Source organism: Thiohalobacter sp. (genome assembly GCF_027000115.1).
Lineage (GTDB): Bacteria > Pseudomonadota > Gammaproteobacteria > Thiohalobacterales > Thiohalobacteraceae > JALTON01.
Map to the genome: position 1 here is coordinate 1 of NZ_JALTON010000047.1, position 40,598 is coordinate 40,598.

Annotated in this window: 32 protein-coding genes and 1 tRNA gene; 15 read left to right on the top strand and 18 right to left on the bottom strand. The window is 67.9% G+C overall.

Going from position 1 to position 40,598, the window contains the following annotated elements; translation table 11 throughout:
• The 4 genes from MVF76_RS08430 to queF all read right to left on the bottom strand — a co-directional run.
• On the bottom strand, positions 1-283 hold a 283-nt coding region (locus MVF76_RS08430; protein WP_297528368.1), incomplete at its 3' end, for an IS110 family transposase.
• Positions 284-543: 260 nt separating this feature from the next.
• On the bottom strand, positions 544-1,281 hold the full coding sequence (cysZ, locus tag MVF76_RS08435) for a sulfate transporter CysZ (protein WP_297528369.1): 738 nt from the start codon (positions 1,279-1,281) through the stop codon (positions 544-546).
• Entirely contained in the window at positions 1,278-2,558 is a 1,281-nt protein-coding gene (locus MVF76_RS08440) for an FGGY-family carbohydrate kinase (protein ID WP_297528370.1), read from the bottom strand. Before MVF76_RS08440 ends, cysZ begins: the two co-directional genes overlap by 4 nt.
• Before the next feature lie 11 nt (positions 2,559-2,569).
• A complete protein-coding gene (gene queF / locus MVF76_RS08445; RefSeq protein ID WP_297528371.1) occupies positions 2,570-2,959 on the bottom strand; it encodes a preQ(1) synthase in 390 nt (129 codons plus the stop codon).
• A gap of 175 nt (positions 2,960-3,134) precedes the next feature.
• On the opposite strand from queF, the gene smc reads away from it, so the two are divergent.
• Genes smc through ligA form a run of 3 tightly spaced genes read left to right on the top strand, consistent with a single transcriptional unit; the run spans position 3,135 to position 9,431 of the window.
• The gene (gene smc, locus MVF76_RS08450; RefSeq protein WP_297528372.1) at positions 3,135-6,638 is read left to right on the top strand and encodes a chromosome segregation protein SMC; all 3,504 of its coding nucleotides are present in this window, start codon (positions 3,135-3,137) and stop codon (positions 6,636-6,638) included.
• Positions 6,639-6,687: 49 nt separating this feature from the next.
• Positions 6,688-7,419, top strand: coding sequence for a cell division protein ZipA C-terminal FtsZ-binding domain-containing protein (locus tag MVF76_RS08455; protein WP_297528373.1), 732 nt, complete (start codon positions 6,688-6,690; stop codon positions 7,417-7,419).
• Entirely contained in the window at positions 7,416-9,431 is a 2,016-nt protein-coding gene (gene ligA, locus MVF76_RS08460) for an NAD-dependent DNA ligase LigA (RefSeq protein ID WP_297528374.1), read from the top strand. The genes MVF76_RS08455 and ligA overlap by 4 nt, the downstream gene beginning before the upstream one ends.
• A gap of 194 nt (positions 9,432-9,625) precedes the next feature.
• On the opposite strand, the gene MVF76_RS08465 is transcribed toward ligA, so the two are convergent.
• Positions 9,626-9,970, bottom strand: a complete 345-nt coding sequence (locus MVF76_RS08465) for an iron-containing redox enzyme family protein (RefSeq protein ID WP_297528375.1) — start codon at positions 9,968-9,970, stop codon at positions 9,626-9,628.
• A 294-nt stretch (positions 9,971-10,264) separates the two neighbouring features.
• Between MVF76_RS08465 and MVF76_RS08470 the strand changes: the two genes are divergently transcribed.
• A complete protein-coding gene (locus MVF76_RS08470) occupies positions 10,265-12,559 on the top strand; it encodes a DUF1631 domain-containing protein (RefSeq protein WP_297528376.1) in 2,295 nt (764 codons plus the stop codon).
• A gap of 78 nt (positions 12,560-12,637) precedes the next feature.
• Positions 12,638-12,973, top strand: coding sequence for a PilZ domain-containing protein (locus tag MVF76_RS08475; RefSeq protein ID WP_297528377.1), 336 nt, complete (start codon positions 12,638-12,640; stop codon positions 12,971-12,973).
• Positions 12,974-12,988: 15 nt separating this feature from the next.
• On the opposite strand, the gene glcF is transcribed toward MVF76_RS08475, so the two are convergent.
• From glcF to MVF76_RS08490, 3 genes are read right to left on the bottom strand one after another with little or no spacing between them, the layout of a single operon-like run.
• Positions 12,989-14,221 (bottom strand): glycolate oxidase subunit GlcF, encoded by a 1,233-nt coding sequence (gene glcF, locus MVF76_RS08480; RefSeq protein WP_297528378.1) that lies wholly within the window; start codon positions 14,219-14,221, stop codon positions 12,989-12,991.
• A 2-nt stretch (positions 14,222-14,223) separates the two neighbouring features.
• Positions 14,224-15,276, bottom strand: coding sequence for a glycolate oxidase subunit GlcE (gene glcE, locus MVF76_RS08485; RefSeq protein ID WP_297528379.1), 1,053 nt, complete (start codon positions 15,274-15,276; stop codon positions 14,224-14,226).
• On the bottom strand, positions 15,276-16,736 hold the full coding sequence (locus MVF76_RS08490; RefSeq protein WP_297528380.1) for an FAD-linked oxidase C-terminal domain-containing protein: 1,461 nt from the start codon (positions 16,734-16,736) through the stop codon (positions 15,276-15,278). The genes glcE and MVF76_RS08490 overlap by 1 nt, the downstream gene beginning before the upstream one ends.
• Positions 16,737-16,907: 171 nt before the next feature.
• On the opposite strand from MVF76_RS08490, the gene MVF76_RS08495 reads away from it, so the two are divergent.
• The 4 genes from MVF76_RS08495 (at position 16,908) to MVF76_RS08510 (ending at position 22,099) form a co-directional block, all read left to right on the top strand.
• Positions 16,908-17,873 (top strand): PilZ domain-containing protein, encoded by a 966-nt coding sequence (locus tag MVF76_RS08495; RefSeq protein WP_297528381.1) that lies wholly within the window; start codon positions 16,908-16,910, stop codon positions 17,871-17,873.
• Positions 17,863-18,519, top strand: a complete 657-nt coding sequence (locus MVF76_RS08500) for a thiopurine S-methyltransferase (protein ID WP_297528382.1) — start codon at positions 17,863-17,865, stop codon at positions 18,517-18,519. Before MVF76_RS08495 ends, MVF76_RS08500 begins: the two co-directional genes overlap by 11 nt.
• A gap of 158 nt (positions 18,520-18,677) precedes the next feature.
• On the top strand, positions 18,678-20,315 hold the full coding sequence (locus MVF76_RS08505; RefSeq protein ID WP_297528383.1) for a vWA domain-containing protein: 1,638 nt from the start codon (positions 18,678-18,680) through the stop codon (positions 20,313-20,315).
• Positions 20,316-20,326: 11 nt separating this feature from the next.
• On the top strand, positions 20,327-22,099 hold the full coding sequence (locus tag MVF76_RS08510) for a hypothetical protein (RefSeq protein WP_297528384.1): 1,773 nt from the start codon (positions 20,327-20,329) through the stop codon (positions 22,097-22,099).
• Positions 22,100-22,103: 4 nt separating this feature from the next.
• On the opposite strand, the gene amrA is transcribed toward MVF76_RS08510, so the two are convergent.
• Both amrA and amrB read right to left on the bottom strand, forming a co-directional pair.
• On the bottom strand, positions 22,104-22,694 hold the full coding sequence (amrA, locus tag MVF76_RS08515; RefSeq protein WP_411293552.1) for an AmmeMemoRadiSam system protein A: 591 nt from the start codon (positions 22,692-22,694) through the stop codon (positions 22,104-22,106).
• Positions 22,672-23,463 carry an AmmeMemoRadiSam system protein B gene (amrB, locus tag MVF76_RS08520; RefSeq protein WP_297528386.1) on the bottom strand — a complete coding sequence of 264 codons (792 nt, stop codon included), beginning with the start codon at positions 23,461-23,463 and terminating at the stop codon, positions 22,672-22,674. Before amrB ends, amrA begins: the two co-directional genes overlap by 23 nt.
• Before the next feature lie 166 nt (positions 23,464-23,629).
• Here amrB and amrS point away from each other — a divergent pair, with 166 nt between their 5' ends.
• Positions 23,630-24,745 (top strand): AmmeMemoRadiSam system radical SAM enzyme, encoded by a 1,116-nt coding sequence (gene amrS, locus MVF76_RS08525; protein WP_297528387.1) that lies wholly within the window; start codon positions 23,630-23,632, stop codon positions 24,743-24,745.
• 437 nt (positions 24,746-25,182) lie between these two features.
• Here amrS and MVF76_RS08530 read toward each other — a convergent pair whose 3' ends face one another.
• The 4 genes from MVF76_RS08530 to mog form a co-directional block, all read right to left on the bottom strand.
• The gene (locus MVF76_RS08530) at positions 25,183-25,356 is read right to left on the bottom strand and encodes a hypothetical protein (protein ID WP_297528388.1); all 174 of its coding nucleotides are present in this window, start codon (positions 25,354-25,356) and stop codon (positions 25,183-25,185) included.
• Positions 25,356-25,928 carry a DUF4124 domain-containing protein gene (locus MVF76_RS08535; RefSeq protein ID WP_297528389.1) on the bottom strand — a complete coding sequence of 191 codons (573 nt, stop codon included), beginning with the start codon at positions 25,926-25,928 and terminating at the stop codon, positions 25,356-25,358. Before MVF76_RS08535 ends, MVF76_RS08530 begins: the two co-directional genes overlap by 1 nt.
• Positions 25,929-25,952: 24 nt before the next feature.
• A complete protein-coding gene (locus MVF76_RS08540; protein ID WP_297528390.1) occupies positions 25,953-26,159 on the bottom strand; it encodes a hypothetical protein in 207 nt (68 codons plus the stop codon).
• Between the two features lie 101 nt (positions 26,160-26,260).
• The gene (mog, locus tag MVF76_RS08545) at positions 26,261-26,800 is read right to left on the bottom strand and encodes a molybdopterin adenylyltransferase (protein ID WP_297528391.1); all 540 of its coding nucleotides are present in this window, start codon (positions 26,798-26,800) and stop codon (positions 26,261-26,263) included.
• Between the two features lie 117 nt (positions 26,801-26,917).
• Between mog and MVF76_RS08550 the strand changes: the two genes are divergently transcribed.
• The gene (locus MVF76_RS08550; protein WP_297528392.1) at positions 26,918-27,751 is read left to right on the top strand and encodes a DUF3108 domain-containing protein; all 834 of its coding nucleotides are present in this window, start codon (positions 26,918-26,920) and stop codon (positions 27,749-27,751) included.
• On the opposite strand, the gene MVF76_RS08555 is transcribed toward MVF76_RS08550, so the two are convergent.
• Complete coding sequence (locus MVF76_RS08555) at positions 27,736-30,486, bottom strand: sensor domain-containing protein (protein ID WP_297528393.1); 2,751 nt, start codon at positions 30,484-30,486, stop codon at positions 27,736-27,738. The genes MVF76_RS08550 and MVF76_RS08555 overlap by 16 nt on opposite strands.
• A 78-nt stretch (positions 30,487-30,564) precedes the next feature.
• Positions 30,565-32,751 carry a 1,4-alpha-glucan branching protein GlgB gene (glgB, locus tag MVF76_RS08560; RefSeq protein ID WP_297528394.1) on the bottom strand — a complete coding sequence of 729 codons (2,187 nt, stop codon included), beginning with the start codon at positions 32,749-32,751 and terminating at the stop codon, positions 30,565-30,567.
• 128 nt (positions 32,752-32,879) lie between these two features.
• Between glgB and glgC the strand changes: the two genes are divergently transcribed.
• The 3 genes from glgC to malQ are packed head-to-tail and all read left to right on the top strand — an operon-like array spanning position 32,880 to position 37,311.
• The gene (gene glgC / locus MVF76_RS08565) at positions 32,880-34,148 is read left to right on the top strand and encodes a glucose-1-phosphate adenylyltransferase (RefSeq protein ID WP_297528395.1); all 1,269 of its coding nucleotides are present in this window, start codon (positions 32,880-32,882) and stop codon (positions 34,146-34,148) included.
• A complete protein-coding gene (locus MVF76_RS08570; RefSeq protein ID WP_297528396.1) occupies positions 34,138-35,856 on the top strand; it encodes a glycoside hydrolase family 57 protein in 1,719 nt (572 codons plus the stop codon). Before glgC ends, MVF76_RS08570 begins: the two co-directional genes overlap by 11 nt.
• 6 nt (positions 35,857-35,862) lie before the next feature.
• Positions 35,863-37,311, top strand: a complete 1,449-nt coding sequence (gene malQ, locus MVF76_RS08575) for a 4-alpha-glucanotransferase (RefSeq protein WP_297528397.1) — start codon at positions 35,863-35,865, stop codon at positions 37,309-37,311.
• Between the two features lie 57 nt (positions 37,312-37,368).
• Here the strand turns inward: malQ and glgP are convergent, their stop codons facing one another.
• The gene (glgP, locus tag MVF76_RS08580; protein ID WP_297528398.1) at positions 37,369-39,930 is read right to left on the bottom strand and encodes an alpha-glucan family phosphorylase; all 2,562 of its coding nucleotides are present in this window, start codon (positions 39,928-39,930) and stop codon (positions 37,369-37,371) included.
• 154 nt (positions 39,931-40,084) lie between these two features.
• Positions 40,085-40,171: transfer RNA gene (locus MVF76_RS08585), tRNA-Leu, on the bottom strand.
• Positions 40,172-40,242: 71 nt separating this feature from the next.
• On the opposite strand from MVF76_RS08585, the gene MVF76_RS08590 reads away from it, so the two are divergent.
• Positions 40,243-40,598, top strand: a 356-nt coding sequence (locus MVF76_RS08590; RefSeq protein WP_297528399.1) for an S-adenosylmethionine:tRNA ribosyltransferase-isomerase, incomplete at its 3' end; no start/stop codon positions are given.

The following is a 40,598-nucleotide window of genomic DNA, read 5'->3' on the forward strand; positions in this document are numbered from 1 at the left end:
CGGCATCCGTGCGGTCGTTCTTGTCCCGCTTCCGGTAGGGCCGCACGTACTGGGGCGCCATCAGCCGAGCCTCATGCCCCAGCTTCTGCAGCTGCCGGGCCCAGTGGTGCGCCCCGCCACAGGCCTCTATGCCCACCAGACAAGGGGGCAACTTCGCAAAAAACTTCAGAAACCGCCCCCGGGTCAACCGACGCCGCAGCACCACCTCGCCCTGCGCATCCACACCACAGACCTCGAACACTTTCTTTGCCAAATCTACGCCAACTCGGTTAATCTCGCTCATGGACTCTTCCTCCTCTGTTCGATTGGACTTAATCACTACCAATCTGGCACATCGATGCCGTTTAGGGGGAGGGGGAGTCCATACCATTACGGCAATCCGGGCGGCATCCGTGTTTCCACTGAAGTCGCCCGGATGAAACGCAGCGAAATCGGGGAAAGCGGTGCCATGAATCCCGGATTCCGGCCTGTGGCCTGCATCCGGGCTACCTGCTGTGGGTGAGGCGTGAGGAGACGGATGATGGCATTCTGACGCCTGATCCCTCACCCCTCACTCCCACGCAGCTCGCGTACCCACAGCGAGGTCGCGCCCGCCACGCCGGCCGGCATGGCGATGAAGTTGACGACGGGGATCATGGTCAGCAGCAGCAGGCCGCTGCCGAAGCCCAGCCCCAGCATGCGGTGCCGGTGCAGTGTCCGGCGCTGCACGCCGAACAGCAGGCGGTGGTTGGCCATCGGGTAGTCGAGGTACTCCAGCGCCAGCATCCAGGCACTGAACGCCAGCCAGAGTGCCGGGGCGGCCAGGTTGAGGCCGGGGATCAGGAAGGCGAGCCCGAACGGAATCGCCCAGAGCAGGAAATAGCCGAGCTTCTGCACCTCCGCCCAGATACTGGGCAGGATGTCGGCGAGGATCTGCTTCCAGCCGCCGGTATCTTCCAGAGACTGGCCGGTGAGGTGGCGTTCCACCGCCTCGGCCAGCACCCCGTTGAAGGGTGCGGCAATCAGGTTGGCGAGCACCGAGAAGCCATAGAACACCACCAGCAGCACGGCGCCCGCGAACAGCGGCCACAGCAGGTACTGCAGCCAGTCCAGCCAGTCCGGCAGCCAGCCGAGGAGCTGCGTCATCAGCGCATCGAAGGCGTGCCAGGCGTAGCCGATCAGCCCGCCGAAGACCAGCAGGTTGACGGCCAGCGGGATGAGCACGAAGCGGCGCAGGCGCGGCTGGCGAATCAGCCGCAGACCCGCCAGCACGTGTCCCCAGCCGCGGAGAAAGGACTTCATGCCGCGGCTTCCTCGAGCGCGACCAGGGCGCGACAGGCGAGGCGGGCGGTGCCGAAGGCGGCGTCGTTGTGGGCCGCGCGTTCCACCGGGATGCCGAGGATGCGCTCGCGGATGGCCAGCCATGCGGGATTGCGTGCACCGCCGCCGAGGCTGATCACCCGCTTCGGCCAGGGCGCGCCCAGTTCGGTGAGGCGGCGATAGCCGAGGCGCTCGATGCGTGCCAGGCCTTCCAGCAGCCCCTGGAAGAAGCGCGCGTCGTCCTTCGGGCGCGGGGTCAGGCGGGGCGACAGGTCGGGATCGGGAATCGGGAAGCGTTCGCCCGGTGCGCGCAGCGGGTAGTAGTCGAGGCAGACGCCGCGCGAGGGGTGCAGGCGAGGGGTCAGCGCCTCCATTTCGGCATCGGTAAAGAATGCCTGCAGCACGGCGCCGCCGGCGTTGGAGGCGCCGCCGGCCAGCCAGACGTCCCCCAGCCGGTGGCTGTAGACGCCCAGTTCCGGGGCGAACAGGGGCTCGGGGGACAGCAGCTTCATGACCAGCGTGCTGCCGAGCACGGTCACGGCATCACCGGGCCGGTGGGCGCCGGTGGCGATGACCGCCGCGGTGCTGTCGGTGGTGCCCACGAACACCCGGGCCGTTTCCGGCAGTCCCCAGCGCTCGGCCAGCATGGCGCCCACCGTCCCCAGCAGGGTGCCGGGCTCGACCACCTCGGGCAGCAGGGGGCGTGCCTCCGGCAGGGCTTCCAGCCACTCGGGCCAGGTACCGGCCAGCGGATCCCAGCCGAGCTTGAGGGCGTGGTGGGCGTCGGTGATGCCGTAGCGGCCGCTGAGACGTCCCAGGATCCAGTCGGTCTGGTGCAGGGCGTGGCGGGCGTCGGGCATTTCCGCCGCCAGGTCGAGCAGGCGGGCCAGGCTGGAGGTGGGCGTGGCGGCCGGGCTGTCAGGCGCCAGTGCGGCGATACGGGCCGCGGCGTCGCGGGCGGCGCTGTCGTTGTACATCCGCGCCGGGGTCAGCGGCTGGCCGGATTCGTCGGCCAGCAGCAGGGTGCCCGCGGTGCCATCGACCGAGAGGGCGGCGACATGGCCAAGGAGGTCCGGTCCCAGTGCCTGCATCACCGCGTCCAGCGCGTCCCACCAGTCTGCTGGCTTCTGGGTCACCCGGTTGTCCACGACATGGGAGGGCGGCAGCGGTGCCTCGGCACGACCCACCGGCCGGTCGTCCTCGATGACGATGCCGCGTACCCCGGAAGTGCCAAAGTCGAGTCCGAGGCAGAGTCCCATGGCGCGATCCCTCAGGGCAGGGTGACGGGTGGCGGCGGCGTCCAGTCCGGCGCCCGATGCTCGGCCACCACCGTGGTGTAGATGCCGCCGCGGACGTTGAAATCCGCGGTCAGTCGCATGAAGCGCGGGGCGCAGGCGGCGACCAGATCGGCGAGGATGCGGTTGGTCACCGCTTCATGGAAGGCCCCTTCCTCGCGGAAGGACCAGACGTACAGCTTCAGCGACTTCAGTTCCACGCACAGCCGGTCCGGCACGTACTCGATGTGCAGGGTGGCGAAGTCGGGCTGGCCGGTCTTCGGGCACAGGCAGGTGAATTCCGGCACCCGGATGCGGATGCTGTAGTCGCGCTCGGGGTTCGGATTGTCGAAGGTTTCCAGGGAACGGGAAGGGCGGGTGCTCATCCGGCCAAGATACAGGATTCATGATGCAAGATACAAGTAAACCAGTGAAAACAGGGGGGTTGCGCCGGTTTCTCGGGCGTGTTCGAGCTCGTTGCGAGCGACGGGCGGCGATCCCGCTTTCAGGGTTGCTGTCAATCCTTGTTCGACCCGGATGCATCTTGTATCTTCGCGCCCCATGCGCCTCACCAAGCTCAAGCTCGCCGGCTTCAAGTCCTTCGTCGATCCGACCACCATCCCCATTCCCAGCAACCTGGTCGGCATCGTCGGCCCGAACGGCTGCGGCAAGTCGAACACCATCGACGCCGTGCGCTGGGTCATGGGCGAGAGTTCCGCCAAGCACCTGCGCGGCGACTCCATGGCCGACGTCATCTTCAACGGCTCCAACACCCGCAAGCCGGTCGGCCAGGCCAGCGTCGAGCTGGTGTTCGACAACAGCGACGGCAAGCTCACCGGGCAGTATGCCCATTACAACGAGATTTCCATCAAGCGTCAGGTGACGCGCGACGGCCAGTCGCAGTATTTCCTCAACGGTACCCGGTGCCGACGCCGCGACATCACCGATATCTTCCTCGGCACCGGTCTCGGCCCGCGCAGCTATTCGATCATCGAGCAGGGCATGATCTCGCGTCTCATTGAGGCCAAGCCCGAGGAACTGCGCGTGTTCCTGGAGGAGGCCGCGGGCATTTCCAAGTACAAGGAACGCCGTCGGGAGACCGAGAACCGCATTCGGCACACGCGGGAAAATCTGGATCGTCTCAATGACCTGCGGGAAGAAATCGAGAAACAGCTCGACAAGCTGCAGCGCCAGGCCCGCACCGCCGAGCGTTACAAGGAACTGAAGCAGCAGGAACGCCGGCTCAAGGCCGAGCTGATCGCCCTGCGCCATCGTGCGCTGCATGCCGACATCGCCGCCCGCGAGCAGGACATCGCCCGGCGCCAGACCGCGCTGGAGGCGGTGATCGCCGACCAGCGGGCGCTGGAGGCGGCGATCGAGAAGTCGCGCGCGGCCCAGGCCGAGGCCAACGACGCCTTCAACGAGGTGCAGGGCCGCTACTACGGCCTGGGGGCCGAGATCGCGCGCATCGAGCAGGCCATCCAGCATGCCCGCGAAACCCGCCAGCGCCAGGCGCAGGAGCTGGGCAAGGCCGAGCAGGCCTGGAACGAGATCGAGGCCCACATCAGTGTGGACGGGCAGCGGCTGGAGGAACTGGCCGCCCAGCTCGCGCTGCGGCTGCCCGAGCTGGAATCCCTGCGTGGCCGGGCGGAGGCCTCGCAGGCGGCGCTGGCCGAGGCCGAGCAGGCGATGGCCGCCTGGCAGCAGGACTGGGAGGACTTCAATCGCCGCGCGCAGGAACCGCAGCGGACCGCCGAGGTCGAGCGCACCCGCATCGATCACCTGGAGCGCCAGCAGATGCAGATCGCCCAGCGGCTGGAGCGCATCGCCGAGGAGCGCGAGCGACTGAATAGCGAGGCGCTGGAGGCCGAGATCGGCGAACTGGAGGCCGAGGCGGCGCGGCGCGCCGAGCAGGCGACGGCGCTGGAAGCGAAGCTGGAGACGGTGCGTGGCCGCATCGCCGGGTTGCGCGAGCAGGTGCAGCAGCAGTCCGCCGAACTCGACGACGCCCGCAATGCCTTCCGCGAGGCGCGTGCGCGGCTGGTATCGCTGGAGGCCCTGCAGCGGGCGGCGCTGGGCGAGGACGACGGCCTGGTGCAGGGCTGGCTCAACAGCCAGGGCCTGGCCGACGCGCCGCGGCTGGCACAGGAGATCGAGGTCGCCGACGGCTGGGAGTGCGCCGTGGAGACGGTGCTGGGGGATACCCTCGAGGCCGTCTGTGTGGACGACCTGGCCGCAGTCGCGCCGGCGCTGGCCGGACTGGACACGGGCCGGGTGGCGCTGATCGAGCGCCGCGCCGCCGGCGGCGCCGGGGCGGGGGCATCGCCGCTGCTGGACAAGGTCCGCGCCCCGTTCGATCTGGGCGCCGTGCTCTCCGGCATTCATGTCGCCGAATCGCTCGACGAGGCACTGGCCCTGCGTGCCCGGCTGGCGCCGCACGAATCCGTCGTCACCCGTGACGGGGTCTGGCTGTCGCCGGCCTGGGTGCGCATCAGCCGCACCCAGGACGCCCGTTCCGGCGTCCTGCAAAGAGAAAAGGAAATCAATGAGCTGGAGAAGTCTTCGCAAGAGATTTCTCGGCAAATCGAAACGCTCTCCGCGGCACTGGAGTCTGCCCGCGAACGGCTGGCCGAGGCCGAGGCCGAACGCGACCAGGTGCAGGCACAGGTCAACCAGGCGCATCGCGATCACAGCGAGGTGAGGTCGCGGCTGGACGCCCGCCGATCACGGCTGGAGCAGGCCCGCAACCGGCTCGAGGGTCTGGCGCGGGAAGCCGCCGAACTCGAGGAGCAGCGCAGCCGTGCCGGCGAGGAACACGAATCGGCGCGGCGCCGGCTGCACGAGGCGCTGGCGGCCATGGAAACCCTGGCCGAGGAGCGCACCCGCCGCGAGGCCGAGCGCGAGGAACTGCGCGCCCGGCTGGAGGCCGCCCGGGCCCAGGCGCAGGCCGACCGCGACGCGGCCCACGGTCTGGATGTCCAGATCGAATCCATGCGCACCGCCCAGGCCAGCACCCGCGAAAACCTGGAGCGCATGCAGGGCCAGCAGGTCCACCTGCGCCAGCGCCGCGAGGAGCTGCGCGAGGCCCTGGCCGGCGGCGAGGCCCCGCTGGCCGAACAGGAGGCGGAGCTGGCCGCGCTGCTGGAGAAGCGCAGCGCAGTGGAAACCGATCTGGCCGAGGCGCGGCGGCGACTGGAGGCCATCGAGCACGAGCTGCGCGAGCAGGAGCAGAAGCGGGCGGCGGCCGAGCGCGAGGTGCAGGACCAGCGCGAGCAGTTGTCGCAGGCGCGCATGGCCTGGCAGGAGATCAAGGTCCGGGCCGACACCCTGATCGAGCAGCTGGCGGAGACCGGCTTCGAACTGGAGGCACTGCAGAACGCGTTGCCCGAGGATGCCGATCTTGCGGTCTGGGAGCGCGAGGTGGAGGACATGGAGCGGCGCATCCAGCGGCTCGGTCCCATCAACCTGGCGGCCATCGAGGAGTTCGAGGAAGAGTCCGAGCGCAAGCGCTATCTGGATGCCCAGCACGCCGATCTCACCGAGGCGCTGGAGACCCTCGAGGATGCCATCCGCAAGATCGACCGCGAGACCCGCACCCGTTTCAAGGAGACCTTCGACAAGGTCAATGCCGGCCTGCAGCGCATGTTCCCGCGCCTGTTCGGCGGCGGTCACGCCTACCTGGAACTGACCGGCGAGGACCTGCTGGACACCGGCGTGGCGGTGATGGCGCGCCCGCCCGGCAAGCGCAACAGCACCATCCACCTGCTCTCGGGCGGGGAAAAGGCGCTGACCGCTGTCGCCCTGGTGTTTGCCATCTTCGAGCTCAATCCCTCGCCCTTCTGCATGCTCGACGAGGTGGATGCGCCGCTGGACGATGCCAACGTCGGGCGCTTCTGCGACCTGGTGCGGGAGATGTCGGAGCGGGTGCAGTTCATCTTCATCACCCACAACAAGATCACCATGGAACTGGCCAACCAGCTCACCGGCGTGACCATGCACGAGCCCGGCGTGTCCCGGCTGGTGGCCGTGGACATCGACGAGGCGGCCAGGATGGCGGCCATGTAGGCAGGCGGCCGGCCACGACGGCCCGGTCCTTTCCAGGAGTCCCGACCGGATGGATACACTGCGATGGATTCTGCTGGGTGTCGGCGCGGTGTTCGTGGCGGCGGTCTACTGGTGGAGCCGGCGCAGCGAGACCGAGCCGCCGGTGACCCGCCGCGAGCCGAAGGTTCGCGCCGAGGCGCCCGAATCCCCGTCGTCCTCGCCCGAACCCGGGACCCCGGCGCCGGTGCCCGCCCCCGAGGCCGGTGACAGGGTCGAGACGGTGCGCGACGAACTAGAGGCCCTAGGCGACCTGCTGGCCGAGGAGCAGGCCCGCCGTGAGCCCATCCAGCAGCCGCTGGGCCTGGAAGAGGAACGGGTAGTCACCCTCTACCTGGTCGCCCCGCGCGGTGCCCCCTTCGCGGGTGAAGCGGTGCAGGCGGCGCTGGAGGCCGAGGGCCTGAGCTTCGGCGAGATGTCCATCTACCACCGGCTGGCGCCGGGGCGTCTGCCCCGGGCGGTGTTCAGCGTGGCCGGCCTGGTCGAGCCCGGTACGCTGGAGCCCGAACGGCTGGCGTCCGAATCCCTCCCGGGCCTGGCACTGTTCCTGCAGTTGCCCGGGCCGGTCGCCCCGGTCGAGGCGTTCGAGGCCCTGGCGTCCACGGCCCAGGCCCTGGCTGGACGCCTCGGCGGCGAACTGCGCGACGACGCCCGCAACCCACTCAGTGCCCAGCGCCTGGATGCACTGCGGGAAGAAATTGCGCAATATGCGCTAAGACAACAGGTTGACGGCCTGACTTCATGAAGATTCCCAAGTCCGTAGCGCGCCGGGCGGCGGAGCTGCGCGAACTCATCAATCACCACAACTACCTCTACTACGTGCTCGATGCGCCGGAGATACCGGACGCCGAGTACGACCGCCTGCTGCGCGAGCTGCAGGCGTTGGAGGCCAGGTATCCCGAGCTGGTCACGCCCGACTCGCCGACCCAGCGCGTGGGCGCCGAGCCGGTCAAGGCCTTCGGCGAGGTGCGCTATGCGGTGCCCATGCTGTCGCTGGACAACGCCTTCAGCGACGAGGAGCTGGCCGAGTTCGACCGCCGGGTGCGGGAGCGTCTGGGCGTGGACGAGGTGGATTATGCCGCCGAGCCCAAGCTGGACGGGCTGGCGGTCAGCCTGCTCTACGAGGAAGGGGTGCTGGTGCGGGGGGCGACCCGCGGTGATGGCACCGTGGGCGAGGACGTCACCCAGAACGTGCGCACCATCCGCGCCATCCCGTTGCGCCTCCGCGGCAAGGGCTATCCCTCCCGTCTCGAGGTGCGCGGCGAGGTCTACATGTCCCATGCCGGCTTCGAGGCCCTGAACCGGGCACAGGAGGCCGCCGGCCAGAAGCCCTTCGCCAATCCCCGCAATGCCGCCGCCGGCTCGCTGCGCCAGCTCGATCCGCGCATCACCGCCTCGCGGCCGCTGTCCTTCTACAGCTATGGCGTGGGCCTGGTCGAAGGTGGCCGCCTGCCCGGCCGGCACACCGAGATCATGGAACGCCTGCGCCACTGGGGGCAGCCGGTCTACAAGGGCATTCGCCGGGTCAAGGGGCTGGCGGGCTGCCAGGCCTACTACCGGGAGATGGAGGAGAAGCGACCGAAGCTGCCCTTCGACATCGACGGCGTGGTGTTCAAGGTCGATCGCCTCGACCAGCAGGAACTGCTCGGCTACGTGGCCCGCGCGCCGCGCTGGGCGATCGCGCGCAAGTTCCCTGCCCAGGAGGAGATGACGCGGCTGATCGACATCGAGGTACAGGTCGGCCGCACCGGGGCCATCACCCCGGTGGCGAAGCTGGAGCCGGTGTTCGTCGGCGGCGTGACCGTGAGCAGCGCCACCCTGCACAACGAGGACGAGATTCGCCGCAAGGACATCCGCATCGGCGACTGGGTCATCGTGCGTCGTGCCGGTGACGTCATCCCCGAGGTGGTCGGCGTGGTCAAGTCCCGCCGGCCGAAGAATGCCCGCCGCTTCGTGATGCCGAAGCGCTGCCCGGTGTGCGGCTCGGAGATCGTGCGTGCCGAGGGCGAGGCCATCGCACGCTGCAGCGGCGGGCTCTACTGTCCCGCGCAGCGCAAGGAGGCGATCAAGCACTTCGCCTCGCGCCGGGCCATGGACATCGAAGGCCTGGGCGACAAGCTCGTCGACCAGCTCGTCGACCGCGGGCTGGTGGAGAACGTCGCCGATCTCTACCGGCTGGATGTCGAGACCCTGGCCGGACTGGAGCGCATGGGGCAAAAGTCCGCCGAGAATCTGGTGCGGGCCATCGAGGCCAGCAAGAAGACCACGCTGGCCCGGTTCCTGTTTGCACTGGGTATTCGCGAGGTGGGCGAGGCCACGGCCAGGACCCTGGCCAATCACTACGGCGATCTCGATCCCATCATGGCCGCTAGCGAGGAGGAACTGGAGGCGCTGCCGGACATCGGCCCGGTGGTGGCGCGGCACATCGTCACCTTCTTCCACCAGAAGCACAATCGCGAGGTCATCGAGCGCCTGCGCGAGGCCGGCGTGCACTGGCCACGGGTCAGGCGCGCCGCGGGTGAGGGGCCGCTGGCGGGGCAGACCTTCGTGCTCACCGGCACCCTGTCGTCGATGACCCGTGACGAAGCGAAGGAACGGCTGGAGGCGCTGGGTGCCAAGGTGAGCGGCAGCGTGTCACGCAAGACCAGCCATGTGGTGGTCGGCGCCGACCCCGGTTCCAAGCTGGCGAAGGCCGAGGCCCTGGGTGTACCCGTTCTCGACGAGGATGCTTTCCTGGAACTCCTCGCCCGTTATTAGGAGTCTCATAAGTCTCTGAACGCGTTCTGTCTGACCGTGGCGGACCGGGTAGGATGGGCAAAGGCCCGAAGGGCCGTGCCCATCGTGACGGTCACGGGATGCTGATGGGCACGTCGCTGCGCTCCTTTGCCCATCCTGAGAACTGAGTCCGCACTTTGCCCCGGTGTCCCAGGCGCCCGCGCGGCCTTTGCAAGTCAGGCCACCGCCTCTCCGGCGTCGTCCTGTTCGAACACGGCCCGGAAGAGCCCCCGGTGGAACACCAGTCGCGCGTCCAGATTGAGGCGCACGCCCTCGCGGATGCGGGCCTGGCCAGCCTCGGTTTCGGCGTGGCGGGCAAGGGCCTCGCGCATCATGGCCGAGTGTTCCTCGTCGAGGCCCACGTGGCTGGAGAAGAGTTCGAGATCGGCCTCGGTGATGCCGGGGATGGTGCGCAGGCCCTTGAGCAGTTCCGTATACAGGTAGGGTATGGGCCATTCGCTGGCGATGCCCACGGCCGCGGCGGCGGCCAGCCAGTCGCCCGACTGTGTCAGGCGTGTCATGTGACTGACATAGAGCTCAAGTTCAGGGATCAGCCGGCCGCAGGACAAAGGGCGCGTGCAGGCAGGGATGGGCGAGAATTTCCCTTTCCAGCGCTTGCATGAAGGTTTCGGCGCGGGACATGCGGACTCCGTGACCTTGAACCCGGTGTGACAGTGGCCGCGCCACTTAGCATCCTGGCGCCGGATCGGCTACTGTAACCTCTTGTAGCCCGGGGTTATCCGCGCCCGAGGATAGGGTCCGGCACAGGGCCCGTCCACAGGGAATCCATCAACCAGGGGAAGGCAGCACAGAAGATGACAGCCTCGCAGGAAAACCGCTCGCCGGCCGTGGCGCCGCGCTTCCGCAGCCTCATGGAGGCCTGCCGCAAGATGACCCCCTCGCATCTCGGCCCGCTGTTCGCGCGTCTGCTGGAGAACATCGAGGTCGGGATGCTGGAGGCCGCGGACCGGGCCGAGAACAACGAACTGCAGGCGGAATACTTTGCTGTGATGAACACCATCAAGCGTGACCGCCAGCAGATCCTGCAGCGCTTCCTCAAGGAAGTCGACGAAGGCTTTCGCCAGTTTCTGGAAGGCGAGCTGGAACCGATAGGCAATGTCGATCTGGAGCACGTCAGCGCCGACAAGCTGTCGCTGGTCGACAAGGCGGACATGGACTGGGCCCTGCCCATCCAGAACATCGTCGGCCGGGCCAGCACCACCTACATCGAGGAACTCTACGGCCTCAACCAGCGCCTCGCCATCGTCAACGGCGGCGTCAAGCTGCCGCCCGAGCAGTGGCCCGGCGGGCCCTACCGCCTGGCCGAGGCCTTCGCCCGCTCGCTGGGTGACCTGCGAGTGCAGAAGCCCGTGCGGCTGATGCTGTTCGTGTCCTTCGACCGCCACGTGATGCGCGAGCTCAAGCCCTATCTCGACGAATACAACCGGCGCATGATCAATGCCGGCATCCTGCCCAACCTTTCCTATGAGGTACGCAAGAATCCCAGTCGTGCCCGGCCCGCTGCCGGCGGCGGGGCGGAGGCGGCAGAGCCTGCGCCCGGCACGGAAGGCGGGACCTCGCCAGATGGCGGGACGCGCGCCACGGCAGCGGCGTCCTCGGTCGAAGGCATCCCGGGGGCGGACGGCACCGAAGTGGCACGTTTCCAGCGCCTGCGTGGCCTGCTCGCCGGCCGGCGCGGAGGCGGAGGCGAAGGCCAGTTCCGCAACGAGCCCAGCGCCCAGGTCGCGGGGCTGGCCCGCGAGCGACTGGTCGGCGCCCTGTCGACGGTACAGGGGCAGGCCGGTGCCCACCCGGCAACCGAGGCATACTTCGAGGAACTGACGGTCGACGAGCAGTTGCTGGCGCGGCTGCAGGAGATGCTGGACGAGGAGCGCGAGCGCATCTACGAGCATGTCGATCGCAAGCGCATGGCCAGCGAGGATCTGGACGTCATCGACCTGGTCGGCATGCTGTTCGAGTTCATGCTGCGCGACGCCAACCTGCCCGACGTCGCCAAGGCCCTGCTCAGTCGCCTGCATACGCCGTATCTCAAGGTCGCCCTGCTGGACAAGGCCTTTTTCGTGCAGAAGCGCCATCCTGCACGCAGGCTGCTGGATACCATGGTGACGGCCGGCGAGCGCTGGATCGTCGCCGACGACCTCAAGCGCGGCGTGTTTCCCTGCATGCGCGAGATCGTCGAGCGGGTGATCGACGAATTCGACGATGACCTGGCGCTGTTCGACGAGTTGCTCGCCGCCTTCCAGTCGCGGGTCAGGGAAATCGAGCAGAAGGCCAACAAGGTCGAGCAGCGCGCAGTGGAGGCCGCGGCGGGACAGGAGAAGCTCAAGGCAGCCCGGCGCCGCGCCCATGCCAGCATGGCGCGGCTGCTCGAGGAACGCCGCATCACCGACGAGATGTTTCACTTCTTCTCCCATGTCTGGGCGGAGAAGCTGATGTTCATCCTGCTGCGCGAACCGGAAGGCGAGGAGAGCCCGGCATGGAAGCTGGCCCTGCGCGTGGCGGCGGACATCGTCGAAACCGTGGAGCCCGAGTCGGACCCGCAGCGGCAGGCCGAGCGCCGCGAACGCCTGCCCGAGCTGCGGCTGGCCATCGCCCAGGCACTGGACGATCTCAGTGCCTACGGCCGACGCGACAACGCCCGCATGCTGGCGCAGATCGAGGCCTGGCAGGAGGCGGCGTTGGCCGAGCCGGAGACAGTCGCCGAATCCGTGGCCGAGGCCCGCCACGGGCCCGATCCGGAGGCCGCGCCCGAACCCGAACCCCAGGAGCGCAAGGCGGCCGTGGCACCCGAGGTGGCGGCGCAGATGGATCGCCTGTGCGAACTCGAGTTCGGCACCTGGTTCGAGTTCTCCGATCCCGCCAGTCACCTGGTCCGGCGCCTGCGCCTGGCCTGGTACAGCAAGGTCTCGGGCCGTTTCATGTTTGTCGATGCCATCGGCACCAAGGCGGACGAGTGGGTGTGCGACGAGCTGGCGGCCGAACTGGTCGCGGGCCGCGCGCGCATCGTCGAGCCCGAAAAGCGTCCCTTCCTGGAGCGCGCGCTGGATGCCGTGATGAGCTTTCTCGGCCGGGGTTTGGATGACGACTGAGGCCGCTTCAGGATCCATCGGGCGCGGCCGCTAACCGCACAGGCCGGTGGTCAGCATGCCGGCTTCCATGGGGGAATCATGACCGACGAACAACGCGCCCACGCAAGGCGGCCGATGGCCCACGACCTGGTGGTCGAGGACCTGCATACCGAGAAGGTGCTGGGCAGCCTGGTGAACCTCTCCGAGGAGGGCATGATGCTGCTGATGGACGAGCCCATCGAGCCGGCCCGCGTCATCCAGTGTCGCATCCGTCTCAATGAGCCCTGCGAGGGCATCGCCGAACTGGCACTCGGCGTGGAAAGCCTCTGGTGCCAGCCCACCGACGAACCCGGCCACTTCTGGGCCGGCTACCAGATCATCGACATCTCCGACGAGACCGCCGCCATTCTCGACAAGGTGCTGGGACGGGCCTGAGGCGGCTTCCGGGTTTCACCCTTCTTCCAGGCACTCCGCCACCCGCTCGATCCAGTGCTCGACCGGCACGGTGCCCTGCGCCGCGAGGTGAAGCTGGCAGCCGATGTTGGCGGTGACGATGCGGTCGGGGCCGTGGGCGGTGAGGGCGTCGATCTTGCGCGCGGCCAGCGTTTCCGACAGCGCCGGCTGCAGGATCGAATAGCTGCCGGCGGAGCCGCAGCAGAGATGGCCTTCCTCCACCGGCACGAGATCGAACCCCAGCCGCTGCATCAGTGCGGGCAGCAGATCGGGCAACTGCTGGCCGTGCTGCAGGCTGCAGGGGACGTGGACCGCGATGCGTTCCTCCGCAATGTCAAGCCGCAATGCCGACAGGTCTTCCGCGGCCAGCACCTCGGCGAGATCGCGGGTGGCTTGGGCAATCCTGCGCGCACGCTCGGCGTAGTCGGGGTCATCGGCCAGCAGTTCGCCATATTCCTTGAGTTCGCTGCCGCAACCGCTGGCGGTGACCACGATGGCCTCGGCGCCGGCCTCGAGTGCCGGCCACCAGGCATCGATGTTGCGGCGCATGAAGGCGCGGGCCTCGTCCGGGGCGTCGAGGTGATGGCTGAGCGCGCCGCAGCAGCCGGCCCCCGGGACCGTGACCAGCTCGATCCCGAGCCGGGCCAGCACCCGGCGCGCAGCGGCATTGGTCGCCGGGGTGGCGGCGGATTGTACGCAGCCTTCCAGCACCAGCATGCGCCGTCCGCCGGCTGTGCCGGCAGGTGCGGGTGCGGGCGGAGCCGACTGCCGTGGCGGCAGCTTGCGGCGCAGCCGCGCGGGCAGCAGAGGCGACAGCATGCGTCCCAGGCCCAGCAGCAGGCGGAAGCGGTCAGGGTAGGGGAGGGTCAGGCGCAGGGCGTGGCGCAGCAGCCGTTGTCGCGGGGGGCGCGGGTGCTCGCGTTCCATCAGCCCGCGACCGATGTCGAGCAGGCGATGATACTCGACGCCCGACGGGCAGGTGGTCTCGCAGGCGCGGCACAGCAGGCAACGGTCGAGATGGGTGCGGGTGTGCTCGCCCGTGGGTCCGTCTTCCAGCAGTTCCTTGATGAGATAGATGCGCCCGCGCGGGCTGTCCAGCTCGTCGCCCAGCACCTGGTAGGTGGGGCAGGTCGCGGTACAGAAGCCGCAGTGCACGCAACTGCGGAGAATGCGATCTGCGGTCCGGCCTTCGGGGGTGTCGCGATGGCGGGGGCTGATGCGGGTCTGCATGGTCAGTCGAACAGGTAGCCGGGGTTGAACAGGCCGTCGGGATCGAAGGCGGCCTTGAGCCGGCGGTGCACGGTGAGCAGCGCCGCTGCCGGTTCCTGCAAGCGCCGCCCCGCGCAGGGGCCGCGCCACTGGCTGGCGTGACCGCCGGCAGCCCGGGCCACCGCGCGCACCTGATGCGCGGGCAGCGGGCAGTGGATCCAGCGCTGGGCACCGCTCCAGTCGATCAGCTGCGGCCCGGGCAGGTCCAGCGGCGGCGTGGCAGGGGGCACCGACAGCCGCCACAGGGCGCCCGGATGATCGAAGAAGGGGTGCCGCTGGTCGCGCAGCCGTTCCCAGAAGTCGGCGTGCGCGTCCGGCAGGGGCTCGCCACCAAGCTGGCGCGAGGCCTGGCTCACGCCGCGCTCGCTGCCGGACAGGCGCACGAACAGGTGTTCGCCGTCGTGGCAGGCAGCGGACAGCGGCAGTGGCCGGCCGGCCCACAGGTTCATCAGCCGGATGGCATCGGCGGCATCGCGTTCCTGCACCAGCGTGATCTCCGCGGCCGGGCGCGGCAGCACCTTGAGCGAGACTTCCAGCAGCACGCCGAGGGTGCCGAAGGCACCGCACATCAGGCGCGAGACGTCATAGCCGGCGACGTTCTTCATCACCTCGCCGCCGAAGCGCAGCGGTTCGCCGCGGCCGTTGATGATGCGGCAGCCGAGCACGAAGTCGCGCACCGCGCCGGCATGGGGGCGGCGCGGGCCGGACAGGTTGCAGGCCACGGTGCCGCCCAGGGTAGCGGCTTCGCTGAAACGCGGCGGCTCGAAGGGCAGCATCTGGCCCTCTGCGGCCAGCGCCTGTTCCAGTTCCGCCAGGGTCGTGCCGGCGCGGGCGGTGACCACCAGTTCCGTCGGTTCGTAGTGCAGGATGCCGCGATGGCCGGAGACGTCGAGTCGTGTCTCGCCGGCCTCCGGCAGCAGGAAGGCCTTGCTGTCGCCGCCGCGGATGTGCAGCGGCTGACCCTCGCGCCGCGCGGTTTCGATGGCCTCGCGGATGGCTTCGCTGGCATCCCTCATCAGAAGCGCTCCAGCTCCGGAAAGGGCAGCTTGCCGGCATGCACGTGCATGGCGCCCAGCTCGGCGCAGCGGTGCAGGGTGGGCACGGCCTTTCCGGGATTGAGCAGGCCCTGCGGATCGAAGGCGGCCTTGACGGCATGGAACTGTGCCAGCTCTGCCGCCGGGAACTGGCTGCACATGGCATCCAGCTTCTCCACGCCCACGCCGTGTTCGCCGGTCACGGTGCCGCCGACCTCCACGCACAGGCGCAGGATGTCGCTGCCGAAGGCCTCGGTGTGTTCCAGCTCGCCGGGCCGGTTGGCGTCGTAGAGGATGAGCGGATGCAGGTTGCCGTCGCCGGCATGGAACACGTTGGCGACCGGCAGGCCGTATTCCGCGGACAGTTCGCTGATGCGCGCCAGCACCTCGGGCAGGCGCTTGCGCGGGATGGTGCCGTCCATGCAGTAGTAGTCCGGTGCCAGCCGTCCCACCGCGGGAAAGGCGGCCTTGCGGCCCTTCCAGAAACGGGCGCGTTCGGCCTCGTCACGCGCGGTACGGACCTCGATCGCGCCCATGTCCTGCAACAGGGCGCACACCTGCATCAGGTGTTCGGATACCTCCTCGTCGCTGCCATCCAGCTCGCACAGCAGGATGGCCTCGCAGTCCGGGTAGCCGGCATGCACGAAGTCCTCGGCGGCCCGAATGGCCAGTCGGTCCATCATCTCCAGCCCGGCCGGAATGACGCCGGCGGCGATGATGGCGCCCACGGCGCGGCCGGCCCGGGCGATGTCGTCGAAGGCGGCCAGCAGAACCTGCGCGTGCTCGGGAATGGGCAGCAGCCGCACCCGTACCTCCATGACAATGCCGAGCATGCCTTCCGAACCGGTCATCAGCGCCAGCAGGTCGTAGCCCGGGGTATCCAGTGCCGCGCCGCCGATGCTCAGGCGTTCGCCGTCCGGCAGCAGCACCTCGAGCCCAAGGATGTTGTGCACGGTCAGGCCATACTTCAGGCAGTGCACGCCGCCCGAGTTCTCGGCCACGTTGCCGCCGATGGTGCAGGCGATCTGCGAGGAGGGGTCGGGGGCATAGTAGAGCCCGTGCGGCCGTGCCGCCTCGGAAATGGCGAGGTTGCGCACGCCCGGCTCGACGCGCGCCGTGCGGTTGTCCGGGTCGATCTCCAGGATGCGGTTGAAGCGCGCCAGGCTCAGCAGCACGCCCTGTTCCTCCGGCAGCGCGCCACCGGAGAGGCCGGTGCCGGCGCCGCGTGCCACCACCGGGACGCCCTGGCGGTGGCAGTAGCGCAAGACTGCCTGCACCTGTTCCGGGGTGTGCGGCAGGGCAACCACGGCAGGGGTGCGGCGGTAGGCCGACAGGCCGTCGCACTCGTAGGGCCGCAGTTCCTCTTCCCGCCACAGCAGCGCATCCTCCGGCAGCAGGCGGCGGAGATCGCGGATGAGGGGGGCGCGGTCGGTGTCGGGCATGGGTTCGGGGTCGGTGCTTGGTCTGCGCTACTCTAGCACGAGCGCCGCGGTGAAAGACCGCTCAAGGAAGGGGTTTGAACGACCCCCCGGGGCTTCACATCCCGGCCCGTTGCCGTTACAAAGGAAAGAGGGTCAGGGATGGCCGGACGCGCACCCAGGCGAGGTAAGGTCATGTTCCGATTTCTGCGTGGTCGTTCTGCCGACGACGAGACCGTCACCCCGGCCCGGCTGGAACCGCCGACCGGCCCGGTGCCGGTCAGCCGGTTCGCCTCGCTGGCGGAGCTGTACCCGCTCGGGGCGCCGTTGCGCCTGTTTCCGGAATTCGAGTCCGAGGTGCAACTGGATTCGCTGCTGCTCGGCTACCGCATCGACGGGCATGAGCTGTTCGCGCCCGGCGACTATCGGCTGCAGGCCGACAATGGCGCGCCGGCGCGGCTGATGATCGGCGAAGCGCGCCTCGACAAGCTGCAATCCCTCGAGTTTCTCATCCCCTACGATCGCAGCGAGCAGGCCCGGATCGACTATGTCAGTCGTGCCGAGCTGGATCGCCTGGGCCACTTCGCGCCCGGCAACCGCTTTACGCTGATCGGTGCCACGGTCGATCGCCAGACACCTTACCTGCTCAGCGAGGTGAGGCGTGTCGAGCACCTGGACAGCGGGGTGTACCAGAACCATTCCGTGGCCGTGCTGCGCGTGTTCCCGGATACCCTGGAGTTCCACGACCAGCGCCGCTACTACCGGATCGAGACGGCCCAGCCGGCCGAGCTGCGCGCGGCCACGGGTGGACGCGCCCATGCCTGCACCCTGGTCGACTTCTCGGAAACGGCGACCCAGATCCTGCTCGACAAGGAAGACGAGGACGTGGCTGCCCTGCGGGATGGTCGGCGGGTCATCCTTGCGCTCGACATCCATGGCAGCGGCCAGCGTTTCACCCTCGGCGGTCGCGTGCTCCGGCGTGCGGGCCGGCGGCTGGTGTTGCGGCTGGAGACCCTTCAGCAGGGCGAGACGTTCGTGACCCTGACCACGCTGTCGGTACTGGCCATCAAGGCGGCGCTGCTCAAGGCACCGCCCGACCCTGACTGTCTCACTGGCTTCGACCCGTTGTCGGCCGATACGGAGCCCGACGATGGAGGCTGATTTCTGGCGCCAGCGCTGGGAAGCCAATCAGATCGGATTTCATCAGGACGAAGTCAACCTGCATCTCGAACGGCACTGGCCCGGGCTGGCGCTGGCGCCGGGCAGCCGCGTGCTGGTGCCGCTGTGCGGCAAGAGTCGCGACATGTTGTGGCTGGCCGGGCAGGGCCACGCGGTGACCGGCGTCGAACTGTCGGAGATCGCGGTACGCGACTTCTTTGCCGAAAACCGACTCGAGGCCACGGTGCGCGAGCAGGGTCCCTTCCGCGAATGGTACCGCGACGAGATCCGCATCCTGCAGGGTGACTTCTTCGAGCTGGACGCCCGGCGGCTCGGCGCCGTTGCCGGTGTCTACGACCGTGCCGCGCTGGTCGCCCTGCCGGCGAGCATGCGTGGCCGCTACGTCGCCCACCTCTATCAATTGCTGCGCCGCGGCACGCGGATGCTGCTGGTCAGCATGGAATACCCGCAGGACGAAATGGAGGGCCCGCCCTTCTCCGTTTCCGCAGAGGAGATCCGCGAACGCTACGGTGCGGGTTTTGCAGTGGAAGAGATCGACCGCATCGACATCCTCGACGAAAATCCCCGCTTCCGCGAGCGCGGCCTGAGCAGCCTGGTCGAGAGCGTCTTCCGACTGGTGAGACGCTGATCACGGCTTTCCACCAAGTCCCTGAATTCAAGGCTTTTGCCCCCGTGGCCGTTAACCTCTGACAGCCGGGCAGGCGTGCCGTCCCCATGCGGGTGGTCCTGTCCAACCGTATGAAACAAATGGGGTTTCAGGGAGTCAGCAAGAGGGAAGGACCCGAGATGAAGCCAGGTTCCGGGGCAATCGCCCGTATCAGTCTGCCACTGTGGTCGGCCGCCCTGCTGCTGCTGATCCTGTTCTCCCAGCTCGTCTGGCAGGACGCCCGTGCCGAGGAAGCCGCGGCCTCCGGCGGCGTGGATGCCGTGCTTGTCATCGACAGCTCCGGGAGCATGAAGGAAACCGATCCCCGCCGTCGCCGCGTGCCCGCCGCCAAGATGTTCATCTCGCTGCTGGGCGCATCCGACCGGGTGGGGCTGATCAGCTTCAGCGACGACGGCTATCCGGTGGTGCATCTCACCCCGGCTACGCCGGCCAACCGGGACAAGCTGTTCGCGGGCGTGGAGAAGGTGTCCGCCCGCGGGGCCTACACCAACCTCGCCGCGGCCCTGGAGAAGGGCCGCGAGATGCTGATGAAGGAAGGCCGGCCCGACCGGCGTCGCATGCTGGTGCTCATGTCCGACGGCCACATGGACACCGGCGATCACGTGCGCGATCGCGAGCTGGTGCAGGACATCCGGGAGCGCCTGATCGCTCAGCTCAGGGAGGACGGCATCGAGGTCTACACCATCGCCTTCACCGAGGCCTCCGACATGAGCCTGATGCGCGAACTGGCCACGGGCACCGGGGCGCTGTCGCGGCTGGCTTCCAACGACCGCGAGCTGCATTCGGTGTTCAGCGCCATCTTCGAGAGCGCCAAGCAGCCCGACCAGTTGCCCATGGACGGCAGCGATTTTCTGGTCGATTCGGCCGTCGAGGAGGTCACGGTCGTGGCCTCCAAGCCGACGCCGGATACCGAGATCAGCTTGCGCATGCCCGACGGCCGGGTCATCACCCGCGAAGTGGCCGGGCGCGCGGTGCGCTGGTTCCGTTCCGACCTGTTCGACATGATCACCATCCAGGGGCCGCCGCCCGGCCAGTGGCGGCTCATTTCGGATGCCGGCGATAACCGCGCCTATGTCGTCACCAACCTGGGCCTGGGTGCCCGCGTCGGTACCGACAAGGTGGTCTCGGGTGCCGAGGTACTGGCCGAGGCCTGGCTCAAGGAGGACGGGCACACCCTCCGGCGCCCGGAAATCCTGCGCGCCACCCGTTTCCGGCTGGAGATCGAGTCCCCCGACGGCAGCAAGGTGCAGGTGCCGCTGGCCGACACCGGCCAGGAAGGCGATCGCGAGGCCGGCGACGGTATCCACGCCAGCCTGATGAGTCTCACCCAGCCCGGCACCCATCGGGTGCGGGCCATCGCCACGGGTGAAACCTTCCAGCGCGAGAAAGTGCTGTTCGTCGAGGTCGCGCCCGCCCCCGAAGGGGCATCGTTGCCGGCGCCTGCCGAACCCGAATCTGAGCAGGAACAGGCAGCCGAGCCCGAACCGCAGCCCGCCCCGGAAGCGGAGGCAGTGCCGGAACCGGAGCCGGCACCCGAGCCCGAGCCGGCGCCGATGGAAGAGAAGATTGTCGAGGACGAGCCCGAGGAGGAGGGCCCCAATATCGGGCTGATCGTATCCCTGTTCGTGCTGGTCAACCTGCTCATCGCCATGGTCGTCGCGCTGGTCATCTTCCTGCGCAAGCGCCGCGCCGCGGCAGCGAAGGACAAGGAAGAAGGGGGCGGGGAAGCCGGGGAGGGTGACGGCCTCGAGGTCTGAGTCCGCACGCCATGAACACGACCCTGCTCTACAGCCTGCTCGGTGTCCTCGAACTGGTCTTCGTGGTCAGTGGCGTGGCCATCTGGCTCTGGCTGCGCAATCGCCGGGCGGGCGCGCGCATCGTCGAACTGGAATCGGCGCTGGCCGAGGCCGCGCGCGCCGAACCCGAGCCGGTCGAGCCGGTTGCGGCCAGTGAGGGCGAGAGCGGGCCGCAGCAGCACTACGCCGACTTCCTCGGACTGGAACTCGAGGCGTCCACCCTGATGCTCGGACCGCAAACCGACGAGCAGGCTGCCGGCGAGGGCGCGGCCGGGGACGACCGCGTTCGCCAGATGCTCGCCGCCCGCCACCAGTTCCTGCAGATGGAACTGGATGCCGAGCGCATGGGCAAGGACCCCGAGGCCAAGCGCAGGCATATCGTGGAGGGCATGGAGGCGTTGCTGGCAACCCTGTTCCCGGTCGACCAGGTCGCTGCGGGTGCCGGGGCCGAAGAAACCAGCGGGGTCGAGTCATCATCGGAGCCGGCGACCCTCGGCCGCGATCAGCAGCTCGAGGATCAGATCGCCCATCTCCGGTCGGTCATCGACAACCAGCACGAGGTCATGCGCGACCTGCGTGAGTTGCTGGAGGAGACGTTTGACGACTCCGAGGAAGTACAGGCCATGATCCACCGCCTGGAGACGGCGGGCGAACGTGCCGAGCAGGTGCAGCGCGCGCTCGAGGCCAGCGGCATGTCCGGGTTCGAAGGCGCATCGGCAAGCCACGAGCCGGACGCCGACATGCTGCGCGATCTGGTCAGCAACCAGCAGCGCACCATCGATGACCTGAAGCGGATGCTGCACGAGGCGGTTTCCGATGGCGAGGTTGCCCAGGAACTCGAGGAGGCGATGGGCAGGATGCAGCGTGCCAACCAGGAGCTGGGCATGTGTGTCTCGGTACTGGAAGACGAGAATGCCCATCTGCGCGACGAGGTCGAGGAGCTGCGAGCGCAGGTCGAGGCGTTGCAGGACAGCGTTTCCGGGGAGGCCATCGGCGAGACCGGCCAGGTGGCGGAATCGGCCACGACAATCGCGCCGGAGGCACCGGACGGAGCCGAAACCATGGCGGAAGCGGATTCAGCGGAGGCATCGGCGCCCGGGGATCCTGTTGCCGAACAGCAGGCCAGCGAGGCGGTGAACCCGGTGTTCGAGGAGGTTCTGGCCGAGGCCGAAGCCGCCGAGGCGGAACGGGTCGAGGAGGTGAACACCGGGGACATCGGCGAAGCGGTCGACGTGGATGCCTTGCTGGAATCGGCAGGGCAGGCCGGGGGTGGCGCGGTGGACAGCACGGAAGCCGCGCAGCCGGTTACCGACGAGGACGTTGACGCCCCGATGGCGTCAGTGCCCACGGGTGGGGAGGCCGCGCCGGCCGCGACAGACGATGATGCAGCTGAGCCCGCGGTTGCCGAGAATGACATGGAGGTCCTGTCGGAGGCGCGCCCGGCCGGGGCGGACGATGCGCCGGACGACGGCAGCGATGCGACGACTGCGCCGGGCGGAGATCAAGCGGTTTCCAGCGCGTCCCCCGAGGCGGATGCTGAACGGGAGGTGGTCATGCCGGTCGGTGCCAATCTCAATCTTGCCGAGGAGGCCGCGAAGGAAGCTGCGGGGACGGGAGAAAGAGACAAGACCGGCGAGGCCGACGCCCACGACATCGATGCTCTCATCGACGGTGCCCTGCAGGCGGGCCCGGATGCCGATCTGCGTGAGGCCGGATCCAGCGCAGCGAAATCCGGACAAAGGTAGTGAACTATTGCTGTTCCGCAAACGATTCCGTGGTGTAACGCCAAACCCGGACGGTCGGTGACCAGTGGCCCGGAGGCAGCCCGGCCTTGAGCTTTAGATGGGCGAGGAAGTCCTCGCGCCGCGGCAACTGCGCCCAGACCGAGGGCAGGAAGGTCCCGCGGCGACCCATGTCCTCCAGGATCAGGCCGTCGACCCCGGGGCGGATCTGGCGCAGCAGGTCGGCCTCGTCGGTGAACGCCATCGGCTCCGGCGGCGACAGCACCGAGATCTCGATCTCGAGGTCGTCGAATTCATCGACTGCCAGCGGGGGGAAGCGGGGATCGCGAAAGGCCGCGGCAAAGGCGTTCTCGGCGACATCCACCACCAGCGGGCGATGGGCCTCCAGGCTGCCGATGCAGCCGCGCAGCTCGCCCTGGCGATGCAGGGTCACGAAGGCCGCGCCCGGCGCCGCCAGCTCCGGATCGAAGTCGGCCGGATCGACCGCCAGCGGGCGACCGGTTTCCAGGCCATGGAGGATGGATGCGCGCGCCAGCCGCAGCAGCTCTGCGCGCCGGGTGCTGTCGAAACGCGGTTCAGTGGATGACATAGGCGCCATACCCCACCACCTGGTCGCGGGGACCGGCGGTGTCGCCCGAGTTGCGCAGATCCAGTGTCTCTGCCCGCAGGCCGCGCGCCCGCGCCGCCAGCAGGGCGCCGCCCACCGGGATGCGGCCGCAGGCATCGTCGTAGTCCAGCGCTTCCGGCCGCAGTGATTCGATCGCCTTCGATGTGGCGCTGTCCATGGCGCGCGCGGTGGCATAGTCGTGGTAATGGCTGAGATCGGAACTGATCACGATCAGGGTTTCCGGGTCGTCCCAGAAGGCATCCAGCACCTCGCGCACTTCCTCGTAGGTGGCGTCGCCGACCACCAGCGGCACCAGTTCGAAGTCTTCCAGTACCTCCTGAAGGAAGGGCAGCTGCACCTCCAGGCTGTGTTCCCAGGCGTGGGCATCGTCGCGGATCACGACCTGCGGCAGCCGTTCGGCGAGCGCAACGACGGCGGCCTGGTTGACGGGCACGTCGCCCAGCGGGGTACGGAAATGGGTGGCCGTGGGCGCGGCCAGCCCCCGCACAGGCACGCGGTGGGCCGGGCCCAGAAGTACCACGCGCCGCACCTGCCCGCGCAGGGGTACGAGCTGCGCATAGGCGGTGCCGGCGACCGGGCCGGAATAGATGTAGCCGGCGTGCGGCACGATCACCGCCTTGGGCGGCGGCGAGCTGATGCGGGCCGGATGCGACAGGAAGGCACGCACCTCCGCGCGCAGCCGTTCCGGCTCGTCCGGGTAAAAGGTGCCGGCGACGGCCGGCGGGCGAATCCTGCTCATGACGACTGCTCCGCGGCTTCCCTGTCCTTCACATAGTATTGAGGCAGGTCAAATTCAAGCCCGTCTGCCGTTGCGGCCGCGGCGGATCGTCCCCATATTGATCCAGCGCGCATATTGCACCAGGGCATGTGCAACAGGCCTGCCCGGAAATGTGAGGAGTCGGCGCATGAGCGATCAGGAACATCATCAGCCGGACTGGGATCCGCGCTACGTGAAGGAAACCCGCTACTGGCACACGCTGGAGGATGGCCGCGTCCAGTGCGATCTCTGCCCGCGGTTCTGCAAGCTGCGGCCGGGCCAGCGCGGCTTGTGCTTCGTGCGCGCCAACCAGGATGGAAAGATCGTGCTGACGTCCTATGGCCGCTCCAGCGGCTTCTGCGTCGATCCCATCGAGAAGAAACCGCTCAACCATTTCCTGCCCGGGACCCCGGTGCTGTCCTTTGGTACCGCGGGCTGCAACCTGGCCTGCAAGTTCTGCCAGAACTGGGACATCAGCAAGTCACGCGAGATCGACACCCTTGCCGACGAGGCCTCGCCGGAGAAGATCGCTCGGGTGGCCGAGGCGCTGGGGTGCCGCAGCGTTGCCTACACCTACAACGACCCCGTCATCTTCCACGAATACGCCATCGACGTCGCGAAAGCCTGCCACGAGCGCGGCATCCGTTCGGTGGCGGTCACCGCCGGCTATATCACCGAGGAAGCGCGCAAGGAATTCTTTGCCCACATGGACGCCGCCAATGTGGACCTGAAGGGCTTCACGGAGGACTTCTACTGGAAGCTGACCGGCGGTCACCTGCAGCCGGTGCTGGATACGCTGGAATACCTGGCGAAGGAAACCGATGTCTGGGTGGAGATCACCACGCTGCTGATCCCCGGCTGGAACGATTCCGACGAGGAAATCGACGCCATGACCCGGTGGGTGGTGGCGCATCTGGGTCCGGACGTGCCCATGCACTTCACGGCCTTCCATCCCGACTACAAAATGATGGACACGCCGCCGACGCCGCCGCAGACCCTGACCCGGGCGCGCGAGATCGCCCTGCGCAATGGTGTGCATTATGCCTATACCGGCAACGTGCACGACGAGGCCGGCGAGAGCACCTATTGCCCGCACTGCGGCACGTGCGTCATCGGCCGCGACTGGTATGTGATCACCGACTGGAACCTGACAGCGGAGGGCCATTGCGGCCACTGCGGTGGCACCATTGCCGGCGTGTTCGAGGACAGGCCCGGCACCTGGGGTGCCAAGCGGCTGCCGGTAAGGCTGGCCGCCTTTGGCTGAGGCGCGACCCTCCGCCCCCGGCGCAGGGGCCGTGGCGTCGTCGGGGGCAACCGACGGGACGGTTCCGGATCAGACCACCTCGGCATGCGCCGCGCCTCTGTGCGCTCGGCGTTCGTCTCTCGCCGCCCGGCCGACGAGAGATATGGGTCGTCTCACAATTGTCTGAACATCGAAGTCCTGTGAATCTGTAGGATGGGCAAAGGCCCGAAGGGCCGTGCCCATCATGAGGGTCAGGGGGTGCTGATGGGCACGTCGCTGCGCGCCTTTGCCCATCCTACCAGTCCGCTGAGGTATGCCCCTCAGCCGGGGGGCTTGGCGTCATCGGGGGCAACAGATGGGACGCTCCCGGACCAGAGCATCTCGGCGTGCCCGGCGCCTCTGTGCGCTCGGCGTTCGTCTCTCGTGGCCAGGCGCTGATAGCCCTGCCTTCGTTGCGCCTACCCGGGAAGACGAAAGGCTGCGGACAGCACGGCATAGCTGACGATGGCCATGCCGGCGGTGGCGATCCAGGCCTGCCGGCGCCAGCCGAACAGGTGCAGCATGACGACGATGGTCCAGCCCATCAGCAGTGGCCAGAGGCGAACCGGACTGTCGGTGACCAGTTCGGGCATCAGGGTGCGGTGCCGCCGGAGCGCTTGAGCAGATCGGCATACCAGTCCGGCGGGAGCTGGTCGTAATCCACGGCGGGCGGCGCCTTGCCGGGCGATTCGGGGGCAGGGGTGACGTCACCGACCGATTCGGTCGGGCGCGGGAAATCGGTGGCGCTCAGGGCGCCGAAACCGCCGTTGCGGCACTTGGCCCGGGCGAGGCGGCCCACGGCATGGGCACTGATGCGCTCGTTGTAGCGGTACTGGTTGACGAAGTTGAGCAGGTTCAGCAGGGGCGGGCTGATGTAGTTCACGCCGCCCAGGGCGTCGATCTGTTCCGGAATCTCCACGCCGGCCCTCAGTTCCTCGAAGGCACCGCTGGCGAAGGCGCGCGCGGCGTCACACGCAGCGGCCGCGCCGGCGCTCTGGGGGCGCGCGTCCATGCCATGAAGGGTGCGTGCCTGCTGATCCGGGGGGCAGGGCGTCCGGGAATAGCTCACGTGGCCGTTGCCGTCCTGGCAGCGATAGACCGCTGCCGCGGCCGAAGCGGCCTGCAGGGCCAGGAACAGGCCCGTCACCATCGCTGCCTTGCGCATGCGTGCCTCCCTGCGGGTCATCGCTCAGTGTTTCAGCAGACGTTCCAGCCAGGCCTCGGCCGGATGATAGCCGAAGGCCTCGTGGAACCAGCCTTCCAGGGCCCAGAATGCCACAAGCCCGGCCACGCCGGCCAGCGGCCAACTGGAAAAGCCGGCACCGAGCAGCACGCTTACCAGGCCGGCCACGGCGCCGGCCATCAGGGTCGCGAGGAAAAACAGCAGCACGTTCATGGGACCACCTCCCGTGCGCGAACAGCTCATGCTCATGAGGGTTATCGGCTGCTCGGGAGGGGCCTTGACCCGGATGTTCCGCCGGGATGCCCGGAGGATGCCTACTTCGCCTTCGGCCGGAAGGCCTTGATCACCTCGGGGTCGGTTTCCAGGAAAGGACCGCCGATCAGGTCGATGCAGTAGGGGATGGCCGGAAATACCGCATTCAGGCAGTCGGCGATGGCCGCCGGCTTGCCGGGCAGGTTGACGATCAGGCCCTGGCCGCGGATGCCGGCAGTCTGCCGCGAGAGGATCGCGGTGGGCACGAACTGCAGCGACACGCTGCGCATCAGCTCGCCGAAGCCCGGCATCATTTTCTCGCACACGGCCTCGGTCGCCTCGGGGGTGATGTCGCGCACCGCGGGCCCGGTGCCGCCGGTGGTGACCACCAGGCAGCAATGTTCCTCGTCGCACAGCTCGCGCAGCACGGCCTCGACCTGGGGCTGCTCGTCGGGGATCAGCCGGGCCACCGGTTCCCAGGGCGAGACCAGGGCCTTCTCCAGCCAGGCACGGATGGCGGGTCCGCCCAGATCCTCGTACTCGCCGCGGCTGGCGCGGTCGGAAACGGTGACGATGCCGATGCGTGCGGTCTGGACGGTCATGGGTGTCCTCGGAATGCCGTGAAGGGGCCGGCAGTATAGCAAACGGCAGGCGCGTTTCGCGGCAGCGACGGCCAACGGTATGATGTGGCGATCATCATCCGTTTCGGGAAGCACTCAATGATCGGGGTGAGTCGTCGCCACGTCGGGCGCAGCCGGTCGCTGCTTGCGATCCTGCTGGCAGCGACCCTATCATCACCGCGCGCGGCCGGCTGGGATGGCGCCTACGAGCGCCTGCTGTTCGACATCCGCTGGCTGTTCGTGCCGGCCGGCGTGGCGCTGGTCGAGGCCCGGCCGCGGGGCGAGGCACGGGTGCTGCTGCGGGTGGAGGCCTGCTCCAATGCCGCGCTGGATCTGTTCTACCGGGTGCGCGATCTCGCCGCGGTCGAGGTGCTGCGCGAGGACGGCCACCTGCGCCCGCTGCAGTACCGCTATTCCCAGACCGAGGGCAGCCATCGCAGCGAACTGGTGAGCGACTTCTCCAGGGCGGGGGAAGTCGTACAACACGACCGGTTGAAGGGAAGGCGCCGCGCGTTCCCGGTGCCCGAGGATGTCGCCGACATGGTGACGGCCTTTTTCCGCACCCGGGCGCTGGACCTGGCGCCGGACGCCGGGCCCTGGCGGATCCCGGTGTTCGACAAGGGCAAGAGCTATCTGCTGGAGATCGAGGTGCTGCGGCGGGAACGCATCGATACCCTGCTGGGCAAGGACACGCCGACGGTCGTGATCCGCCCGCGGCTGCAGACCGAGGGCATCTTCAAGCGCACGGGGGACATCTTCATCTGGCTGACCGATGATGCCCGGCATCTCCCGGTGCGGATGGAATCCCGGGTGCGCATCGGCAGCATCGTCAGTTCCCTGATCGCCATCGAACGCGAGCCGGTGCCGCTGCCCGCCGAGGGGCTGGCCTGCGAGGCGCTGCGCGAGACGCGCGCGGCTCAGGCGCCGAGATAGTCGTACAGCGCCTCGACCGGCATCGGCCGGGCGATGTGGTAGCCCTGGGCCATCTCGCAGCCCATCAGCCGCAGCGCGTCCAGCGTCTGCTGGTCCTCGACGCCTTCCGCCACCACCTTGAGACCCAGGTTGCGCGCCAGGGCGATGGTGGAGCGGACGATGATGGCGTCCTGCTCGTTGCGGAACATGTCCATGACGAAGGTGCGGTCGATCTTGAGCGCATCCAGCGGCAGGCGCTTGAGATAGGCCAGCGAGGAATAGCCGGTGCCGAAGTCGTCGATGGCGACGGGATAGCCGGCCTCGGACAGGACCCGCAGGCTTTCGGCCACGCGTTCCGGGTCGCGGATCAGGGCATTTTCCGTGATCTCCAGCTCGACGGCGCCGGCGGGCATCCGTTCGCGCGCGGCCTGCTCCAGTAGGAGCTGTATGCAGTGCTGGTCGAGCAGGTTGCGCGGCGACAGGTTGATCGCCAGCGGCATATCCAGTCCGCGCCTGCGGAATTCGCGGTACTGGTCGAAGGCGAGGTGGATGATCGCCTCGGTGAGCGGAAAGATCATGTGGCCGATCTCGGCCAGGGGGATGAAGTCGTTCGGGTAGATGAGCCCCATTTCGGGATGACGCCAGCGGACCAGCGCTTCGACCCCGACGCACCGGCCGTCCGGGCAGCGCACCTTGGGCTGGTAGTGCAATTCGATCTGGCCCGCGCGAATGGCCATGCCCAGGTCGCGGATGATGGCGATCTTGCGCGGGGTATTGGTATCCAGCTCGGGGCGGTAGAAGCAGTATTCCTTGTCCTCGGCCTTGGCCCGGTACATGGCGATGTCGGCACGGCGCAGCAGCTCGTCGACCGAATCGCCGTCATCCGGCGCGAGCACGATGCCGATGCTGGCGCCGATGTCGAGCAGCATGTCGTCGACCTCGAAGGGTGCGTTCAGGGTGGCGAGGATGCGCTGGATCAGGCGTTCCAGTTCGCCACTGTCGGTGATTTCCCGCAGCACCAGGGCGAATTCGTCGCCGCCGAGCCGAGCCACCACCGGCGCCTCGCCGACATCCTTCAGCAGCGGTTCCAGCCGGGGGCCGATCTGGCGCAGGATGGCGTCGCCGGCCGGGTGGCCCAGGGCGTCGTTGATCTCCTTGAACTTGTTGAGGTCCAGCAGCAGCAGGGCGCTGCGGCGCCCGTCACGCGGGGCTTGCAGGGCCTGTGCCAGCGCGGTTTGTATCGCCAGCCGGTTGGGCAGCCCGGTCAGCGTGTCGTGATAGGCCTGGTATTCGAGCCGCTCGCGGTTGCGCACATTGGCCATGGCGAGGCTGACGATATGGCCGATGGTGGCCAGGGTGTCGCGGTCGATGTCCTCGAAGGCCGCGGGTTTTTCGTGCAGCAGGTTGAGCGCGCCGAGCGCATCGCCGCCGTGGAACAAAGGGATGACGGCGAGGCTGCGCAGGCCGAGGCGCGCGAGGACCTGGCGCAGAGAGGCCTCGACCCGGCTGTCCGTGGCCAGGTCGCTGCTGGTCAGTATCTGTTGTTGCAGCACGGCCGCGCCGCTGAGGCTGCCGCGCAGCGGCAGTCGCCAGCCGCGGGCCCGGACCGGCTCCGGGAAGTCGGACTCGTCGAAGCCGTGGTAACCGATGAGGTCCAGGTGCTCGCCATCCTCGTCGAGTGCATAGCAGGCCACGTGCGGCGCCTCGCTGTACTCCGAGAGGGCCGCGACCGTGTGCGCGGCCAGCTCGCGCAGGTCACGGCATTTCAGCAGTCGCAGATGCAAACGGTTGAGGAGGGCCAGCAGTTCGTTCGAGGCCTCCAGTCGCTCGCGGTAGCCTGCCAGCGCGGCCTCGTTCCGTTTGCGCTCGCTGACATCGCGAACGATGGCCTGCAGGTGGGGTTCGCCGTCCAGGTCGATCCGGTTGAGGGTGACCTCCGCATCGAAGGGGGTGCCATCGTGTTGAACATGGACCCATTCGAACGTCTGGGGCTCTCCGGTGAAGGCGGCGGCAATCTTCTCCAGCGCCTTTTCCCGGGAGTCGCGGCCGTCGGGCTGGCGTTCGGGGGAAAAACGGTAAGGCGGCTGCCCGATGATCTGTTCGCGGCTGCAACGAAACATTTCGAGTGTCCGCGCATTGCAGTCGACAAAGCGGTCGTCGCGCATCAGGAAAACGGCGTCGCCGCCGGCCTCGAACAGGGTCCGGTAGCGGCGCTCGGATTCCTGCAGCCGCTGGTGGGTTGCGACCAGCGAGAACTCCGCGCCGGCGTGGGACGCGGAAACCTGGAATACGCGCAGTTTCCTTTTGGCGTCGTCGACCGGTCGGCGGAACAGTGCGGCCAGGATGCCCATGGGCCGATCATCGTCGCGATCTCTGAGCGCCGCGCCCAGATAGGCCTCTATGCCCATTTCACCGATCAGGCGGTCTCGCGGAAAGCGCTCGGCCAGCCGGCGGCCGATGGCCGCATGGCCTTCCGCGATCACCTGTTCGCAAGGCGATCCGGCCAGTGAATATTCGAAATTCTCCAGCAGGCCCTCGGGTCCGTGCAGCAGCAGGGTGCGCATGCGGGTGCGGGCATTGTCGATAAACCCCGAGATCAGTACGTAATCGGCCCCGACCAGCAGCCGCAGGTCGCGGGCCAGCACGCGCAGGTAGTCCAGCCCTCGCTGACTGGCCAGGGTCTCGTGCAGTTTCAGCAGGGAGGCATCGAGTTCCGCCTCGCTGGCATCCGTGCGCAGAGGATCGATCGATGACATGCAGTCCCCCGTGGGCGATGGTGGTCAAGCATAGCCCAAACCGCGGGCGGGTGCCGACAGCCGGTTTGTCGGCCGTTTTCAGGTCCGCTTTAGGATCAGCGCCCCCAGCGGCGGCAGGGTCAGCTCGATCGAGCAGGGCAGTCCCATCCAGGGCAGGTCCTGGCTCATGGCGCCGGGCAGGCCGGTGTTGCTGCCGCCGTAGAACGCCGAGTCGCTGTTGAGCAGCACCTGGTACCAGCCGGGGGTCGGGACGCCGAGCCGATAGCCGTGGCGCACCACGGGGGTGAAGTTGAGTACCACGATCACTTCCTCGTCACCGGCGCGGCGGCGGTAGCTGATCACCGACTGGTCGGCATCGTGGCAGTCGATCCAGGCAAAGCCCCCGGCCTCGAAATCGTGTGCATGCAGAGCGGGCTGCTCCCGGTAGAGGCGGTTGAGGTCGGCCACCAGTGACTGCACGCCCCGGTGCGGAGGATAGTCCAGGGCCTGCCATTCGAGCGGCGCATCGAAGTTCCACTCGCTGCGTTGGCCCCATTCGCTGCCCATGAACAGCAGTTTCTTGCCGGGGTAGGTCCACTGGTAGGCATAGAGCAGGCGCAGGTTGGCGAACTGCTGCCACTCGTCTCCGGGCATCTTGTGCAGCATGGATGCCTTGCCGTGCACTACCTCGTCATGGGAGAAGGGCAGCACGAAGTTCTCGGTGAAGGCGTACAGCAGCCCGAAGGTGAGCCGCTCGTGGTGGTAGTGGCGGTGGACCGGATCCTTGCTCATGTACTCCAGGGTGTCGTGCATCCAGCCCATGTTCCATTTCATGGCGAAGCCCAGTCCGCCCAGCCAGGGCGGACGCGTGACCTGCGGCCAGGCGGTGGACTCCTCGGCGATCACGAGTGCGCCGGGATGCTGCCCCTGGGTGACCTGGTTCAGCTCGCGCAGGAAGTCGATCGCCTCCAGGTTCTCGTTGCCACCGTAGATGTTGGGCACCCAGTCGCCCGGCTCGCGGGAGTAGTCCAGGTAGAGCATGGAGGCGACCGCATCCACGCGCAGGCCGTCGAGATGAAACTCCTCCAGCCAGTAGACGGCACTGGCGATGAGGAAGTTCTTCACCTCGTTGCGGCCGTAGTTGAAGATCAGCGTGCCCCAGTCGCGGTGCTCGCCGCGGCGCGGGTCCTCGTGCTCGTACAGCGGGCTGCCGTCGAAGCGCGCCAGCGCGAAGCCGTCGCGGGGGAAGTGGCCCGGCGCCCAGTCGAGGATGACGCCGATGCCGGCCTGGTGGCAACGGTCGACGAAGCGGCGGAAGCCGTCGGGATCGCCGAAGCGGCTGGTGGGCGCAAAGTAGCCGGTCGTCTGGTAGCCCCAGGAGGCATCCAGCGGGTGTTCGGTGATGGGCAGCAGCTCGATGTGGGTGAAGCCCTGTTCGCTGACATAGGGCACCAGCCGGTCGGCCAGATCGTCATAGGAGAGGAAGCCGCCATCGGCGTCGCGTTGCCAGGAACCGGGGTGGACCTCGTAGATGGACATGGGCCGGTGCTGCCAGGGCGCCTGGCGCCGGTCGGCGAGCCAGTCGGCGTCGTCCCAGCGATGGGATGACGGGGCCACCACCCGGGCGGCGGTGCCGGGGCGCAGCTCGAAGGCGCGGCCGTAGGGGTCGGTCTTGGTGAGCACCATTCCGCTGGCGCGGTGGCGGATCTCGAACTTGTACAGTTCGCCGGCGTTCAGTTCCGGGATGAAGATCTCCCACACTCCGCTGCCACCGCGTACCCGCATGGGATGGCGGCGGCCGTCCCAGCCGTTGAAGTTGCCGACCACACTGACCCGCTCGGCATTGGGCGCCCAGACGCCGAACAGCACGCCCTCGACGCCGTCCACCTGATGCACATGGGCGCCGAGGAAGCGGTAGGCGTGCCAGTGGCGGCCTTCGCCGAACAGATGCAGGTCGAAGTCGCTGATCAGCGGCGGGAAGTCGTAGGGGTCGTGGCCGATGCGTGCCTCGCCGCCGCGGCGCCACTCCAGCCGGTAGTGGCGCGGCAACTGCCCCGGCTGGCCCAGCCAGCGGAAGAAGTCGCTGTCGCCGAGCCGTTCCATCGCCGCATCGATATCGGGCAGGCGCACCGAATCGGTGCCCGGGGCGTAAACCAGGACCCATTCGCGGCGGCCGTCGCCGTGGCGACCCAGCAGCTCGAAGGGGTCATGGTGGCGGGCCTCTGCAATGCGCCGCAGGGCATCGGGATCGGGCTGGAGATCGGCGTCGAGCACGGGGCTGTTCATGGGGTCTCCCGGAGCCGGTGGCGGGGCAGCAAAAGTGTCATGGTACCTGCTGGTTCCGATGGTACCATAGGCCTGCGGCGCACAGGTGGCGCCGCCATCACGGGGGCGGAAGCAAGGAGCAGCATCGGATGTACACCGGCCAGACACGGCGTTTCGTCAGCCGACTCACGCGCAACACCCTGGCACTGATTCTGGCGGGCGGCCGGGGTTCGCGACTCAAGCATCTCACCATGTGGCGCGCCAAGCCGGCAGTGCCCTTCGGCGGCAAGTTCCGCATCATCGACTTTCCGCTGTCGAACTGTCTCAATTCCGGCATTCGCAGCATCGGCGTACTCACCCAGTACAAGGCACATTCGCTGATCCAGCACATCCACCGGGGCTGGAACTTCCTGCGGGGCGAGTTCGGCGAATTCATCGAGCTGTTGCCCGCGCAGCAGCGGATCGAGACCTCCTGGTACGAGGGCACGGCGGACGCCGTGTACCAGAACCTGGACATCATTCGCCTGCACGATCCCGAGTTCGTACTCATCCTCGCCGGCGATCACATCTACAAGATGGACTACGGCCCGATGATCGCCGAGCATGTCAAGCAGGGCGCGGACATGACCGTGGGCTGCATCGAGGTGGATCTGGACAAGGCGCGCGCCTTCGGCGTGATGTCGGTGGACGAGCGCGGCCAGGTGGCACGCTTCCACGAGAAGCCCGAGCAGCCCGAGCCCGTTCCCGGCAAGCCGGACACGGCACTGGCTTCCATGGGCATCTACGTGTTCAACACCCGTTTCCTGTTCGACCAGCTGATCCGTGACGCCGACGACCAGGCCTCCGCCCATGACTTCGGCAAGGACATCATACCGCGCGTGATCGACACCCACCGGGTGGTGGCCTATCCCTTCCGTGATCCGGCCACCGGCCGGCAGGCCTACTGGCGTGATGTGGGGACGGTGGATGCCTTCTGGGCGGCCAACCTGGAGCTGATCGGCGTGACGCCCGAACTGAACCTGTACGATGCCGACTGGCCCATCTGGACCTACCAGGAACAACTGCCGCCGGCCAAGTTCATCTTCGACGATGACGACCGCCGTGGCATGGCGGTGGACTCCATGGTGTCCGGCGGCTGCATTATCTCCGGGGCGAAGGTGCGGCACTCGCTGCTGTTTTCCAACGTCAAGGTGCATTCGCGGGCCGTATTGGAGGATGCCGTGGTGCTGCCCAATGTCGATATCGGCCACGACTGCCGCATCCGGCGCGCGGTGATCGACAAGAGCTGTCGTATCCCCGCCAATACCGTCATCGGCGAGGACCCGGTCGCCGACGCCGAGCGCTTCCACATCACGCCGGAAGGCGTGGTACTGGTCACGCCCGAGATGCTGGGTCAGGAACTGCATCATGTCCGCTGAGGCGCGGCTCAACGTGGTGCTGATGTGGCACATGCACCAGCCCGACTACCGCGACGCCGGTTCCGGTGTCTACCAGCAGCCCTGGGTCTATCTGCACGGCATCAAGGACTATGTGGACATGGTCGCGCACCTGGAGGCCAATCCGCAGGCGCGCGCCGTGGTCAACTTCGCGCCCATCCTGCTGGAGCAGATCGAGGACTATGCGCGGCAGTTGCGCCGCTTCCTGGAACGTGGCGAAGGCATGCACGACCCGCTGCTGGACGCGCTCGCCTGCCCGGTGCTGCCGCCGGATACCGAGTCCCGGCTGAAGCTGGTACGGGCCTGCCTGCGCGCCAACGAGCAGCGGCTGGTGGATCGCTTCCCGCCGTTCCGGCAACTGGTCGACCTGGCCCGCTGGGTGCTGGAGCGCCCCGGTGCCGAGGGCTATCTGTCCGAGCAGTTCCTGGTCGATCTCATGGTGTGGTACCACCTCGCCTGGATGGGCGAGACGGTTCGGCGCAGTGACACGCGCATCCAGGCGCTGGAGGAGAAGGGCAGCCACTACACCATCCACGACCGCCGCGAGCTGCTGACCGTCATGAGCGAGCTGCTCGGCGGGGTCATCGGCCGCTACCGTGCCCTGGCCGGGCAGGGACGGGTGGAGCTTTCGGTGACGCCCTGGGCGCATCCCATCCTGCCGCTGCTGATCGACCTCAAGGTGGCGCGCGAGGCCCTGCCGGACGCGCCGCTGCCGAACGCCTCCGTGTATCCCGGCGGCATGGACCGCGCGCGCTGGCACGTGCGGCGGGGACTGGAGAGCTTCGAGCGTCACTTCGGCTTCCGGCCGCGGGGTTGCTGGCCCTCGGAAGGCGCGGTGAGCGAGGCCACGCTGCAACTGCTGGAACAGGAAGGCTTCGCGTGGGCAGCCAGCGGCGAGACGGTACTGTTCAACAGCATCGCGCGGCATCCCGAACTCAAGTCCCTGCCGCGGGCGCAGAACCTGTACCGGCCGCACCGGCTGGGACAAGGCCAGCTCAACTGTTTCTTCCGCGATGACGGCTTGTCCGATCTGGTCGGCTTCACCTATTCGGACTGGCATGCCGATGATGCGGTGGCCAACCTGTTGCATCACCTGGAGACCATCGCCGATGGCCTCGAGGCGCCGGGTGAACACCTGGTGCCTGTCATCCTCGATGGCGAGAACGCCTGGGAGTACTATCCCGAGAACGGCTACTACTTCCTGGAGGCGCTGTATCGGGGCCTGTCCACGCACCCGAAGCTGCGGCTTGCCACCTTTTCCGAGGCGCTGGACGGCGGGCTTGTACCGGGTACCCTCAACACCCTGGTGGCCGGAAGCTGGGTCTACGGCACGCTCTCTACCTGGATCGGTGATGCCGACAAGAATCGTGCATGGGACATGCTGGCCGAGGCCAAGCAGGTGTTCGACGAAGTGATGGCGCAGGGCCGGCTGGACGAGGCCGCGCGCGAGGCGGCGGAACGGCAGCTGGGCATCTGCGAGGGCTCGGACTGGTTCTGGTGGTTCGGCGACTACAACCCGGCCGGCACCGTGCAGGATTTCGATCGTCTCTACCGTCTGCAGCTCATCAACCTCTACCAGCGTCTCGGCCGCGAACCGCCCGAGTACCTGGCACATGCCTTCTCGTTCGGCGGTTCGGCCGCGGCACCCGCTCATGGCGGCGTGATGCGGCATGGTCAGGGCAGTCACTGAGTGGCCATGAACCGGGACTGGCCACGCCGGGCCGGGCTGCTGCTGCATCCCACCTCCCTTCCGGGACCACAGCCGCGCGGCGACCTCGGGCGGGAGGCGCACAACTTCATCGACTTTCTCGCCGCTGCCGGCATGGGTGTATGGCAGATGCTGCCGTTGGGTCCCACCCACGAAGACCTCTCGCCCTACCAGTGCACCTCAGTGCATGCCGGTGATCCGCAGCTGATCAGCCTGCGGGCCCTGGTCGATGACGGCTGGCTGGGTGCGGAGGACGTGGGCCGGCCATCCACCGAGGCACTGCCCATCGCCCATGCGAGCTTCCGGCGGCAGGCCGACCCGGAAATCCGGCATGCGTTCGATGCCTTTCGCAACACGCATGCCGCCTGGCTGCCGGACTTTGCACTGTATCAGGCGCTGCGCGAGGCCCAGGGCGGCAAGTCCTGGATCGACTGGCCGCCGGCGCTGCGTGATCGTGCGCCGGCGGCACTGAAGGCGGCCCGCCACGACCTCGCCGGACGCATCGATGGCATCGCCTTCGAACAGTTCCTGTTCTTCCGCCAGTGGCAGGCACTCAGGGATCATGCCCGTGCCGCCGGCATCCGCCTGTTCGGCGACATGCCGATCTTCGTGGCCCATGACAGCGCGGAGGTCTGGGCGCACCGTGAGTATTTCCTCCTCGATGACGAGGGCCAGCCCACGGTGGTCGCGGGCGTCCCGCCCGACTATTTTTCCGAAACCGGACAGCGCTGGGGCAACCCGCTCTATGACTGGTCACGGATGCAGGCCGACGGCTTCGCCTGGTGGGTGGAGCGCCTGCGCACCCAGCGCGAGCTGTTCGACCTCATACGCATCGACCACTTCCGCGGCTTCGAGGCCTGCTGGGAGATACCGGCAGAGGCCGAGACGGCCATCGGCGGGCGTTGGGTGCATGCGCCGGGGCGGGCGCTGTTTGCCCGGTTGCGCGAGGTGTTCGGAGATCTGCCGCTGGTGGCCGAGGACCTGGGTACCATTACGCCCGAGGTCGAGGCCCTGCGCCGCGAGTTCGGGCTGCCCGGCATGAAGATCCTGCAGTTCGCCTTCGGCGGCGGTGCCGACAATCCCTATCTGCCGCACTGGCACGAACCCCTGAGCGTGGTCTACACCGGTACCCACGACAACGATACCACGCTCGGCTGGTATGCATCCGCGCCACCGGAACTGCAGGCCCATGTGCGGGACTATCTGGGGTATCCGGGCGAGGCCATGCCCTGGCCGCTGATCCGCGCGGCTCTGGCGTCGGTGGCGGTGCTGGCGGTGGTACCCATGCAGGACGTGCTGGCACTCGACAGCGCCCACCGCATGAATCGCCCGGGCGAGACCGAAGGCAACTGGCGCTGGCGTTTCGAATGGGAGATGGTGCCGGGGGATCTGGCGGGACGACTGCGCGCGCTCAATGCGCTGTACGGGCGCATCTGACCGGCCACGGGCGCTTCCTCCTTGGCCGCATCGGCGCTGCCCGCTGTCGCGCGGGCCTTACAACCAGAGCATGCAGCCCAGCTCGAAGGGGTGGGCCAGCATGGGATGGTACGGGTACATGCGCAGCTTGTAGAACTGCAGCCCCGGCAGCGGTGGCGCGAGGCTGAGGCTGAACAGGGTCTCGCCGTCCTTGTTGGTCCCCGCCGGGCTGAACTCGAAGCGGTCGGCGGGCAGGAATTCTCCATGTTCGTCCTCGGTGCCGACCACGCACTCCACCTTCACGTCCGAGGCATTCAGGCCATCCAGCCGTGCCGCCACCCGCAGGTCGACGGTCGCGCCGGCAGCGATCTGCTGGGGCGATTCGCTCGCCAGACGCAGCGACACCTGGGGCCATGCCTTCCAGACCTTGTGTTTCCAGGTCGCAAGCGCACGCGCACCGCTGTTGTCATTGGCAGCCAGGGTGCGCGCATGCGCCGCTGCCGGACCATAGAAGCCGCGGATGTAGTCCATGACCATGCGCTGGGAGTTGAACTGGGGCAGTATGGACTTGATCGAGGCCTTGGACATGCGCACCCAGCCATCCGAGTAGCCATGGGCATTGCGGTCGAAATAGAGCGGAATGACCTGGTGCTCGAGGATGTCCAGAAGCTCGGCGCCTTCCTCCTGGTCGCGATAGGCCGGATCGTACTGGGGGCCATGTGGGGTGATGGCCCAGCCGTTCTCGCCGTTGTAGCCCTCGCCCCACCAGCCGTCCAGCACGCTCAGATTGATCACCCCGTTGATGCCGGCCTTCTGGCCCGAGGTGCCGCTGGCTTCCAGCGGATACTCGGGGTTGTTGAGCCAGACATCGACGCCGGTGACCAGCTTGCGGGCCAGCGCCATGTCGTAGCCCTCGATCATGATTATGTGGCCGATGAATTCCGGGCGGCGCGAGAACTCGTGGATGACCTGGATCAGCTTCTGGCCGGGGATGTCATTCGGGTGCGCCTTGCCGGCGAACATGAATACCACCGGCTTCCCGGCCTCGGAAATGATGCGCGCCAGGCGCTCGGGGTCGGAGAACAGCAGGGTGGCGCGCTTGTAGGTCGCGAAGCGACGTGCGAAACCGATGACCAGGACATCGGTCTCGTGCGGGTTGAGAAAGCGCGTCATGCGCTCGATATGGGCATCGGACACACCATTGCGCCGGTTCTGCAGTGTCACCCGCTGGCGGACGTTTTCGAGCAGATCGGCCTTGAGTGTCTGGCGCAGCGACCAGAAGGTGTGACTGGGGATCTCGTCGACGCGTTCCCAGTAGGTGTCGTTGAGCAGCTCGTTGCGCCACTCGCGCCCGAAGCGCATGTCATAGAGATTGGCCCAGTCGCGTGCCAGGAAGGTGGGGACATGCACGCCGTTGGTCACGTAGCCGATGGGATTCTCGCGATGCGGAATCTGGGGCCAGATATAGCCTTCCATGCGCGAGGCGACGCCGCCATGGATGCGGCTGACGCCATTGTGGAAGCGCGAGCCGTGCAGTGCCAGCGCGGTCTGGTTGAAGCCGCCCTGAGTGGTGGGGCTGGCGCCAAGGCCGAGAAATTCGTCCATGGGGATGCCGAGTTCCTGCACGAAGCCCTCGAAATAGCTGCGGATCAGTCCATGGTCGAAAATGTCGTGGCCAGCCGGCACCGGGGTATGGGTGGTGAATACGGTATTGGCCGCCACCAGTTCCAGCGCGCTGGCGAAGTCCATCTGCTCGCGCTTCACCAATTCGCGGCAGCGCTCGAGCACCATGAAGGCGGCATGGCCCTCGTTGATGTGCCAGACGGTGGGCGACAGGCCCAGAGCGCGCAGCGCCCGCACGCCGCCGATACCGAGCACGATCTCCTGCTGGATGCGGGTGGTGAGATCGCCGCCGTAGAGCTGGTAGGTGATGGCACGGTCGGCCTCCTGGTTCTCGGGCAGGTCCGAGTCCAGCAGGTAGAGGGTGATGTGTCCGGCCTTCGCCTCCCAGACCTTGAGCATGACCCTGCGGCCGGGCAGATCGACGAAGACGTGGATCTCCTGGTTGCCGTCCAGGGTCGCCGGGCGGATGGCCAGATCCTCGAAGTGGGCCGGCGTGTAGCGGGCGATCTGATTGCCGTGGCCGTCGATGGTCTGGGTGAAATAGCCCTGGCGGTAGAGCATGCCCACGCCGACGAAGGGGATGCCCAGGTCGGAGGCGGCCTTGCAGTGGTCGCCGGCCAGGATGCCCAGCCCGCCGGAATAGATGGGCAGGCTCTCGTGCAGCCCGAACTCGGCGCAGAAGTAGGCGATCAGGTCCTTGTCGGGGTCGATGTACTGGTTGATGCCCGTGCGCTGGGTTTCCTGGTGATAGGTGTCGTAGTCGGACAGGGTGCGGTTGTAGTCTTCCAGGAACACCCGGTCCTCGGCGGCCTCGTCCAGGCGCTGCTGGGCGACCCGGCGCAGGAACACCTTGGGGTTATGGCCGCACTTCTCCCACAGCTCGCGGTCGAGCCGGAAGAACAGTCCGCGGACCGAGCGATCCCAGGAATAGAAAAGATCGTTGGCCAGTTCCGGCAGGCGGCGAAGTCGTTCCGGGATACGGGGTTGGACCTCGATGGAAAAACGCGTACCAGCCATGTTCGAGCCTCTCGGGTGGAAGATGGGGCCTTACCGGAAAATCGGCCCGCGCACCGTACTGGTGCGGAAAGGGCCGCGCCGGGACATTCTGTCCGACAGGCCGCAGTTGTCGTGCCAATCCGGACGGCTTGCAGGAAATCCGAATACAGGAAACTGGTGCCGGGAGAGAGACTCGAACTCTCACAGTGTTGCCACCGGGGGATTTTGAGTCCCCTGCGTCTACCAATTCCGCCATCCCGGCCGGGAAGTCAGGGTGGCTAGTATAAGGCAACGGAACCGCGGTACAAGCGGCCTGTGTTAGGATGCCGCGCCATGCAACGCCATGACTTTTCCTACGATTTGCCGCCCGAGCTGATTGCCCAGGTGCCGCTCGCCGAGCGCGGCGCCAGCCGCATGCTGGTGCTCGACGGCCGCACCGGGGCGCTGGAGGACAGCCGGTTCGCGACCCTGGACGCGCGACTGCATCCGGACGACCTGCTGGTGTTCAACGACACCCGGGTGATTCCCGCCCGGCTGCGTGGCGAGAAGGCCACCGGGGGCCGGGTGGAGGTGCTGATCGAGCGGGTGCTGGACAGGCGACGCGCGCTGGCCCACGTCCGGGCCAGCAAGTCGCCCCGGCCGGGCAGCGAACTGCGCCTGGAATCGGCGCTCGATGTGAGGGTGCTCGG

Excerpts from the sequence above, each read along its gene's own strand:
- glgB (WP_297528394.1), bottom strand. The coding sequence starts at position 32,751 with ATGAACAGCCCCGTGCTCGACGCCGATCTCCAGCCCGATCCCGATGCC.
- glcE (WP_297528379.1), bottom strand. The coding sequence starts at position 15,276 with ATGAGGGATGCCAGCGAAGCCATCCGCGAGGCCATCGAAACCGCGCGG.
- MVF76_RS08505 (WP_297528383.1), top strand. The coding sequence starts at position 18,678 with ATGAAGCCAGGTTCCGGGGCAATCGCCCGTATCAGTCTGCCACTGTGG.
- amrB (WP_297528386.1), bottom strand. The coding sequence starts at position 23,463 with ATGAGCAGGATTCGCCCGCCGGCCGTCGCCGGCACCTTTTACCCGGAC.
- MVF76_RS08475 (WP_297528377.1), top strand. The coding sequence starts at position 12,638 with ATGACCGACGAACAACGCGCCCACGCAAGGCGGCCGATGGCCCACGAC.
- glcF (WP_297528378.1), bottom strand. The coding sequence starts at position 14,221 with ATGCAGACCCGCATCAGCCCCCGCCATCGCGACACCCCCGAAGGCCGG.
- amrS (WP_297528387.1), top strand. The coding sequence starts at position 23,630 with ATGAGCGATCAGGAACATCATCAGCCGGACTGGGATCCGCGCTACGTG.
- smc (WP_297528372.1), top strand. The coding sequence starts at position 3,135 with ATGCGCCTCACCAAGCTCAAGCTCGCCGGCTTCAAGTCCTTCGTCGAT.
- glgC (WP_297528395.1), top strand. The coding sequence starts at position 32,880 with ATGTACACCGGCCAGACACGGCGTTTCGTCAGCCGACTCACGCGCAAC.
- MVF76_RS08495 (WP_297528381.1), top strand. The coding sequence starts at position 16,908 with ATGTTCCGATTTCTGCGTGGTCGTTCTGCCGACGACGAGACCGTCACC.
- MVF76_RS08540 (WP_297528390.1), bottom strand. The coding sequence starts at position 26,159 with ATGAACGTGCTGCTGTTTTTCCTCGCGACCCTGATGGCCGGCGCCGTG.
- MVF76_RS08535 (WP_297528389.1), bottom strand. The coding sequence starts at position 25,928 with ATGCGCAAGGCAGCGATGGTGACGGGCCTGTTCCTGGCCCTGCAGGCC.
- MVF76_RS08510 (WP_297528384.1), top strand. The coding sequence starts at position 20,327 with ATGAACACGACCCTGCTCTACAGCCTGCTCGGTGTCCTCGAACTGGTC.
- MVF76_RS08470 (WP_297528376.1), top strand. The coding sequence starts at position 10,265 with ATGACAGCCTCGCAGGAAAACCGCTCGCCGGCCGTGGCGCCGCGCTTC.
- cysZ (WP_297528369.1), bottom strand. The coding sequence starts at position 1,281 with ATGAAGTCCTTTCTCCGCGGCTGGGGACACGTGCTGGCGGGTCTGCGG.
- MVF76_RS08440 (WP_297528370.1), bottom strand. The coding sequence starts at position 2,558 with ATGGGACTCTGCCTCGGACTCGACTTTGGCACTTCCGGGGTACGCGGC.
- MVF76_RS08500 (WP_297528382.1), top strand. The coding sequence starts at position 17,863 with ATGGAGGCTGATTTCTGGCGCCAGCGCTGGGAAGCCAATCAGATCGGA.
- MVF76_RS08570 (WP_297528396.1), top strand. The coding sequence starts at position 34,138 with ATGTCCGCTGAGGCGCGGCTCAACGTGGTGCTGATGTGGCACATGCAC.
- MVF76_RS08530 (WP_297528388.1), bottom strand. The coding sequence starts at position 25,356 with ATGCCCGAACTGGTCACCGACAGTCCGGTTCGCCTCTGGCCACTGCTG.
- MVF76_RS08490 (WP_297528380.1), bottom strand. The coding sequence starts at position 16,736 with ATGCCCGACACCGACCGCGCCCCCCTCATCCGCGATCTCCGCCGCCTG.
- queF (WP_297528371.1), bottom strand. The coding sequence starts at position 2,959 with ATGAGCACCCGCCCTTCCCGTTCCCTGGAAACCTTCGACAATCCGAAC.
- MVF76_RS08550 (WP_297528392.1), top strand. The coding sequence starts at position 26,918 with ATGATCGGGGTGAGTCGTCGCCACGTCGGGCGCAGCCGGTCGCTGCTT.
- malQ (WP_297528397.1), top strand. The coding sequence starts at position 35,863 with ATGAACCGGGACTGGCCACGCCGGGCCGGGCTGCTGCTGCATCCCACC.
- MVF76_RS08455 (WP_297528373.1), top strand. The coding sequence starts at position 6,688 with ATGGATACACTGCGATGGATTCTGCTGGGTGTCGGCGCGGTGTTCGTG.
- amrA (WP_411293552.1), bottom strand. The coding sequence starts at position 22,694 with ATGGCGCCTATGTCATCCACTGAACCGCGTTTCGACAGCACCCGGCGC.
- MVF76_RS08465 (WP_297528375.1), bottom strand. The coding sequence starts at position 9,970 with ATGACACGCCTGACACAGTCGGGCGACTGGCTGGCCGCCGCCGCGGCC.
- mog (WP_297528391.1), bottom strand. The coding sequence starts at position 26,800 with ATGACCGTCCAGACCGCACGCATCGGCATCGTCACCGTTTCCGACCGC.
- MVF76_RS08555 (WP_297528393.1), bottom strand. The coding sequence starts at position 30,486 with ATGTCATCGATCGATCCTCTGCGCACGGATGCCAGCGAGGCGGAACTC.
- ligA (WP_297528374.1), top strand. The coding sequence starts at position 7,416 with ATGAAGATTCCCAAGTCCGTAGCGCGCCGGGCGGCGGAGCTGCGCGAA.
- glgP (WP_297528398.1), bottom strand. The coding sequence starts at position 39,930 with ATGGCTGGTACGCGTTTTTCCATCGAGGTCCAACCCCGTATCCCGGAA.